Annotated in this window: 52 protein-coding genes (1 of these 52 running past the window's edge); 38 read left to right on the top strand and 14 right to left on the bottom strand. The window is 44.4% G+C overall.

The annotated features are described in order from the left end of the window. Nucleotides 1–98, bottom strand: the start of a protein-coding gene (rsxA, locus tag DKT73_RS16660) for an electron transport complex subunit RsxA (protein WP_111606942.1). It extends 484 nt beyond the left edge of the window; only the first 98 of its 582 coding nucleotides appear in the window; it begins with the start codon at nt 96–98; its stop codon lies beyond the left edge, outside the window. A 361-nt stretch (nt 99–459) separates the two neighbouring features. Next, nucleotides 460–2,511, bottom strand: a complete 2,052-nt coding sequence (gene metG / locus DKT73_RS16655; protein ID WP_111639680.1) for a methionine--tRNA ligase — start codon at nt 2,509–2,511, stop codon at nt 460–462. A 253-nt stretch (nt 2,512–2,764) separates the two neighbouring features. Here metG and apbC point away from each other — a divergent pair, with 253 nt between their 5' ends. From apbC to DKT73_RS16640, 3 genes are all read left to right on the top strand, one after another. Continuing rightward, nucleotides 2,765–3,835, top strand: coding sequence for an iron-sulfur cluster carrier protein ApbC (gene apbC, locus DKT73_RS16650; protein WP_111639679.1), 1,071 nt, complete (start codon nt 2,765–2,767; stop codon nt 3,833–3,835). 9 nt (nt 3,836–3,844) lie between these two features. Further along, nucleotides 3,845–4,429 carry a dCTP deaminase gene (dcd, locus tag DKT73_RS16645; protein ID WP_111639678.1) on the top strand — a complete coding sequence of 195 codons (585 nt, stop codon included), beginning with the start codon at nt 3,845–3,847 and terminating at the stop codon, nt 4,427–4,429. 988 nt (nt 4,430–5,417) lie between these two features. Further along, complete coding sequence (locus DKT73_RS16640) at nt 5,418–5,996, top strand: hypothetical protein (RefSeq protein ID WP_111639677.1); 579 nt, start codon at nt 5,418–5,420, stop codon at nt 5,994–5,996. 310 nt (nt 5,997–6,306) lie between these two features. Here the strand turns inward: DKT73_RS16640 and DKT73_RS20080 are convergent, their stop codons facing one another. The 3 genes from DKT73_RS20080 to DKT73_RS16625 form a co-directional block, all read right to left on the bottom strand. Next, nucleotides 6,307–6,531 (bottom strand): hypothetical protein, encoded by a 225-nt coding sequence (locus DKT73_RS20080; RefSeq protein WP_157959198.1) that lies wholly within the window; start codon nt 6,529–6,531, stop codon nt 6,307–6,309. A gap of 344 nt (nt 6,532–6,875) precedes the next feature. Continuing rightward, on the bottom strand, nt 6,876–7,193 hold the full coding sequence (locus tag DKT73_RS16630) for a CcdB family protein (RefSeq protein WP_111639675.1): 318 nt from the start codon (nt 7,191–7,193) through the stop codon (nt 6,876–6,878). Further along, on the bottom strand, nt 7,193–7,438 hold the full coding sequence (locus tag DKT73_RS16625) for a type II toxin-antitoxin system CcdA family antitoxin (protein ID WP_111639674.1): 246 nt from the start codon (nt 7,436–7,438) through the stop codon (nt 7,193–7,195). Before DKT73_RS16625 ends, DKT73_RS16630 begins: the two co-directional genes overlap by 1 nt. A 97-nt stretch (nt 7,439–7,535) precedes the next feature. On the opposite strand from DKT73_RS16625, the gene DKT73_RS16620 reads away from it, so the two are divergent. Beyond that, nucleotides 7,536–7,982 (top strand): DUF1499 domain-containing protein, encoded by a 447-nt coding sequence (locus DKT73_RS16620; RefSeq protein ID WP_111639673.1) that lies wholly within the window; start codon nt 7,536–7,538, stop codon nt 7,980–7,982. 56 nt (nt 7,983–8,038) lie between these two features. Here DKT73_RS16620 and DKT73_RS16615 read toward each other — a convergent pair whose 3' ends face one another. After that, nucleotides 8,039–8,770 (bottom strand): tellurite resistance TerB family protein, encoded by a 732-nt coding sequence (locus DKT73_RS16615; protein WP_111639672.1) that lies wholly within the window; start codon nt 8,768–8,770, stop codon nt 8,039–8,041. A gap of 145 nt (nt 8,771–8,915) precedes the next feature. On the opposite strand from DKT73_RS16615, the gene DKT73_RS16610 reads away from it, so the two are divergent. The 3 genes from DKT73_RS16610 to DKT73_RS16600 all read left to right on the top strand — a co-directional run bounded on the left by DKT73_RS16610 (nt 8,916) and on the right by DKT73_RS16600 (nt 11,543). After that, entirely contained in the window at nt 8,916–9,233 is a 318-nt protein-coding gene (locus DKT73_RS16610) for a DUF1294 domain-containing protein (protein WP_111639671.1), read from the top strand. 160 nt (nt 9,234–9,393) lie between these two features. Then, complete coding sequence (locus DKT73_RS16605) at nt 9,394–10,275, top strand: diguanylate cyclase domain-containing protein (protein ID WP_111639670.1); 882 nt, start codon at nt 9,394–9,396, stop codon at nt 10,273–10,275. Between the two features lie 269 nt (nt 10,276–10,544). Continuing rightward, on the top strand, nt 10,545–11,543 hold the full coding sequence (locus DKT73_RS16600; RefSeq protein WP_111639669.1) for a branched-chain amino acid aminotransferase: 999 nt from the start codon (nt 10,545–10,547) through the stop codon (nt 11,541–11,543). Nucleotides 11,544–11,632: 89 nt separating this feature from the next. Here the strand turns inward: DKT73_RS16600 and DKT73_RS16595 are convergent, their stop codons facing one another. Then, entirely contained in the window at nt 11,633–12,178 is a 546-nt protein-coding gene (locus DKT73_RS16595) for a hypothetical protein (RefSeq protein ID WP_111639668.1), read from the bottom strand. Nucleotides 12,179–12,390: 212 nt separating this feature from the next. Here DKT73_RS16595 and DKT73_RS16590 point away from each other — a divergent pair, with 212 nt between their 5' ends. Continuing rightward, nucleotides 12,391–12,669, top strand: coding sequence for a hypothetical protein (locus DKT73_RS16590; RefSeq protein ID WP_111639667.1), 279 nt, complete (start codon nt 12,391–12,393; stop codon nt 12,667–12,669). An 88-nt stretch (nt 12,670–12,757) separates the two neighbouring features. Here the strand turns inward: DKT73_RS16590 and DKT73_RS16585 are convergent, their stop codons facing one another. After that, nucleotides 12,758–13,264, bottom strand: coding sequence for a CpxP family protein (locus tag DKT73_RS16585; protein WP_111639666.1), 507 nt, complete (start codon nt 13,262–13,264; stop codon nt 12,758–12,760). Between the two features lie 252 nt (nt 13,265–13,516). Between DKT73_RS16585 and DKT73_RS16580 the strand changes: the two genes are divergently transcribed. The 3 genes from DKT73_RS16580 to DKT73_RS16570 all read left to right on the top strand — a co-directional run bounded on the left by DKT73_RS16580 (nt 13,517) and on the right by DKT73_RS16570 (nt 16,134). Further along, nucleotides 13,517–14,203: a response regulator gene (locus tag DKT73_RS16580; RefSeq protein WP_111639665.1), complete on the top strand. Its 687-nt coding sequence runs from the start codon at nt 13,517–13,519 to the stop codon at nt 14,201–14,203. After that, a complete protein-coding gene (cpxA, locus tag DKT73_RS16575) occupies nt 14,203–15,585 on the top strand; it encodes an envelope stress sensor histidine kinase CpxA (RefSeq protein WP_111639664.1) in 1,383 nt (460 codons plus the stop codon). Before DKT73_RS16580 ends, cpxA begins: the two co-directional genes overlap by 1 nt. Before the next feature lie 327 nt (nt 15,586–15,912). Continuing rightward, nucleotides 15,913–16,134, top strand: a complete 222-nt coding sequence (locus DKT73_RS16570; protein ID WP_111639663.1) for a hypothetical protein — start codon at nt 15,913–15,915, stop codon at nt 16,132–16,134. 20 nt (nt 16,135–16,154) lie between these two features. On the opposite strand, the gene DKT73_RS16565 is transcribed toward DKT73_RS16570, so the two are convergent. From DKT73_RS16565 to DKT73_RS16555, 3 genes are all read right to left on the bottom strand, one after another. After that, entirely contained in the window at nt 16,155–16,898 is a 744-nt protein-coding gene (locus DKT73_RS16565; RefSeq protein ID WP_111639662.1) for a class I SAM-dependent DNA methyltransferase, read from the bottom strand. A gap of 185 nt (nt 16,899–17,083) precedes the next feature. Next, entirely contained in the window at nt 17,084–18,376 is a 1,293-nt protein-coding gene (locus DKT73_RS16560) for an NCS2 family permease (RefSeq protein ID WP_111639661.1), read from the bottom strand. A 192-nt stretch (nt 18,377–18,568) separates the two neighbouring features. Further along, nucleotides 18,569–19,429 (bottom strand): TraB/GumN family protein, encoded by an 861-nt coding sequence (locus tag DKT73_RS16555; protein ID WP_111639660.1) that lies wholly within the window; start codon nt 19,427–19,429, stop codon nt 18,569–18,571. 199 nt (nt 19,430–19,628) lie between these two features. Here DKT73_RS16555 and DKT73_RS16550 point away from each other — a divergent pair, with 199 nt between their 5' ends. From DKT73_RS16550 to DKT73_RS16485, 14 genes are all read left to right on the top strand, one after another. Beyond that, complete coding sequence (locus DKT73_RS16550; protein WP_111639659.1) at nt 19,629–20,153, top strand: RNA methyltransferase; 525 nt, start codon at nt 19,629–19,631, stop codon at nt 20,151–20,153. A gap of 227 nt (nt 20,154–20,380) precedes the next feature. Then, nucleotides 20,381–21,136, top strand: a complete 756-nt coding sequence (locus DKT73_RS16545; protein WP_111639658.1) for a DUF481 domain-containing protein — start codon at nt 20,381–20,383, stop codon at nt 21,134–21,136. Between the two features lie 96 nt (nt 21,137–21,232). Then, nucleotides 21,233–22,237, top strand: a complete 1,005-nt coding sequence (locus DKT73_RS16540; RefSeq protein WP_157959197.1) for a CobW family GTP-binding protein — start codon at nt 21,233–21,235, stop codon at nt 22,235–22,237. A 211-nt stretch (nt 22,238–22,448) separates the two neighbouring features. After that, nucleotides 22,449–24,254 carry an acyl-CoA dehydrogenase C-terminal domain-containing protein gene (locus tag DKT73_RS16535; protein WP_111639656.1) on the top strand — a complete coding sequence of 602 codons (1,806 nt, stop codon included), beginning with the start codon at nt 22,449–22,451 and terminating at the stop codon, nt 24,252–24,254. Nucleotides 24,255–24,334: 80 nt separating this feature from the next. After that, nucleotides 24,335–24,649, top strand: coding sequence for an SCP2 sterol-binding domain-containing protein (locus DKT73_RS16530; RefSeq protein WP_111639655.1), 315 nt, complete (start codon nt 24,335–24,337; stop codon nt 24,647–24,649). A 108-nt stretch (nt 24,650–24,757) separates the two neighbouring features. Beyond that, a complete protein-coding gene (locus DKT73_RS16525; protein ID WP_111639654.1) occupies nt 24,758–26,455 on the top strand; it encodes an AMP-binding protein in 1,698 nt (565 codons plus the stop codon). Between the two features lie 33 nt (nt 26,456–26,488). Continuing rightward, entirely contained in the window at nt 26,489–27,049 is a 561-nt protein-coding gene (locus tag DKT73_RS16520; protein ID WP_111639653.1) for a DUF2889 domain-containing protein, read from the top strand. Continuing rightward, on the top strand, nt 27,049–27,801 hold the full coding sequence (locus DKT73_RS16515; protein ID WP_111639652.1) for an enoyl-CoA hydratase-related protein: 753 nt from the start codon (nt 27,049–27,051) through the stop codon (nt 27,799–27,801). The genes DKT73_RS16520 and DKT73_RS16515 overlap by 1 nt, the downstream gene beginning before the upstream one ends. 307 nt (nt 27,802–28,108) lie before the next feature. After that, nucleotides 28,109–28,879, top strand: coding sequence for an electron transfer flavoprotein subunit beta/FixA family protein (locus tag DKT73_RS16510; RefSeq protein ID WP_111639651.1), 771 nt, complete (start codon nt 28,109–28,111; stop codon nt 28,877–28,879). Then, entirely contained in the window at nt 28,876–29,805 is a 930-nt protein-coding gene (locus DKT73_RS16505; protein ID WP_111639650.1) for an electron transfer flavoprotein subunit alpha/FixB family protein, read from the top strand. Before DKT73_RS16510 ends, DKT73_RS16505 begins: the two co-directional genes overlap by 4 nt. Before the next feature lie 118 nt (nt 29,806–29,923). Then, the gene (gene fadB / locus DKT73_RS16500) at nt 29,924–32,074 is read left to right on the top strand and encodes a fatty acid oxidation complex subunit alpha FadB (RefSeq protein ID WP_111639649.1); all 2,151 of its coding nucleotides are present in this window, start codon (nt 29,924–29,926) and stop codon (nt 32,072–32,074) included. A 27-nt stretch (nt 32,075–32,101) separates the two neighbouring features. Next, entirely contained in the window at nt 32,102–33,277 is a 1,176-nt protein-coding gene (gene fadA, locus DKT73_RS16495; protein ID WP_111639648.1) for an acetyl-CoA C-acyltransferase FadA, read from the top strand. Between the two features lie 176 nt (nt 33,278–33,453). Beyond that, nucleotides 33,454–34,419 carry a D-2-hydroxyacid dehydrogenase family protein gene (locus DKT73_RS16490; protein ID WP_111639647.1) on the top strand — a complete coding sequence of 322 codons (966 nt, stop codon included), beginning with the start codon at nt 33,454–33,456 and terminating at the stop codon, nt 34,417–34,419. 54 nt (nt 34,420–34,473) lie between these two features. Next, the gene (locus DKT73_RS16485) at nt 34,474–34,887 is read left to right on the top strand and encodes a hypothetical protein (protein WP_111639646.1); all 414 of its coding nucleotides are present in this window, start codon (nt 34,474–34,476) and stop codon (nt 34,885–34,887) included. A gap of 86 nt (nt 34,888–34,973) precedes the next feature. On the opposite strand, the gene DKT73_RS16480 is transcribed toward DKT73_RS16485, so the two are convergent. Further along, entirely contained in the window at nt 34,974–37,010 is a 2,037-nt protein-coding gene (locus DKT73_RS16480) for a methyl-accepting chemotaxis protein (protein WP_111639645.1), read from the bottom strand. A gap of 185 nt (nt 37,011–37,195) precedes the next feature. Beyond that, nucleotides 37,196–38,446 carry a cytosine deaminase gene (gene codA, locus DKT73_RS16475; RefSeq protein WP_111639644.1) on the bottom strand — a complete coding sequence of 417 codons (1,251 nt, stop codon included), beginning with the start codon at nt 38,444–38,446 and terminating at the stop codon, nt 37,196–37,198. A gap of 267 nt (nt 38,447–38,713) precedes the next feature. Between codA and katG the strand changes: the two genes are divergently transcribed. From katG to iolG, 6 genes are all read left to right on the top strand, one after another. Further along, nucleotides 38,714–40,939, top strand: coding sequence for a catalase/peroxidase HPI (gene katG, locus DKT73_RS16470; RefSeq protein WP_111639643.1), 2,226 nt, complete (start codon nt 38,714–38,716; stop codon nt 40,937–40,939). Between the two features lie 272 nt (nt 40,940–41,211). Next, nucleotides 41,212–43,092 carry a methyl-accepting chemotaxis protein gene (locus DKT73_RS16465; protein ID WP_111639642.1) on the top strand — a complete coding sequence of 627 codons (1,881 nt, stop codon included), beginning with the start codon at nt 41,212–41,214 and terminating at the stop codon, nt 43,090–43,092. Nucleotides 43,093–43,261: 169 nt separating this feature from the next. Beyond that, entirely contained in the window at nt 43,262–43,732 is a 471-nt protein-coding gene (locus tag DKT73_RS16460; RefSeq protein WP_111639641.1) for a DUF2127 domain-containing protein, read from the top strand. Between the two features lie 225 nt (nt 43,733–43,957). Next, the gene (locus tag DKT73_RS16455; protein ID WP_111639640.1) at nt 43,958–45,115 is read left to right on the top strand and encodes a Gfo/Idh/MocA family protein; all 1,158 of its coding nucleotides are present in this window, start codon (nt 43,958–43,960) and stop codon (nt 45,113–45,115) included. Nucleotides 45,116–45,169: 54 nt separating this feature from the next. Continuing rightward, nucleotides 45,170–46,000 (top strand): 5-deoxy-glucuronate isomerase, encoded by an 831-nt coding sequence (iolB, locus tag DKT73_RS16450; protein WP_111639704.1) that lies wholly within the window; start codon nt 45,170–45,172, stop codon nt 45,998–46,000. 156 nt (nt 46,001–46,156) lie between these two features. Beyond that, nucleotides 46,157–47,155: an inositol 2-dehydrogenase gene (gene iolG / locus DKT73_RS16445; protein ID WP_111639639.1), complete on the top strand. Its 999-nt coding sequence runs from the start codon at nt 46,157–46,159 to the stop codon at nt 47,153–47,155. A gap of 59 nt (nt 47,156–47,214) precedes the next feature. Here the strand turns inward: iolG and DKT73_RS16440 are convergent, their stop codons facing one another. Then, on the bottom strand, nt 47,215–47,679 hold the full coding sequence (locus tag DKT73_RS16440) for an acyl-CoA thioesterase (RefSeq protein WP_111639638.1): 465 nt from the start codon (nt 47,677–47,679) through the stop codon (nt 47,215–47,217). A 581-nt stretch (nt 47,680–48,260) separates the two neighbouring features. Between DKT73_RS16440 and DKT73_RS16435 the strand changes: the two genes are divergently transcribed. The 7 genes from DKT73_RS16435 (at nt 48,261) to DKT73_RS16405 (ending at nt 57,519) form a co-directional block, all read left to right on the top strand. Continuing rightward, on the top strand, nt 48,261–48,800 hold the full coding sequence (locus tag DKT73_RS16435; protein WP_111639637.1) for a hydrolase: 540 nt from the start codon (nt 48,261–48,263) through the stop codon (nt 48,798–48,800). A gap of 122 nt (nt 48,801–48,922) precedes the next feature. Beyond that, the gene (locus DKT73_RS16430) at nt 48,923–49,207 is read left to right on the top strand and encodes a hypothetical protein (protein WP_111639636.1); all 285 of its coding nucleotides are present in this window, start codon (nt 48,923–48,925) and stop codon (nt 49,205–49,207) included. A 98-nt stretch (nt 49,208–49,305) separates the two neighbouring features. Next, complete coding sequence (locus tag DKT73_RS16425) at nt 49,306–51,693, top strand: zinc/cadmium/mercury/lead-transporting ATPase (RefSeq protein ID WP_111639635.1); 2,388 nt, start codon at nt 49,306–49,308, stop codon at nt 51,691–51,693. A gap of 338 nt (nt 51,694–52,031) precedes the next feature. Continuing rightward, entirely contained in the window at nt 52,032–53,336 is a 1,305-nt protein-coding gene (gene fucP / locus DKT73_RS16420; protein WP_111639703.1) for an L-fucose:H+ symporter permease, read from the top strand. 114 nt (nt 53,337–53,450) lie between these two features. Then, nucleotides 53,451–54,350 (top strand): helix-turn-helix transcriptional regulator, encoded by a 900-nt coding sequence (locus tag DKT73_RS16415; protein ID WP_111639634.1) that lies wholly within the window; start codon nt 53,451–53,453, stop codon nt 54,348–54,350. Nucleotides 54,351–54,491: 141 nt separating this feature from the next. Beyond that, entirely contained in the window at nt 54,492–55,838 is a 1,347-nt protein-coding gene (locus tag DKT73_RS16410; RefSeq protein WP_111639633.1) for an MFS transporter, read from the top strand. A 19-nt stretch (nt 55,839–55,857) separates the two neighbouring features. Next, on the top strand, nt 55,858–57,519 hold the full coding sequence (locus tag DKT73_RS16405; RefSeq protein ID WP_111639632.1) for a glycoside hydrolase family 3 protein: 1,662 nt from the start codon (nt 55,858–55,860) through the stop codon (nt 57,517–57,519). Nucleotides 57,520–57,671: the final 152 nt, after the last annotated feature.

Below are 57,671 nucleotides of genomic sequence, written 5' to 3'. Positions count from 1 at the left end.
CCAGAGACACCCATAAAAGGGCATAGACCCAAAAATTGTACCAGTACAAAGTTATTAACCAGAATGGTACTGACCAGTATCAGGAGATATTCAGTCATCCTACATCCAAAAATAGTATAGGAAAGCTTTCTCAGCGACATCGCGGACAAAGATTTCGTAAGGTGAATACGGTGATTGTAGATACTTTTTAGCGAAAAGCATCCGCAAGCGTAACTATACCAATCTGCTTATAACTAACAAGACTAAAGATTTCGTATTTCTAGTCCGATTTAGTATATAGATAATAAGTTATGCTTATATAAGCTTGGTTTATGTTTCTTTATTTATGACAATGCCCACCTTATTAAGAATCTTTCTTATTAACTAAGGTGGACATGGTCTTGTCGTCTTATTCAACTAGTAGGTTGTGCCGCTTGTTACTTGGCTTAACCTCGTTTTACAACCTGGTTAAAGGGCCGATTACATTACGCGTTGACCTGGTTTTGCACCTGCATGAGGTTCTAGTAGGTAAATTTCTTCACCACCAGGACCCGCCGCTAATACCATGCCTTCTGATAGGCCAAACTTCATTTGACGTGGTGCAAGGTTAGCCACCATCACAGTGTGTTTGCCTTCTAAGTCTTCTGGCTTATAAGCTGACTTAATACCAGAGAATACGGTGCGCGTTTCGCCGCCAATATCTAAGGTCAATTTTAGAAGCTTGTTGGCTTTTTCAACGTGTTCGGCTTTGACGATCAAGGCAATGCGCAAATCGACTTTGGCGAAGTCATCAAAGTTGATTTGTGCAGCGAGAGGTTCTTTGCTGAGTTCGGTTTCAGCGGGCGCTGGTGCTGCGGCTTGTTTCGCAGCGGCTTCCGCTGCAGCTTCTTGTTTACCTTCCTCGATCATGGCGTCGATCTGCGTTTGTTCAATACGACCCATTAATGGTTTGAAGGTATTCACCGTGCGACCAAACAGCAACTCGCTGCGGTTGTCCCAAGTGAGCTCTTTGCCAAGGAAAGCTTCTGCGTCTGCGACCATGTTTGGCATAACTGGCTTCAAGTAAGTCGCCAAGATACTGAACAGATTTAACGCAACCGTACAAACGTCTTGCACTTTCGGCAAGGTTGCTTCGTCTTTTGCCAACACCCAAGGAGCTTGAACGGCAATGTATTCGTTTGCCACATCGGCTAAGCGCATCACTTCACGAATCGCTTTACCGTATTCGCGGCTTTCAAAGTTTTGAGCGATGATGTCACCTGAATCAATGAAAGACTGAATCATCTCGCCTTCGCTCACTGTGCTGGCTAATTGACCATCAAATTTCTTGCCAATGAAACTCGCTGTGCGGCTAGCAATATTGACTACCTTACCGACTACATCAGAGTTTACGCGCTGAATGAAGTCTTGCAGGTTTAAGTCTATATCGTCGACGCTGGCGTTTAACTTCGCGGCGAAATAGTAGCGCAAGTATTGCGGATCCAAATGATTCAAGTAAGTGCGGGCTTTGATAAAAGTACCGCGAGATTTGGACATTTTAGTGCCGTTCACTGTCACATAACCGTGGGCGTTAACGCCCGTTGGTGTGCGATAGCCCGCGCAATCCAGCATCGCAGGCCAGAACAACGCGTGGAAATTGATGATGTCTTTACCGATGAAGTGATACAGCTCAGCATCAGAATCTTTTGCCCAGTAATCGTCGAATTCCAAACCTTCTGTGCGATCACATAGGTTTTTAAAACTGGCCATGTAACCAATCGGTGCATCTAGCCAAACATAAAAGTATTTGCCTGGTGCGTCAGGAATTTCAAAACCAAAGTATGGGGCGTCACGGCTGATGTCCCACTCTTTTAAGCCAGAATCCAACCATTCAGACAGTTTGTTCGCTACTTGATCTTGTAGGGTGCCACTGCGTGTCCATTTGGCCAAAAAGTCTTGGAAATCAGGCAGTTTGAAGAAGTAATGCTCAGACTCTTTTTCGATCGGGGTGGCGCCGGAATACACCGAACGTGGATTGATCATTTCCATTGGCGTGTAGGTCGCCGAGCACACTTCACAGTTGTCGCCGTATTGATCTTCCGCTTTACACTTAGGGCAGGTTCCCTTAATGAAACGATCCGCTAGGAACATCTCTTTTTCTGGGTCATAAGCCTGTACGATAGAGCGTACCGCGATTTTGCCATTGTCACGCAAGGCGGTGTAAATGCTGTTTGAAATCTCACGGTTTTCGTCAGAATGGGTAGAATAGTAGTTATCGTAACCGATCAAAAAATCGTTGAAATCCGTCATGTGTTCTTGGCGAACGCCATCGATCAACTCTTCAGATGTCATGCCCTGTTGGTCGGCTTTGATCATGATCGCCGTACCGTGAGCGTCATCGGCACACACTGCAGTACAAAGATGGCCGCGCATTTTTTGAAAACGCACCCAGATATCGGTTTGGATGTGTTCCAGCATATGCCCCAAATGGATAGAACCATTGGCATAAGGAAGGGCGCTGGTGACTAAAATTTTGCGTTGCGTTTGTGCCATTTTTGATAAGCCTGCTGGATTAAAAAAGGTCGAGTATTCTATCAATAATTAGGCGCGGATGACGAATAAATAAAGCACCTAAAGGACAGATAGTCTAAGAAAGGCGTCATTATAAGACCCTATCTGCCATGTGCAAGCGCTAGACTCTTTTCAAAGCGGGTTGCAAGGCTTGCTTTTCTGCAATTTGCCCCCACACTTGGCACAACGTTATAAAATAAACCTTCTTTATCTTACCGCCTTACTAGGAGCCCCCATGCTAACCGATGCCCAACTACAGGCGACTTTGGAAACCTTAATCGACGACAACAGCGGCCAGCCTTATGGTGCTGTTTGGCAAGTGGTAAGCGATGAAAACCGCGTCCACGTTACCTTGACGCTTGGCTACCCTACACAAACACAGCAAGCGGTTTTAGAAGCCAAGATAAAAGCCGTTACGGCAGATACCCGCGAATTCGTGTTAGATACCGAGTGTCACGTCAAAAGCCACGCTACCCAGGGTAATATTGCGGGCTTAAAAGGTGTGAAGAACATCATCGCCGTAGCATCTGGAAAAGGCGGCGTGGGTAAATCCACCACCACGGTTAACCTTGCCCTTGCGATGGCAAAAGAGGGTGCTCGTGTTGGTATCTTGGATGCGGATATCTATGGCCCAAGCCAAGGCATGTTGCTGGGGTTCCCTGAAGGTACACGTCCGCAAGTACGTGAAGACAAGTTCTTTGTGCCACCTACGGCATTTGGTGTGCAAGTCATGTCCATGGCGTTTCTGACGACTAAAGATACCCCCGTTGCTTGGCGCGGGCCAATGGTAACTGGCGCCTTAATGCAGATATTGACCCAAACCGATTGGAATGACCTGGATTATCTATTCATCGATATGCCACCGGGCACAGGCGACATTCAATTGACGCTTGCGCAAAAAGTACCTGTAGCGGGTTCTGTTATCGTGACGACACCACAAGACATCGCCTTACTGGATGCGCGCCGTGGCATTGAAATGTTCAACAAGGTGAAAATCCCTGTGTTGGGCGTGGTGGAAAACATGTCGACGCACATCTGTTCGAACTGCGGTCATCATGAAGCCATCTTCGGCGATGAAGGCGGTGCCAGCCTAGCAAAAGAATATAACGTCAACGTACTGGGCAAACTGCCATTAAGTCTAGCGATTCGTGAACAGAGCGATGCAGGCCGACCAATCGTCGTCAATGCGCCAGAAAGTGATACCGCAGGCATTTATCAGTCGATTGCGCGCAAGCTTGGTGCTACCCTTGCATCCCAACAGAATGAACAAATAGCCATGCCGACCATTGGCATGAGCGACGACTGAGGAAAAGTAATGCGTTTGTGTGACCGAGATATTATAAAAGCCCTAGATGAAGGTTCTATTGTGATTGAGCCTCGCCCTGATAACAGCGTCATCAGCGGTGTGTCTGTGGATTTGCGATTGGGCAACTCGTTTCGAGTTTTTCAAGGTCACCCAGCGCCTTACCTTGACTTAAGTAGCTCAAAAGCGGATTTAAGCAAAGTCATTGAATCCGTCATGAGCGACGAAATTCTCGTCGACGACGGCAAACCCTTCTTTATTCATCCGGGTGAATTAGTACTGGGCGTGACCAAAGAATCTGTCACTCTTCCTGACAACCTAGTCGGCTGGCTCGATGGTCGTTCCTCCTTAGCGCGCCTTGGTTTAATGGTTCACGTCACCGCACACCGCATCGACCCAGGTTGGAGCGGCGGCATCGTATTAGAATTTCTTAACGGCGGCAAACTGCCCATCGCCCTAAGCCCAGGCATGACCATCGGCGCCATCAACTTTGAAACCATGTCGGGGTCGGCGGAACGTCCTTATAACAAGCGGGATAACGCCAAGTACAAAGACCAGACCTCCGCGGTTGGTAGCCGAATCTCCGGCGAGAACTAGTTTTTCATTGCAAATTGGTTCTTTTTAAGAAAGAGGCCTCGGCCTCTTTTTGGGTTCTATAGAAAGTCGCGCAACTTCATCGCGTCGAACTGACTTTAATTGCTGAATCTAGTTTTTTTGTAGGGCATCATGAGCGCAGCGTAATGTGCCGTTGAAAGCGAAGCTTTCATTTTCTAAGGTAGGTCGTCCTTCAGGGCGACGCGGAATTTAGATTCCATTCAAACGCTTTGTATTCCCAACCTTTATTCCGCTTTTTAATTCAGGAAAAAGCTGAGCGGGCAACTTTTGTCTAGCGACACAAAACTTTCGTTTAAAAGGAAAGCAAAAGGTCGCTTCATCGGGCTATCGCCCAAACGTCTCATTGACTTTGTTTAAGATTGGTCTAGCAGGACGATTTTTATCGTAAGGCATAGATTGTTATTGATGGTGGAGGGAAGGGTATTTTTAACTGACCCTGAAACTCCATAGTGTCGCGCAACTTCGTCGCGTCGAACTGACTTCATAGTGAATTCAATAATAGGCTCCAAAGAACGTAGGTCTGATGAGACGAGGCACGAGGCGTGATCTGACGCTGAAAGCGAAGCTTTCACATGTAGGTCGTCCTTCAGGGCGACAAAAAACTAAACGAGCATGCGCACTATTAATTGCTGAACTGAGCCGCTTCGCGAAGCGACAGAGAAAAGTAAGTTCTAAAAAACGGATCAGATCATAAGGGCTGAGGGAATCGCTTGCCTCGCGGATCAAATCGCGCTACAAAAGAGCAAATAAAGAACCAACATAGCGGCGATCAAAGATCATCAGATGTGGCATAGACCAAACAGGCTTTGGTATTCAGCGAGTTATATAACAGGGAAGTCCTACCATGAAAAAAGCAAATCCCCTATATAGACAACGCAGCGGTTCAACAGTGAGTTATATCCGCCGCTACGCTGCTGTATAACCCTTAATTGTTAGCTTAATCCGCACACTGTAGAGATATTAGAAGTATATGGCTCACTTTATTGAAATCGATGGCATCAGAGAGAAGCTTTATCTGCTAATCCAAATGGCACTTGCAGCGGAAAGTTTTACTTCACGCTATGGAATAGGAGTGGAAAATGTGGAACGGTTCATTTCCAAAGAGCAATACTGGCGGCATACAAAATCTACTGTAAGCAATTATTCTCTCGAAATAGCAGTCAAGCTGCGAAATGCCATAGAGCTTTTGGAATCTAACGGCATTAGTTTTACTCTAGACAGCTCCGTTCATATCTATAACTCAGGAATAAAAGCTGATGGAACTAAAGAGCAAAAGGACATAAAGTATATTTTTCATAAAATTATTCATGCAAAATCGTTTCAAATCGACGCTATTGGCTCATATAGAAAACATGAGAGTTTATTATGGTGGGCAGGAACTTTAACATTGTCTGGAACTGAACATAGGAAGACAGATAAAGCCTGGTGTTTCTTTTTTAATATCTTTGAATGGTGTCAAGCCTCGCTAGACTTCTTAGCTCAAGTAGAAGTTCATCTGCAAAAGATACAGCTTAACTCCGAAGACCTGGTTTTAAGAAAAATAAGCTAACAAAGTGTTGTAACCCGCGCACTTCGTGCGCTGGACAGTTTGTAAGTCGCGGCTTTGTGGTTTTGCTGCGCAAAAGTAATCCACAAAACCACAACTTACAAACTGCCGTTGAACACGGCGTTAATAAACCCTTCGACACAATCCCGATTGCTCTATCCTACGGAGTTTCAGGTTTATTAGCGGAAAGGCTCTCTCGAACAGCAAGTCCATTCGATGCCTTACGATATAACTCGTTTTTCTAAACGGGATATTAAGCAAGGTGAATGGCACGTTTGGGCGATTATAGCCCGAAGAAGAGATTAACCCCATCCTAACCTTCCCCTTGGAAGACAAAAGGGGAAGGGGCTAAGCCCTCGCCCAGCAGTGCGGAATAAAGGTCGTGAATCCAAAGCGTTTGAATGGAACCTAAATACCGTAGACCAATAAGAGATTGATTCCCGCCTTCGCGGGAATGACGTGCCTTCGGCCTACTTTCTACTTTGGAAGTCAGTTCGACGCGACGAAGTTGCGCGACTCTATGGAGTTTCCGAGTCATTAACGGAAAGGCTCTCTCCAGTAGCAAGATCAATCTATGCCTTACGATAAAAGTCGTGTTGCTAGACGTGATGTTAAACAATGTGAATCAGACGTTTGGGCGATAGCCCGATAAAGCGAATTTTTGCTTTCCTTTAAACTGAAGTTTTTGGGCGCTAGCAAAAAGTTACCCGCCCAGCAGGGCGGAATAAAGGTCAGGAATCCAAAGCGTTTGAATGGAACCTAAATTCCATGTCGGGCTAAAGCCGCGACCTACAGCGAAAGCTTTGCTTTCTTTTATTACAGAAAAACGGTCGTACCTCCCTCATCGCCCTACGATTGGTTTTGCAATACCATTAAATGATTTCAAAAGCCTGTCACGGCAAAGTCTATTGCGCCAAGTATGTCATCTCTAAGGTGGGCGAGTGAGCCTATAGGCTCTTTTAAAATCTTGTTTGGAATGGAAGCGATTTGTGGTGTTAGTAGAATGAGTTTCTCATCCTTGTATTCGATGATCGGGGTAAGTATCTGCATACTTTCGTTTCTAACGTGTTCTAACTTTCCCAAGGGAATGACGATTCTTGTCGCTAGGTCTGAGAGGATGGAATTCTGGATGTCGAGAAGAAAGGGATAAGCCTGTTTTGTCGCTTTGCTTGGGTTTGTATAGACGTCAAATTGTGCCATTAGAACGTCCTGTATTCGTCACCAAAACAACCGTTTTCTTCTACAAATTCGTTGTATAATTGAATTGCTGTTTGGTTGTCTGCTTTCCACTGTTCTGCCTGTTTTTTGGCGAGTTCTTCTTTTAACGCATTTTCTAGCATCGCAGAGAGATTGATTTTCAATGCACGAGACTTGTCTAGCAAGTCGCTATTGATGCTTAGGTTGGTCGCTTTTTTGGGCGCTTTTGAATCAAAGAGTATCTGCATTTGTCACCATGTGTTTATGCGTATTTCTATGCGCATGTTAGGCTGTTTAATGAACACTTACAAGTTGTGTAGATTGAGTGGGATGTTAGGATTGGGTATGTTTACGAGAAAGCTTTTCTATTTTTTTGTGTTTATTTTATTGCAGGGGTGTTCAAGCCATATGCCGAATTTAGGTGTTACCAATGGGAAGTTGGCAGATTGTCCTAGCTCGCCAAATTGTGTGAGCAGTCAGGCACCAGTCGGCGATAAGCATTACATTGAGCCTATTGTGTTGAAAGGTTCCAAGGTGTCTGCCCATGACAAGGTGTTGGCGGTGCTGGAGTCTTCGAAGCGCACTAAGGTTGTGGTGAATGAAGAGGATTACATTTATGCTGAGTTCACGTCGGCGGTGTTTCGTTTTGTCGATGATGTGGAATTTTTGTTTTCCAAAGAACAAGATGGGCAGGTAGTGGTTGATATTCGTTCTGCTTCTCGCGTTGGGCATTCCGACTTTGGGGTGAACCGAAAGCGTATGGAAGCCATTCGTCGTAAATTGAAGCAATAGCGCTCTGAGTTTTTACAGAACGCTTTTGTGTAAGCCGTTGCCCATGCTGACTCAGGTTAAGGTGTTTGCATGTAATTTACTTCGTATTCAATGTTTTGACGCAGGTCGGTGGGTAAGCGTAGGGCGTCTCCGAGTCGATCTAGGTAGCGACGCTCTTCCTCTGTGTCGATGTCGATGGCGAGCATGGAGATAAGGTAAATCTCTGTAGCTTGTTCTTCGCTTTCAGACAGGCGAGCAATGGTAATCGGATCGCTGGTGGCACGCAGTTGTTCGATTAAAAATGTTTGCTCTTCTTTTGTAATGCCGAGGTTGCTGATTTGTTGTTCGATGCGTGCGCGTTCGGTTGCGTCAATATGACCATCTGCTTTGGCGGCGCTGATCATGGCGCGTATAAGGATCAGATGTATACTTTTGGTGGGTTTGTTCGTGTCTTCTTCTGCGAGGTCGAAGATGCTACCAGCAGGCACGGTGGGTAAGACATTGGCATTTGAGTGCACGTTATGATGCTGAGCTGCCTGTGACGTGTGTGCTGGGTCTTGGCTTGCTTTGTGATCACGCCACGCTTTGTAGGCCATTCCGCCGATGGCCGCCATGCCACCATATTTAATCGCTTTGCCACCCATTTTTCGGGCTTTTTTGTTGGTCAGTAGCATCGCTGCCAATCCGCCTGCCGCGGCACCGCCCATCAAGCCACCTGGCATAGAGCCTGATTTTGCTTTAGTGACGGCCTTGTCAATGCCTGAGCCTGCGTTGCCCATGATGCTGTTTAACAATGAGTTAATATTCACAATCGAAAACCTCTTGTTGATATATCTATTCTTTATTCAGACCCAAGAAGCTCGGCAGAGTTCATTTTTCATCGATTGTGCTGCGTCTATATAAGAGCAGTGCTGTTAGCGAGGTAAGAAGTGTGTGCTTGAGAAGCGTGCTAAAATGCCTCTTTTAAGTTGTTGTATGGTGTTTATGTCATTGGAATACCTTGTGTTGTTGAGCTGCTATGGCTTGCTAAGTTTGGTGACTTTTTGCTGTTATGGCGTTGATAAATCCGCGGCAAAGCGAGGGAAGTGGCGAATTCGGGAATCGACTTTGCATGTTTTATCCTTGGTCGGTGGCTGGCCGGGGGCGCTTTTGGGGCAGAAAGTATTTCGTCATAAAACGAAAAAGTGTCGCTTTCTTGTGGTGTTTTGGTTAAGTGTGGTGGTGAATCTTGCTGTATTGTGGGTTTTTATCCATTGTGGTTTTTTCTCTTGATCTTATTTGGGTTAATCTCGTTACATTATGTAACGAGATGGTTTTTTTGTCCGAACTCCATAGATAATAACCAATTAGGTAGGCTACGCTATGTCAAGGCGGGTCTTTAAGTACCGACTCTTTTACTGCTGTCTTTTTACATGTTTGGGCGTATCCGTTTATGAATAACAATGAACTCGCAATTAGTCTTGCTGACTTGATGGAGCTGATGTTAGACGCTGTTTGCGTTGTTGATCGTTCTGGCCATTTTGTATTTGTCAGTGCGGCGTTTGAGGATATGTTTGGCTATGCACCACAGGAAGTCATAGGCAAGCCAATGGTGGATTTTGTCTATCAAGAAGACAGGGGGAAAACACTCAATACGGTTGATCATCTTTTGGCTGGTGTGCCGTCGCCACGTTTTGAAAATCGCTGGGTACGAAAAGACGGTAAAGTGGTGTATGTTTTGTGGTCGGCTCGCTGGTCTGAAGAGCATCAGGTAAGGATCGCTGTGGCCCATGACATTACTGAGCGTAAGGAAATGGAAGCGAAGCTCCTTTATGCAGCAGGCCATGATGATCTGACGGATTTGCCTAATCGAACCTTGCTGTTAGATCGTTTACAGGCTTCACTGGCGTTGGCTGACAGAGAAAAAGAGGGGTTATCAGTGTTGTTTGTGGACATTGATGGCTTTAAAGAGATTAATGACAATTATGGCCATGCCGTGGGTGACATTTTATTGCAAAAGATCGCTCAGCGGCTGGTCGATTGTGTGCGCAAATCAGATACGGTTGGGCGTTTGGGTGGTGATGAGTTTTTGATCATTTTAAACAAGACGAAATCGACCGAGTCGGTGTTGGCGGTGGCAGACAAAATTCGCGCTAAGTTGGCTCAGGCTTTTGTGGTGGATGGTTTGTCATTGCAGATTTTTTCCAGTATCGGTGTGGCGCGTTATCCAGATTGTGGTAAGGATTCGTTGGCATTAGTGCAGGCTGCTGACCATGCTATGTACAAAGCAAAAAACAGTGGGGGTGATGACGTGATTTTGGCACCTTCTTTGTGATTTTTACGTTGGGTTATTGAGCCCGTGTTGGCGAGAAGGTAATATCTTTGAGTGTCTCGTCACTCTTCTGTCAGTCGATTTTCTGGTGCAAATTGGCAAATATACCGGAAATACACAGTCTGTTCGATCCGTGGTTTACGATTTGCTTTCTTCAAGCGGGTTTCCGTTTTATTATCGGGTAATTAGGCGATAAGCAAATTCTAGAGTCCTTATAATATCGGTCTTATGGCTGATGTTGCGGTAATCATTTAATTATATAGGAAACAATAATGGCGGCTTTTGGTAGCGTGTTTATGCCTAAAATGGCATTGGCAACATTCGAAAATAATCAATGGAGTGAAGCAAGTATTGTCGCGTCGGATAGCATTCAATTGCATCCTGGTGCACACGTTTTGCATTACTCAAGTACATGTTTTGAAGGTTTGAAGGCGTTTCGTCATGCTGATGGCAGCGTACATGTGTTTCGTATGGACCAGAACATTAAACGTTTAGCACAAAGCAGTCGTCTATTGTCTTTGCCTATTATTGATGAAGCACAAGTTTCTAAAATGATTCTTGATGCGGTTGCTGAATTTGCGACAGATGTGCCAGAGCCACCAGGATCTATGTACATTCGCCCAACTCATATTGGTACCGAAGCGGCAGTGGGTAAAGCGGCCGCGCCGACGCTTACGTCTATGTTGTATGTTTTGTTGTCTCCTGTGGGTGATTATTTCACGGGTGGCGCTAAGGCATTGCGTATTTTGCTGGATGAAACGGGTATGCGTTGTGCGCCTCACATGGGCATGATCAAAAGCGGTGGCAATTACGCCAGTGCTTTGGGACCCATTTCTAGAGCCAAAGTAGAAGTGCAAGCAGACCAGATTTTGTTCTGTCCAAATGGCGATGTACAAGAAACCGGCGCGGCTAACTTCTTGTTGATTGATGGCAATGAAATCATTACCAAAGGCTTGGATTCTAGCTTCCTGCATGGTGTGACGCGTTCTTCTATTTTGACCATCGCAAAAGACATGGGTATGACGGTGTCTGAGCGTGATTTGACGGTTGCTGAGTTGCTAGAGCGTGCGGCTAAACCTGAGGCGGAAGCGGTATTGTCTGGTACGGCTGCGGTATTGACGTCTGTTGGTACTTTTATTCATAACGATAAAGAGTACAAAGTAGGTACAGGCGAGCCTGGTCCGATTGCTCAGAAATTGCGTCAAGCCTTGAATGACATTCAGTGGGGCAAATCAGAAGACAAACATAATTGGCTAACTAAGGTTTGCTAAGCTATTAGAGCGGCTCTGATAGTCCTAAAAACGGATTAACTTGTGTTAATCCGTTTTTTATGTGTTTTTTAAACTTCCCATTTTTAAGATTAAAAACTCAGTCTTAGTGAGGCAAATAGGGCGTTTTGATCATTGTCGTTGATTTGTGCTACATCGTAGTTGGCTGCAATAGAGAAGTTCTTGCTTATGTAGAATCTGAGTGCCGCCGCAAAGCTGGTGTCGGTTTCAGAAAAAACATCATCGTGCTTAATTTTACCTTCTAGTTCTATACGGTCACTTAGGGTGCTTCTCACGCCCAGTGATACTCTGTAACCTGTTTCATCCGTTCTGCCAAGGTCGACTTCCACATACTGTAGAATGCCGAATATGTTTGATTGGCTTCCTATTGGTGCGTAGGCGCCAGCGCCAATGGCCATCACATCTGTGCTGCCGTACTCTGTTGATTCAAAGGCAATGAAGGGACCACTTGAGGTTTCGAATGCCCCAGAAAGAGAGGCGTAATCGTCGTCTGAGACGGAATAGTCGGGATCTATGCTACCAAAACCATAGTCTAAGTAGGTAAACGACTCTGCCTGAGCCGTCATAGAAAGGGCAAATGCCGTGGCGGCTAAGCTGGAAATTCGTATCGTTTTCATGTTCTTCTCCATTTATCCAATAAGAGAAAAGCCGTTACAGGAACGGATTGATGCATTAACTTGCTTATATGTGATCGGCACGTTTTGAGTAATATTTAACCAATACGAAGTGTTGTTTTTTGATAAACAAGGTATTTTTGTTTAACTTAATGATATAAAAGCGATTCTTCTTTAAAAAATACTGTGAATTTACCTGACTAAGGCGATTATTGATGAAAGAAATGCTAACAAAACTCTGTTCTCCAATATTAGGAATGTTTGAATCTGGGGAGGGGGAATATGATTACAAACCGTCCCATCGAACGATTTTGATTGTCTTGGGAGGGCTTTGTTTGGTGATCGCGAGTGTTTCTTTGATAATGACCATTAAAACAGGAGAGGTAGCGGGTTTTATACCTATTATGCTGTTTTTTCTGACGGGTTTGGTGTGTGAAGTGGTGGGGTGGTTAGGCAGCGATAGAGCCGTGGCACGGATGTGGAAACGCCGTTAAGTGCGTTAGATGTCAGCTTAACGGACAGCTCTTATGTTGTGTGCAAAAAAAAGCGACTTTATTAGCCGCTTTTTTAATCTGTGCTGAATTAGTTTCGGTCTTTACCGTGATGGCGAGGCATGTCGTCGGCACAGTCTTCCATGCGTTCTTTTTGCAGTTCGATAAATTTTGCCTTTTGTTCCGGTGTTAGGATGCTTAGCATTTTGTGTTGTTTGCTTAACATGTCTACTTGGCGCTCTACTTGTTTGTTGGCCATTTCTTGGGCTAATGCTGTGGCTTTAGCAGGGTCAAATTTGTCAGCCAAAAGTAGGTCGTTTAGTTTGTTAAAATGCGCATCGCGCATTGCGTCGTCAGCCTGTGGTTTGTCTTTAAATTTTTCTTTCATTGCTTCTTTGTTGGCTTGACGAAGTTCTTTGAATTGTTCTTTTTGACTGGCGGTTAAATCCAATTCTTTCATCATGTCGCGGTCTAAGCCTGGACGGCATTCGCCACGAGGACCATGAGGTTCGTTGCCACCGTGGGCAAATACGCTAGTAGTGCTTAATATCAATGGTAGAACAATAGAAGCTAAAATCAGTTTTTTTGCCGTTTTCATATTTTCTTCCTTTTATCGGATGAGATACTTTGATGTTTTATTAACACTGCGCTTTTTGCGCATGGAGGTAGAATACAGATTGCTAGGTAAAGTGACGTATTAGGAAAGTAAAGTAGGGTAAAGGCGGCATCAGTTTGCTTTTTTCGACGTAAAATAGCCTTAGAGAGTTGAGGAGGTGACGGGCTCTTCATGTTTGACGTGACCTCTTATGTTTTACTGATGTGCAGGAACCGTTTTAGATAGGAAAAATGAATGCCACATATTTTGATAATTGATGACGATGTTGAATTAAGCGATTTACTCAAAGAGGTCTTGTCGTTTGAAAATTGCACCGTTTGCACAGCTTACGATGGTATGGCGGGCTTAGAGGCGATGGACAGTCGCGTTGATTTGGTTTTGCTTGATGTCATGATGCCGAAATTAAATGGCTTTGAAACCTTGAAGCAGTTGCGAGAAAAATGGGATGTGCCGGTTTTAATGTTGACCGCAAAAGGCGATGAGATTGATCGTGTGGTGGGTCTGGAACTGGGTGCAGATGATTATTTACCAAAGCCGTTTAGTGAGCGTGAGCTATTAGCCAGAATACGTGCGATTTTGCGTCGCACTCAAAATAATAAAGAGTCGTTACAGAATGACGCGGTTGTGTACCGTGATATCAAGCTCTATCCCGGTAAATTAGAGGCTTATTGTAATGGTGGTTTGTTGGAGTTAACCAGCACTGAGTTTGCTTTGCTGCATTATTTTGTGCTTCATCCTGGTCAAGTATTAACCAAAGAAATGCTAAGCCTAGATGTGCTTGGTAAGCGTTTGGCGGCGTTTGATCGAGCCATTGACATGCATGTATCGAATTTGCGTAAAAAGCTACCTGATTGGCCTAATGGCAAAACGAGAATTAAAACCCTTCGCGGGCGTGGTTATTTATTGGTGGAGGGGGATTGATGCGTTTGCCAAAGATCACCAGTTTGTATGGGCGTATTTTCGCTATTTTTTGGTTTACTATCTTTTTGGTGATTTTGGCGGTGCTGGCGCTACCACATTTTGATCCTCGTAAAAGTAGAGATATTGCCCCCCCTCATTATGAGCGCATGTTGGAAATAAGAGACAGTGTGCAGCAAGCGTTTTCTTCTGCTCAGGATTTAGGGAGGGTGTTAGAGCATCTTGAGGGGCGTGCGCATCGCGGTCCTGGCCCGGATGATAATAGATTACGGCTTTTTATTACGGATCGTGATGGCAATATTCAAACCTCAGACCGGCGTCCAGATTTTATTTTTAAAGCCTTGCGAAATTTTGTGACCACCATTGATAATCCTCAAAACCCGCAACAGAAACTGTATGGTAAAACGATGATTTCGGGCCCCTTGCCCATTCGTTTGGCTAACGGGGAGTATTATCTCTATATCGGTACTCGTTGGAGTGAGCCACCACACTTTTTATTGCAACTGTTTGATCATCCACTGCGTTTGTTGCTCGCGGTCATGTTGGTGAGTACGCCATTATTACTTTGGTTGGCTTGGGCCTTGAGCCAGCCTGCTCGTCGTTTAGAAAAAGCAGCTCAGCGAGTCGCGCAGGGCGTGTTTGAAATTGATCCAGAACTTGAAAAAGGGACGTCGGAGTTTCGTCAAGCAGGGGCCAGTTTTAACCAGATGGTGGCTGCGGTTAATGTGATGATTTCCCGTCAACAGCGTTTGCTGTCAGATATTTCTCATGAATTACGCTCGCCCTTGACGCGTTTACGAATGGCGCAAGCATTAGCCAACAGAAAGCTGGGCGAAAGCCCAGATTTAACGCGTATTGACATAGAAGCGCAACGTTTAGAGCAAATGATTGCTAAGTTGCTTGAGTTATCGAGTATGCAAGTAGACAGCCATCTTAGTAGAGAAGTACAACCGCTTTCTAGCTTATGCGATGCGCTTTTAGCCGATTGCCAATTTGAAGCAGAGCAAATGGGCAAAACACTGTTAGCATCAGAGGTTCCAGATCGGTCGCTGACGTGTCACCCTCAGTTGTTGATGAGTGCATTGGAAAATATTGTTCGTAATGCGATTTATTATGGTAAGCAGCAAGTTCGTGTCACCTTAACTGATAAGGTTAACGGTTTGCTTATTCGAGTCGAAGACGATGGCGATGGGGTGCCAGAGGAAGAACTGAATTCTATCTTTCGGCCTTTTTATCGTGTCTCGACCGCGCGTGACCGTCACAGTGGCGGGGCGGGGTTAGGATTGGCAATTGCTGAAAATGCCATTCGTCAGCATAACGGCACGATTACCGCGGCTCGCAGTGAGTTAGGTGGGTTATTGGTGGAGGTGATTTTACCATTATAAGTGGGGAGCCCTATAGAATGACCTAATGAGCCATTATTGCCGACTTTTTGTGTTTAATAGAAAGGAATAGTAGACAAAGCCATGGATTCGGCTCATATTAGTATGATTGATCGTGCTTAGGGAAGGTACGAATCAGTTCTTTAGTCTCTCTAGACAGATAATAGCCTGAAGTTCGATGCAAGTTCTGATATTCCTCAAGTGCTCTGTTCATTACTTATCCCAAACGAAACACCTTAAATCTGTTTTCTTCTTTTATCTGAAATTACGCTTTAATTGAGTAGCAAGAACGAAGGGGAAGTCACGTTTTTTTAACATCATAGGAACCTTATGATAAATACCGCTAAAGAGTTTGTACTACAACGTATTTGTATTTTTGCCAGTCAAGTGTTTGACCCTAATTCAGACTCACAAGTTGTGAATATATTAAAAAGTAAATTTAATATACGCTTACCACAACGACGCTCCATGAATGAATCTTTATCTTCAACGGTTAGTGACCACGAGATCATTGCCCTGATTTTAAAATACCGTTCGATGAACGAATCTTAATTGGCTGCTGAGTTACGTTGTTATTTCTTTACACACAAAAATATAGCGTTACCAGACACCTTGTCCCATGGAACAATTTTGTCGTGCTCATGCTCGAAAACATGAATGTCAAAGTAGGGCATTAACAATGCCTGTAAGGTGTTAAAGTTCAATGCGACCATAGGATGTTCATCTGTCCATACCTGTGTTGTTTCGGCACTGGTTTTCTCAATGCTTAGCTTGAGTGTTTGTGTGTCTCCCTCGCCAAGGTAGTACCAAGACGATCCAAAAGAAAACCGACAGCCTTGCTGTACAACGCTGTGTTTTGCCGATAAAGCATTGTTTATGTGGTCTTTATCGACGGCATTAAAGCAAAACACGCCTCCGACATTCAGCGCTTTATGTACACTGTCGATACAGCGTGTTAAACGCGGTATGTCACCGCTGTAATGGATAGAATATAAAAAGCAGGTAATAAAGTCATAGGGATCGGCCACTTCAAATTCGCACATATTGCCCAGTTCAAATTGCGCCTGAGGACAACGTTGCTTGGCAAGGTCTAGCATAGGCTGATTGATGTCTAAGCCACTGCATTGATAGTTTTCTTGGCTAAGATAGTGAATGTGCGGCCCTGTGCCGCATGCAAGATCTAAGTGCCGTTTTCCTCCGTTACCGAATATTTGCTGCAGACGATGGGCGTTATTGCTTTGGGCTTGATAATTAATATCGGCACACATTAAGTCGTAGTAGCCGGATAAGTCCGTATAGAGCACATTGTCAGACATGTTTGCTTCGCTTGGAGGGTAAAAAAAGAGGGCGAATCATATAGCAGATATCGTCGCACGACTACTAGGCTCAGCAAGACTTTATTAAAAATACTGGGGACCGTGGTGCGTGGGTTCTTGCGGTGCATAAAAAAGCAGAAGCAAAGGGTGACTTTACTTCTGCTTTTTGTCTTTTGCGATTCTCTTTAAACGAAAATAAAGAACTTGGCGATAAACAAAGCCGCTAGAATATAGACAGCAAGGCTGACTTTTTTACCTTGACCAGACAACAGTTTGATCACAGCGTAGCTGATAAAAGACAGAGCAATACCATCTGCAATAGAGTAGGTTAGTGGCATAGTGAACGCTGCAATCAATACGGGAGCGGCTTCGGTTATGTCATCCCAATCTACATGGGCTAAGCTGCTTGTCATCAATACAGCCACGTACATTAGAGCCCCAGCGGTAGCATACGCTGGAATTGAGCCTGCCAAGGGGGCAAAGAAAAGACTCAATAAAAACAACAAGGCCACGACCACTGCCGTGAGTCCTGTGCGTCCACCAGCAGAAACGCCAGAAGCACTTTCAATGTAGCTGGTGGTAGAAGAGGTGCCTAAAGCCGCCCCGACCACAGTGGCACTTGAATCGGCAAGCAAGGCTTTCTTAAGACGTGGTAAGTTACCGTCTTTGTCTAACAGCTTTCCTCGTTGGCCCACACCAATGAGTGTGCCGGAGGTATCGAATAAATCAACGAAGAAAAACGCAAAGATGACACTTAGCATGCTGAGTTGGAAGGCACCTTCAATGTCCATGGCAAGGAAAGTAGGTGCAATAGAAGGTGGCGCAGATACTAACCCACCAAATTCATTTTGCCCAAGCAACATTGACAAAACAGTAACCAGAAGTATGCCGATCATCACAGCCCCTGTGATGTTCAAATACGACAAAGCACAGATAACAAAGAAGCCAAGCAAGCCATAAATAGCCGAAGGTGAAGATAGATCCCCTAATGACACCATGGTGGCTGGATTCTTAACAATAATGCCTGAGTTTTGTAGGGCGATCATTGCTAAAAAAAGACCGATACCCGCCGCAATGCCTAACTTTAATGAGGAAGGAATGGCATTAATTACCCATTCGCGGATGCGGAAGATACTGATAAAAATAAACAAAATACCGGATAAAAATACCGCTCCAAGCGCTTGCTCCCAAGAATAGCCCATACCAAGGACGACGCCATAAGTGAAGAAGGCGTTTAAGCCCATACCAGGTGCTAGGGCAATTGGGTAGTTGGCATAGAGACCCATGATCAAACAGCCAATGGCGGCAGCAAGACAAGTCGCTACGAATACGGCGCCTTGGTCCATGCCGGCTTGAGCCAGTATTGAAGGGTTAACAAAAATAATGTAAGCCATGGTTAGGAAGGTGGTAACACCACCGATGACTTCATTACGTACCGACGTGTTGTGCGCTTTAAGTTGGAAATAACGTTCGAGCATAGGGGAACCTTTTGCTAATGGGCCGACGATATTCATTCTATTGTTAGCCGACATACCAGAATGCAGGCTGATAATAGAATGCGCCGAGAGGGGTTTTGACACTGATCATTTGGTCAGCTAACTATTTCGGCGCCAAGTATAAAAAATTCGCGATGCTTTGGGGAGAAAAATTGCAATAAATAATCGTTTTCTTTAAAGCTTAGTGACTTGATAGCCACTGGCTTTGAGTTTTTCGAGTAGGCTGTCTGGTCCGGCCAAATGCATGGCTCCGACCATGACAAATTCTGTGCCTTTGTTTTCTAGCATGCGTTCGATTTGCGGCAGCCAAAGATTGTTACGCTTCACCAATAATGTCTGATATACCTCTGGGTAATCTTTTTGAAAGTCTTTGAGTTCTATCTCTGCCATGGCTTCCATATCACCGTTGCGCCAGCTCTGTCTTAGCTTCTCCATGTTGTTTGGCATGTCTTTTATGTCTGAGAGGGCATAATTGATGACATCGTTACTGTCTTGAGCGTTGACCTCACTCAGTATGGCGACCTGTGTGTCTGGTTCCTCAAGCCAGCCGCTTGGTTTGTTATCCTGTTTGGCTTTTTGAGCGTAAAATTGGTCGACACCTTCACTGGTAAATCCCAAGTGTTTTAACTCAATCATACTAAGAGAGATTGCTAAGGCACTGGGTTTTAAGTTTTGCACAGCAGTAAAAGGTATTTGACGAGCATTTAGATAGATTTTTAACGTTTGATAGGTCTCAGGTGAAATGATTTTATCAATGGTCGTGCCGTCAGAATAAGACAGCTCTTTTTTCATTTGCTGCTTAAACGTAGGGGTACTGATGGTTTCCATGTTGGTTTCAAAGACGATTTTATCCGCGGCTTGATAAGCTTTCTCGTATGCCGAGGGTAAAGGATAGTCTTGTGGTGTTAGTAAATGAATGGTGCCGCCTATGTAGAGCGTATTTGTATCTGAGGTTATTTTCCAAACAGAGGCTGCTTGAGTGTCAAAGGTGGCAGCGGTTAGTAAGGTGAGACCAAGTTTTTTAAGGCGATTCATAGTTGTCCTAAATAAGGTATCTAAATGCTTTTGTGTCTCATAGTGTACTCATCTTACGGTTCAACGGAAGCGAGGAGGGAAGGATGTATTTCTTTTTTCTTATTGTTTGCTCAGCCTCTAACTTGCTTCTACCGTCTTGTTCTGACCAAAACAATGCTATTATTCTGGTTTTGTTTCTTGTGAGCGTTGTGAATCTGTCATGAAAAAAGAGCGTGTTTCTATTGGTTTAATCAATCCTAAAAGTGCTTCCAATGTTGGCTCTGTGATGAGGGCTGCTGGGTGTTATCAAGCTGATCAGGTTTTATACTCTGGTCATCGTTATGATCGCGCTGTCAAAATGTCGACTGATACCAAAAAGGTGAGTACCACGATTCCACTTATTCATATTGACTCTTTAGGGGTCGATACCTTGATTGATGCGGTCAGTCCTGAGACGAAGATTGTTTGCGTCGATCTGATCCAAGGGGCAACACCGTTACCTGGTTTTTCGCATCCAGATAACGCCCTTTATATATTCGGTCCAGAAGACGGAACGATTGATCAAAAATTGGTGGATAGAGCCGATTTTGTGGTGTTTGTTCCCACGATTGGCTGCATGAATCTTGCGGCATCCGTCAATGTTTTACTGTATGACCGGTTAGCAAAGTCCGCCCGAGCTTTTGCAGGCGATGACCTCATTTGTCAGAGTAAAGATATAAATAATAACGTTAAAGTGCGTGTTTGAGTTGTTGTGTAAGGCTTCTGTATTTTTTATCTACTACTTTTCAAATAGTTAACGGAATTTTGACTGTGATATTTTGCTATCAATGTAAGAATGTCCCTAAGCCTGATGGTCGTTAAGGAAAGGGGACAAGTCTTGGCGTTGTGTTAGTCTTTTGTGTTTTTGTTTCCCCCTTTTTTCCTTTTAACCACTTCGGAGTTTGTTTGATGAGATAAAAGGAAGACATTCCAATGAAACCGCTTCTGCTATCGATATTGACCGGTTTGGCTTGTTCCGTTTCATCGCTTCATGCGAGTGAGCCTGGACAATTAGAAGTACCTTTGGAGCCACTAAGTGCTGAGGTTGAGCTTGGGGTGATTGCAACAACAGGAAATACAGAGAGTTCCGCCGTAAAAGGCAAAGCGACGATTAAGCAAGATTTTAGAGAGTGGAAAAATAAATATCAATTTGATGCTTTGTACAAACGCAATACTTATGAAGGAGATGATCAAACAACCGCTCAAAAAGTATTTTTCTCGGCGCAAAGTGATTATAAGTTAAGTCCTGAGAATTCATCAGTGTTTGTTTATGGCTCTTACACTGACGACCGTTTTAGTGGCTACGATTATCAAAATACCGTGGCTTTTGGTTACTCTAAAAGGCTGTTTGCTGACCAAGATTCGTTTTTAGATTACAACATCGGTCCTGGTTACTCATTTAACCGAAGAGACGATGGCGGGGTAGAAGACTCAATCATTGTGCATTTACAAATGGAGTATGAATACAACTTTAGTCCTGAGGTAAAATTCACTCAAATGTTAGGCAGTGATGTGGCGTTGGAAAGTAATAAAAACACAGCGTCTAAATCGGAATCTTCTATCACCTCGAAGTTAAGAGACAATTTGAGTATGAAGGCGGCTTACAATATCACACATAACAGCCTCTCTTTGGACATGAGAGAGAAAACAGATTCCGTTACCAGCGTCACGTTAATTTATGCTTTTTAAAAGCTCATAATATTGTTTTTATTGTTTGATGCTGTCATGTTTTGCGCTCTTGTTATTATCTGAGTGTGTAAAGCTATGCGTTATCAAGGGATAAAAGTGACTTTGATCACAGGATTTCTAGGGGCCGGTAAAACCACCTTGATTCGTCAGTTGTTAGGACGTGCCCCAGCCAATGAGCGCTGGGCTGTTCTGGTGAATGAATTTGGTGATATCGGTCTTGATGGAGCCTTCTACGCCGAGGTGGGTGTAGCGATTCGTGAAGTGCCTGGTGGATGCGTTTGTTGTACCACGTCAGCTGCTTTCCAGCTGGGCTTGAATGAATTAATTCGTCAACATAATCCAGATCGTATTTTTATCGAGCCATCTGGTCTGGGTCATCCAAAACAAATCATCGCCAAGCTGCGCAGCGATTATTACCGAGATGTTTTGTTGTTTACGGGGGCATTTTGTGTGCTTGATGCCCGTAATTTAAACGATGAACGCTACACCAAACACGCTATTTTTAACGATCAAATTGAGTCAGCAGATGGCATTGTTTTTAGTCATGTAGATCGCTATCTGCAAGCTGATAAACAGAATATCACGTCGCGATTCGGTGCGCTTTCGCCTTCGGCAAAGCCTTCACTTTATCTATCGGACCCCATGCATCTTGACCTCGAGGCACTGGACATTGGTTTGGCTGACTTGTCTTATTCTGCTCTTGTTGCTCAAGATATAACCGATTCTTCTTCTAACCACAAGCACGACCACGACCACGACCATCCGAGTCATGATTCGTCTTCTCAAGAGGCTGGTTGGCATTATCAAAAACAACAGGATGCTATGCAGGTATTGGGTTGGAAGTGGTCAAAAGATAAGGTTTTTGATGAAACCGAGCTAAGATCAAGCATCCAGTCTATGGCGATTCTTGAAGGGGTTTATCGTATTAAAGGTGTGTTTGTTACTGGCCTAGGCGAAGCACTTTTTGTCAATGCATCACGGGGTGAGCTTGCCTTGTCGGTATCACCTTGGTGTGAATCGAGCCGTTTGGAGATTATCGGTAGCGTAGAGGGACGTTGGCCATTTTTATGTCAGACGGTGCCTGTGATAGCCGCTTCTTGATGAGGCCGTGTTATTGGCTCTTGTGTTGAGTGTGCTTTGTTGGCTTTTTCTTTGACGGCCTTGGCAAATTGCAAAAATCAGATCTTGGTCTATTTTGTCATTAACTTTGGCATCTTTTGTTATTGAGAGAAAGCGGCTGATAGAGGAACCTTTCTAGTATCAAAGGTTCCTATGCAACATATGGAATAAAAACAATAAGAGGTCACAAGTCATGCCAGAATATAAAGCGCCCTTGCGCGACATCAAGTTTGTAACGGAAGAAGTTCTAGATCTTCATGGACACTACGCTAAGTTGCCAGGTGCCGAAGAAGCCACGCCAGATATGGTGGCGGCCATTCTTGAAGAAGGCGCTAAATTTGCTGAGCGTGTGCTTTCCCCTCTAAACCGCATTGGCGATCAACAGGGGTGCCAGTTTAAAGACGGCGTTGTTACGACGCCAGACGGTTTTAAAGAAGCTTATAAGCAGTATGTTGAAGGCGGCTGGCCTTCCTTATCTCATCCTGAAGACATGGGCGGACAAGGTTTGCCAGATTCATTGGGTATGTTGGTCACCGAGATGATTGCCACGTCCAACTGGTCATGGGGTATGTACCCAGGCTTAAGTCATGGTGCAATGAATACGATCGAACTGCATGGTACCGATGAGCAAAAGCAAACCTATTTAACCAAATTGGTATCTGGTGAGTGGACCGGGACCATGTGTCTCACCGAACCTCATTGTGGTACTGACCTTGGAATGTTGAAAACCAAGGCAGAGCCACAAGCCGACGGTAGTTATGCCATCACAGGTACGAAAATTTTCATTTCGGCGGGCGAGCATGATATGGCGGACAACATTGTCCACATCGTATTGGCTCGTTTACCAGATGCGCCTGCCGGCACGAAAGGCATTTCTTTGTTCATCGTGCCTAAGCACAACGTGGATGGCAGTGGTGAAATAGCGGATCGAAACCAAGTCTCTTGTGGTTCCATTGAGCATAAGATGGGGATTCACGGTAATGCGACCTGTGTGATGAATTTTGATGGCGCGAAAGGCTTTTTGATCGGTGAAGCCAACCGTGGTCTTAATTGTATGTTTACTTTTATGAACGCGGCCCGTCTTGGGACGGCATTGCAAGGCTTAGCCCATGCGGAGTGGGCGTTGCAAAACTCTGTGGCGTATGCAAAAGACCGTTTGCAAATGCGTGCTTTATCTGGCCCCAAAGCGCCTGAAAAAGCTGCAGACCCTATTATTGTGCACCCAGATGTTCGTCGCATGTTGTTGACTCAAAAAGCGTTTGCTGAGGGTGGTCGTGCATTGATTCATTATTGTTCTATGTTAGTGGACACCATGAAACGAGGCACAGAGGAAGAAAAGGCAGAAGCGGATGAGTTGATGTCCTTATTGACTCCGATTGCCAAGGCCTTCTTAACCGAAACGGGTTTTGAAGCGGCGAACCAAGGCCTGCAAGTGTTTGGTGGTCATGGTTTTATTGCGGAATGGGGTATGGAGCAAAACGTTCGAGATTGCCGTATTTCTATGTTGTATGAAGGTACAACGGGCATTCAAGCGTTGGATTTATTGGGTCGTAAAGTATTGATGACTCAAGGTGCCACATTGCGACGCTTTACTAAAATCATTCATAAATTCTGTAAAGAACACAAAGGCGATAAGCGTCTTAAGTCCTACATTACCGTTCTTGATAAACTGAACGGCGAATGGGGAGACGTGACGCTGAAAATCGGCATGAAAGCCATGCGCAATAAAGAGGAAGTGGGTGCTGCGTCAGTGGATTATTTGATGTTCTCAGGTTACGTCGTTTTAGCGTATTTCTGGGCGCGTATGGCGGTGACAGCACAAGCAAAATTAGACGCAGGTACCGATGAAGTTGGTTTCTATACTGCGAAACTACAGACCGCTACTTTCTACTATGAGCGCTTGTTGCCACGTACTCATGCACATGTTGAGGCCATGTTGTCTGGTGCTGATAACTTGCTGGCAATGGATGAAGATAACTTCGTATTTTTAAATGCCTAGTGTGTAACAAACAACATGTCACTTGTCCGTTATGGGCAAGTGAAACACGATATTTTTGACAGATTAAAGAGGTGAGTATTATGAGTGAAGCAAAAGCCGTGTTTGAATCTATGTTAGGTCGATTTGATGCCGATGAAGCCGATGATATGGAAGCGGTGTTTCAATTTGACTTAGACGACGCAGACAGCTATCACTTAAGCATCGCAGAAGGCGAATGTGAAATGGGAGAAGGGGAGCATGATGACCCAACGGTAACATTAAGTATGGATTTAGACACGCTGAAAGCGGTCATGAGCGGTGAGTTAGACGGCATGGCGGCTTTTATGCAAGGTAAAATCCGAGCCGATGGTGACATTATGTTAGCCACAAAATTAACACAGATCTTTCCTAACTAGGCTTGATTTGAGTTGCATGAATGCTCTAAAGCTCAACGGCAAATTGTGCAGTTGAGCTTTTGCGTTTACTTATTCTCCTAAATAAAAAAAACAAATGGAGCTTTTATTATGTCAATGGATACTACTCTTCACAGCACAGCGGATGTTAGAAAGGCGCCTGGTAGCTATTTGCCACAATCGCTTAATCCCAATGGCTACCAGTCATTAACGGATGTGCTGGCAGCGGCTGTTAAGCAATACGCGGATCTAGCGGCATTCACAAGCGTTGGTAGAACGTTAACTTATCGTGAGTTGAACGAAAAATCCGATCAGTTTGCCGCGTATCTTCAGAATGAAACGGACTTAATGCCGGGGGATCGTATTGCGATTCAATTGCCTAACATTATTCAGTATCCCGTTGTGCTTTTTGGTGCCATGAAAGCCGGTCTTATCGTGGTCAACACAAACCCTTTGTATACGCCAAAAGAGCTCGAGCATCAATTCAATGACTCTGGGGTAAAAGCCTTAGTTGTGTTTGCTAATATGGCGCACAATGTTGAAAAAATCTTAGCTAAAACGTCAATCAAACACCTCATCATTACCGAAATTGCAGACTTTCACCCGCCTTTAAAACGCTTACTTGTTAACTCGGTTGTTAAATACGTTAAGAAAATGGTGCCAGCGTATCATCTTCCGACGGCGTTGGCTTTGAATGACGCATTGGCAAAAGGGAAAAATAAATCTCTTCAGAAAGTGGTTTGTAGGCCAGAACAAGTTGCGGTTTTGCAGTATACCGGTGGAACAACTGGGGTGGCTAAAGGCGCGATGTTGACGCACGCGAATTTGATTGCCAATATGAACCAACTAAGTTCTCGTTTAAGTTCGATTATTGAACCCAAAGCAGAACTCTACATTGCGCCATTGCCTTTGTATCATATTTACGCCTTTCTTATTCATGGTTTAACCCTAGTTGAGAAAGGTGCACACAGTGTACTCATCCCGAATCCTCGAGACTTACCCGGTTTTGTTAAAGAGTTAAAAAAATGGCCGTTTACCGGTTTTGTGGGCTTGAATACTTTATTTGTCGGACTTTGCAATAAAGCGGATTTTCGAACACTGGATTTTTCACACCTAAAACTGACGTGTTCTGGCGGTATGCCTCTCACCCACGCTGCCGCGGATGAATGGCAAAAGATAACAGGCTGCAAAGTTGTGGAAGGCTACGGTCTAACGGAAACGTCCCCGGTGGTATCTTTTAACCCCATCGGTAAGGAGCGCATCGGTACTATTGGTCTTGCGGTTGCTGAAACAGACATAAAGATTCAGGGAAGTGATGGCCAAGCTTTGCCACAGGGTGAGGCCGGTATGTTATGCGTTCGTGGTCCTCAGGTGATGAAAGGCTATTGGCATCGTGAAGAAGCCACTCGAGATGTGATGACGGAAGATGGCTTTTTGATCACGGGTGATATTGCGGTACAGCATCCTGACGGCTATCTGCAAATTGTCGATCGTGCCAAAGACATGATCATTGTATCTGGTTTTAATGTTTACCCAACAGAAGTAGAGGATTGCCTTTCTTCTCATCCGTCTATTTTGGAATCTGCAGCGATTGGTGTGCCGGATGATAAAACAGGCGAGGCTGTAAAAGCCTTTGTGGTGTTGAGGGCCAATGTTGATTCATTAGATGAAAAAGCCTTGCGCATGTACTGCAAAGAGAATTTAGCCGCTTACAAAGTGCCTAAGTTTGTAGAAGTACGCAAAGAGCTACCAAAAACCAACGTGGGGAAAGTTTTGCGTCGTGCTTTAAGAGAAGAAAAACAAGCTTAAAGGTGGTTTGAATGCAGATCGAGAGGGCGGAAAATGGCACAGATTAAGCGAAAGCTAATGCATAGACGTTGTATCGAATCCTATGGATTTTTGCGCGAGGATGGTCTGTGGGATATTGAAGCGACTATGCAGGATTTGAAGACTTACGATGTCAATCGAGAGTTTGATAATAGCTTGGTGCCAGAGGGTAGCCCCTTTCACGACATCAGTGTGTGCTTGACATTGGATGACACCTTTTTAATTAAGGAGGTGTCGGTTTCCATGGATGCTTTTCCGTTTCCAAGCTGTGCAGGCGCTGTACCTAGTTTTTCGGTGTTAAAAGGCACACGTATTGGTCCCGGTTGGAACCGATGGTTGAAGCAGACGTTCAGTGGAAAAGTGGGTTGTACTCATGTGTTGGAGCTGTTTCCCGTTATAGCAACCACGGCATTTCAAACCATGTGGCAACCTTTGGGAGAGAAGTATCCACAACAGGTTCCTATGGCATTAGCCAAGCTGGTTAATTCTTGTCATGGCTGGTCTGAAGATGGTCCTATGGTGCGCAAATTGGTGGATGAGCAGGTGCTTGATTTACCATCAGAGGAGTGTCAGTAATGAGTGATTTTGTTACTGAAAGCGTTGAGTCCAGTATACAAATTTTATGTTTTAACCGCGCTGAAAAGAAAAATGCCATTACACTTGAGATGTATCAAGCATTGACGAAAGCCCTTCGCAGAGCCGAACAAGAAGAGGGTATAAAAGCCACTTTGTTGTATGGTCTTGGTGGGGATTTTTCTTCGGGTAATGATATTAAGGAGTTTGTACAAATCGCCCAAACTCCTGAAAAGATGGAAGCGATTATGGCTTTCTTACAAGTGTTGAGCAGTTATAAAAAACCGCTTATAGCGGGTGTAGAAGGTCGTGCTGTTGGTGTGGGGGCAACCATGTTATTACATTGTGATTTGGTATTGGCTTCCCGTGAAGCGCGTCTGCAATTTCCATTTGTGCCATTGGGGTTGGTGCCTGAGGCGGCATCCAGTCATCTACTACCTCAATTAGTTGGACATCAAAAAGCCTTTGAGATATTGGTGTTGGGTGAGGTGGTTGAGGCAGCCGAGGCTTATGAAATGCGGCTGGTCAATCATCTTTGTGAAGAAGGTGAAGCGTATAAAATGGCGCTTTTTTATGCAGAAAAAACGGCTGCATTACCGGTTGAGGCGGTGGCGCTCAGTAAGGATCTACTCAAGCATCGTGGTCAGGATGATGTTCAGATGGCCTTAATGCGAGAGGGGCGGATCTTTAAAGATCGCTTACGCTCAACGGAGGCACATCAAGCATTTGCTGCGTTTTTGTCGCGAAATAAATAAGTGGACATGACTGAATGACGAGAAGCCTCACCTTTACGTGAGGTTTTTTTTTGTTTTAGACGCTAGACTGAAAGATCCACTGAACATATGAGGTGGTTTTTTGTGTGCGGATAGAGTGGCGAAGTTTGTGTCTGAATATTTTTGTCAGTTAACTGGCGCTTTTTTGTTATTGATGAAAAGCATTCTCAAACTACTATAGGGGGTAAGTGAAGAGTTCTATTGATAGGGAATATTTGCATACCATTAGCCTAGTAACAATCTAGACGTAATGTATGAATCAGAACTTAATAATAAATACGAGGGGCTTATGAAAATCTTAGTATCTGTCAAGCGAGTCATCGACTATAACGTCAAAGTTCGCGTCAAAGCCGACCATACTGCGGTCGATCTTACCAATGTCAAAATGTCCATGAACCCTTTCTGTGAGATCGCTGTGGAAGAGGCCATTCGTCTGAAAGAGAAAGGCATTGCTTCCGAAGTAGTGGTGGTATCTGTGGGGTCAAAAGCTTGTCAAGAAACCCTACGTACCGCCATGGCATTGGGGGCTGACCGTGCGATTCAAGTAGAAACAGAGGACGGATTGGATTCTTTGTCTGTTGCTAAGCTCATTGCTAAAGTGGCCCAAGAAGAAGCCGCTGATTTGGTGATTATGGGCAAACAAGCAATCGATTCTGATAATAACCAAACGGGTCAAATGGTCGCGGCTTTATTGGATTACCCGCAAGCAACCTTTGCGTCTGAAGTGGTTATTGAGAACGGTGAAGCGCAAACGGCTCAAGAAATAAAAGTAACCCGTGAAGTCGATGGTGGTTTGCAAACTTTAGCCATTACTTTGCCCGCGGTTGTCACCACAGACCTTCGTTTAAACGAACCACGCTTTGCGTCGCTGCCAAATATTATGAAGGCGAAGAAAAAACCATTGGACGTCAAAACCCCTGCCGATTTGGGTGTGGAAGTTGGGTCTAATGTCAGCATCGTTTCTGTTACACCACCGCCACAGCGTGCTGGTGGTATCAAAGTAGGTTCGGTGGCTGAGTTAGTCGACAAACTTAAAAATGAAGCGAAGGTGGTGTCATGAGCGTTTTAATCATTGCAGAACACGATAACAAATCCCTAAAACCTGCGACACTGAATACAGTGACAGCAGCGACGCAAATTCATGCGGATGTGCATGTGTTGGTGGTTGGCTTTGAATGTCAAACCGTTGTAGAGCAGTCCTCACAAGTGGTGGGTGTCAGTAAAGTTCTAGTGGCTGACAATGCGGTTTATGAGCATCAGTTAGCTGAAAATGTGTCTAAATTAATCGTCGAAGTTGCTAAGGGGTACGAACATATTCTAGCGCCCGCAACGACCACAGGTAAAAATACTTTACCGCGTGTAGCTGCGTTACTAAACGTCGCGCAGTTATCTGACGTGATCAAGGTTGAATCCGCTGATACGTTTGTTCGTCCAATTTACGCAGGCAATGCGATTGCGACGGTAAAAACCACTGACGCCGTGAAGGTGTTAACGGTTCGCGCTACCGGCTTTGACGCGGCGGCGAGCACCGGCGGAAACGCCGAGCGTGAAGTGCTTTCACACGTCATTGCCTCTGACCGTAGTCGTTTTGTAAAAGAGCAATTAGCGGAGTCTGATCGTCCTGAATTGACCGCTGCCAGCGTAATTATTTCCGGTGGTCGTGGCATGGGGAATGGCGACAACTTCAAATTACTGGAAGGTGTAGCAGACAAACTGGGGGCTGCCATTGGTGCATCACGTGCCGCAGTAGACGCGGGTTTTGTACCGAACGATTTGCAAGTTGGACAAACAGGCAAAACGGTCGCGCCAGATCTTTATATCGCGGTGGGTATCTCCGGTGCTATTCAGCATTTGGCAGGGATGAAAGATTCTAAGGTAATTGTTGCGATTAATAAGGACGAGGACGCGCCTATCTTCCAAGTGGCTGACTATGGGCTGGTGGCAGATTTGTTCGACGCTGTGCCTGAGCTAGAAAAGAGCCTATAAACCCTATAGAAACTCGCCAGCTTAGCGGTTCCGTGGAATCTCTAAGCTGGATTCAAATATCAGATGACGATGAGTAATCATCTCATTGTTATCATAATAAAAATAATGGGAGACCAGCATGATTTTCGAAGGACAAGCAATCAAGGTTGCAGTCGATGATGCCGGCGTGGCAACCGTCACTCTGGATTTGGTCGGTGAGTCGGTTAATAAATTCAATAGCCTTACCTTGAATGAATTGGCCGAAGCCGTTACTGCACTGAAACACATAGATGACTTACAAGGCGTTATTTTTGCCAGTGCCAAGGACGTTTTCGTCGTAGGTGCTGATATTACCGAGTTCACGACTTGGTTTAAGCTTGAAGACGATGATTTGGCGGATAAATTACGTCATGCACACAGCATTTTTAATGACATTTCGAACCTCAGTTGCCCAACGGTAGCGGCCATTAATGGTATTGCACTGGGTGGCGGTATGGAGCTTGTGTTGGCATGCGATTATCGCGTGATGGCAGATTCTGCAAAAATCGGCTTGCCGGAAACTCAACTGGGAATATACCCAGGCTGGGGTGGTACCGTGCGTTTGCCTCGCTTAATCGGTGTGGATAATGCCTGTGAATGGATCTGTGGTGGCGCACAAAAACGCAGCGAAGAAGCCTTTAAAGACGGTGCAGTAGATGCTGTTGTGCCAGCTGCGAAAGTCAAAGAGTCCGCTCGTCATCTTATTCAGCAAGTGCTTGATGGTAAGTTAAATTATCATGCGCGTCGCGACGAATTGCGTGCACCTATGGTCTTTACACCGATTGAAAAAATGATGATTTTCGAATCGGTTCGTGGTGTGGTGGGCGCTAAGGCCGGTAAACATTACCCTGCGCCATTAGAAGCGATCAAGACCATTGAGAAGGGCATTAGCCAGAATATGGACAAAGCCCTAGAAGCTGAAATCAAAGGCTTCATCAAATTGGCGAAAGGTCCTGTTGCTAAATCGTTAGTGAATCTTTTCCTAAGTGATCAACAGATTAAAAAAACCGCTGGTAAATACGCGAAGAATGCGACACCCGTTAAGCAGGCTGCTGTATTAGGTGCGGGGATTATGGGTGGCGGTGTTGCCTACCAATCGGCGTCAAAAGGCACGCCAATTATTATGAAAGACATTCGTCCTGAAGCCTTGGCGTTGGGTTTGAGTGAAGCCAATAAGCTCTTTAATGGTCAGGTAGAGCGTGGGAAATTAACCACAGATCAAGCTTTTAACGCCATGAATGGTATTGTTCCTGCCTTAAGTTATGGTGAGTTTGAACACGTTGATTTAGTGGTTGAAGCGGTGGTTGAAAACGTCAAAATCAAAAAATCGGTGTTGGCGGAAGTAGAAACCAAGATAGCCGACGATGCTATTTTAACGTCGAATACCTCAACCATTTCAATTACTGAGCTGGCGAAAGATTTAAAACGCCCAGAGAATTTCTGTGGTATGCATTTCTTTAACCCAGTGCATCGTATGCCTCTGGTCGAAGTTATTCGCGGTGAAAAAACCAGCGATGCGGCGATCGCCAAAACCGTTGCTTATGCACAAGCTATGGGCAAAACACCTGTTGTTGTTAATGATTGTCCTGGATTCTTGGTAAACCGTGTGTTGTTCCCTTATTTTGCAGGCTTCTCTTTGATGATGCAGGAAGGCGCCGATTTCCAAGTGGTTGATAAAACCATGGAGCGATTTGGTTGGCCAATGGGTCCGGCTTACTTGCTTGATGTGGTGGGTATTGATACAGCATTCCATGCGGATCAAGTCATGGCCGAAGGTTTTCCTGATCGCATGAAACATGAAGGTAAAAATGCGGTAGATCGCTTGTTTGAACTAGAACGTTTCGGTCAGAAAAATGGCAAAGGTTTTTATACTTATGAGCCAGATCGTAAAGGCAAGCCGAAGAAAATCTTCAACGCTGACATTAACGATTTGCTAGCGCCAGTTATTACGTCTCATTCTGAGTTAACTGAAGACGATATTGTGGCTCGAATGATGATTCCTCTATGCATTGAAACGGTTCGCTGTCTAGAAGAGAACATTGTTGCTTCGGCGGCAGAAGCAGACATGGGATTGATTTACGGTATCGGTTTCCCTCCCTATCTTGGCGGTGCATTGCATTATCTAGATCAAATGGGACTGCAGGCGTTTTGCGACCTTGCAGACAAATACAGCCACCTAGGTAAATTGTACGAGCCAACCGCAAAAATGCGTGACATGGCGAAGAACAACGACACTTATTACGGCGCATAATTTCCCATAGGCTAGAGGAGAATTTCTATGAAACTGAATCCAAATGATGTCGTGATTATCGACGCTGTTCGCTCACCAATGGGGAAAACGAAAAATGGCGTATTCCGTAATGTACGAGCAGAAAATTTATCCGCAGCGCTGGTAAAAGCTTTATTTAAGCGCAACCCAAATGTGGATCAAAAAGACGTTGAAGATTTGATCTGGGGCTGTGTTAACCAAACGCTAGAGCAAGGTTTTAATATGGCACGTGCGGTGTCTTTATTGGCGGGTTTGCCAATCACTTGTGCCGCACAAACAGTGAATCGCCTTTGTGGTTCTTCTATGTCCGCTATTCATACGGCGGCGCAAGCGATTATGACAGGTCAAGGGGATGTGTTTGTGGTCGGTGGTGTTGAGCACATGGGACACGTTGGCATGATGCATGGTGTAGATGTGAACCCTGCACTGTCCAAGCATATGGCGAAAGCCTCGATGATGATGGGCGTAACGGCAGAAATGCTTGGTAAAATGCACGGTGTGAGTCGCGAAGCACAAGACGCTTTTGCCGTGCGTTCGCATCGTCTGGCTCATGAAGCGACTCTACAAGGGCGTTTTGCAAATGAGATCGTATCTATTGAAGGCCATGATGCTGATGGTAATAAAATTCTCGTGGAAGTAGACGAGGTGATTCGCCCCGAAACATCTATGGAGTCTCTAGCGTCCTTAGCGCCTGTTTTCATGCCGAAAGTGGGAACCGTGACGGCAGGGACCTCTTCCGCTTTGTCTGATGGTGCATCGGCCATGTTGATGATGTCTGCGAGAAAAGCCGAGGAGCTAGGCTTAACGCCGATTGCGAAAGTGCGCAGTATGGCTGTGGCGGGATGTGATCCTGCGATCATGGGTTATGGTCCTGTTCCTGCAACTAAGAAAGCCCTTAAACGTGCGGGTTTGACGATTGCCGATATTGAAATCGTTGAATTAAACGAAGCGTTTGCTGCTCAGTCTATTCCAGTACTAAAAGATCTTGGGTTGTTGGATCTTGTTGATGAAAAAGTCAACTTGAACGGTGGGGCTATTGCATTGGGTCATCCATTGGGTTGTTCGGGTACACGTATTTCGACCACCTTACTCAATGTGATGCGTGAAAAAGACGCCACTCTTGGCTTAGCCACCATGTGTATTGGTATGGGGCAAGGTATAGCGACGGTGTTTGAACGCGTCTAATGTGACGATTGTACTCGTCACATACTGTAAGCACTTTAATTTGTCTGAAATTACAATCTCTGTCTTTAGCCCCGCCATGTGCGGGGCTTTTTTTGCTCTGGTGTTTTACACTAACTTGACGGATGATAAGCGGAAAGAAGTGCGTAACAGTAGGATTTTCTAAAGAGGGCTTTCTCGTGAAAATAGCGATATTGGATGATTATCAAAATGTGGTCAAAGGACTGCAATCTTTTCGCATTTTGAACGGTCATGATGTGCATGTGTTTAATGAAACCTTTGTCAAAACAGACGATTTAATCGACAATTTAAAAGAGTTTGATGCGCTCGTTTTGATACGTGAGCGTACCGTTATTACGGAGGCGCTACTTGCCAGTTTGCCTAATTTGAAACTGATTAGCCAAACCGGAAAAGTCAGCAATCACATTGATGCCAAGCTTTGCCATAAATACGGTGTGGCGGTGGTAGAAGGGGTAGGTTCGCCAGTTGCCCCCTCTGAATTATGCTGGGGTTTGATTATGGCGGCGAGCCGACATATTCCTGAGTACGTGGCGCAATTTGCGCAAGGTAACTGGCAAAAATCGGGTGCTTTGGGCTTAGGTCGCGTATTAAATGGCTCTGTATTAGGGATTTGGGGCTACGGTAAAATTGGGCAACGAATCGCACAGTACGCCAAAGCCTTTGGCATGAATGTATTGGTTTGGGGCAGTGAGAGCTCGAGAGCGTTGGCTCAACAGCATGGATTTTCAGCAGCGCCATCGAAAGCAGATTTTTTTCAAAGTGCGGATATTGTCACTCTTCATTTAAGATTAAATGATGCGACGAAGGCAATTGTGACACAAGCGGATCTGGCCTTGATGAAGCCGGATTCCTTGTTGGTGAATACCAGCCGAGCTGAGCTGATTGAAAGCGATGCCTTGTATCGTGAAATGTTGTCTAACCCGAGCAAACGGGCAGCTGTCGATGTATTTGAGACCGAACCTGCGAATGCTGATAATCAACCTTTATTGTCTCTGTCAAATGTGCTTTGTACGCCGCACATAGGATACGTTGAAAAGGCCAGCTACGAATTATATTTTGAGAAAGCGTTTGAAAATGTCGTAGCTTTTGCCAGTGGGAAGCCACAAAATGTGGTGTTGGTGTGAAACGAGAAATCGTTTCGTTTTTTGGTGATTTTTTAAACTAATAGGATATAAATTATGAAATCTTGTTTGTCTGCATTGGTTGCGATAGTGCCTCTTATGGTTTCTTCTACGCAATTAGCGGCAGAGGACACCACAGAGTTACCCGTTTGTGAAAGTAAGGACATCACATCTTTTTCTTACATGGAAAACCTTCAGCCTAATTCTGATGTTGATGTGGGAGCGATTTATAAAACCAAAACACAAGCCGTGATCGCTTTTGGTAAAAAGAACAAACTAGAAGAATTCCAAATAATTAGCCAAGACGCAACGTTTACGCCCAATAATTTTGGCGCTCAAATCAATATGAATTACACGGTGAGCTATAAGCCTAATTATGATGCATTTGATGCCTTTCGTAAGTTTGCAGACATGAGTACTGTCTCCACTTATCGTATTGGCATGGAGAACTGCCCATCAGATAAGCCATAACAAATAACCTTGCTCTTTAACCACGGTTAAAGAGCAAGGCTGCTTTTGTTAATAAAGTGCGTTTCTTACCACCATCAATACCCCCTTTAGACTTTAAAGTTTCCAACTTCCTTATTAAGTGTTTTATACAAGTCGGTTATTTGTTTTGACTGTTTGTTGATCAGGTTTGAAACCTCTTTTACACCATCCGTTTGTTCTTTTAACAGCATGAGGCTTTGGTTAATGTCATTAGAAAGTGCAGCTTGTTCATGGGTTGCTTGGGCTGTCCTTAATGCCATCTGTTGTACTTTCTCAAATGAATGATTTAGGGCATCAAATATGTTGATGACGTTATCAAAATTGGAGGCCGTATTGTCTGCATTATGGCGACTGTTCTGAGTAGAAAGTGAGGATTCTCTTACATTACGCTTTAGCTGCTCTATGATGGTCTCTATCTCATCTGTGCTGTTTTGCGTTCGAGTTGCTAGCGTTCTTACTTCGTCTGCGACAACCGCAAATCCTCGCCCTTGTTCACCTGCGCGTGCGGCTTCAATAGCGGCGTTTAACGCAAGCAAGTTGGTTTGTTCGGCAATGTTCCGAATGACTTCAAGAACGGAGGATATATTTTCTGAGCTTTTTTCTAGTTCTTCTGCTCGTTGTAAGGATTTGTCAATATCGCTGATTAAGCTAGAGATCGCTTTATGCGATGAGTTGACGGCTTGAATTCCTTGATTGGTCAATTGGCTAGAAGTTGTTGCTTCCGTCGCTGTGTCTTTTGCGACTTCAGCCATTTGCTGATTCGACGCATTCATTTCTTGTCCTGCACTGATCATAGAAGTCGAAGCATTTACTAAGGCTTGAGTGATGTCATTTGTCGTTTCTGACGCGTTTTTTAACTCCGATGTCATGTTTCCTAGCGCATAGGATTGTGTGTGAATATTAGTGATAATGGATCTGAGCTGTTCGACAAAATGGTCAAATTCTTTGGCTAGATCCCCAAGTTCGTCTTTTGCACTTGAGTTTATTCTTTGAGTTAGATCGCCATCTCCTTCAGCAATCTCTTTAATTCGACGACCCATGTTTTCTACATTGTTGGTTATTTTAAGCGGAATGAAATAACCAAAAACGAGTGCGATAATGAAGGCAATGGCGGTAACAATCATGGCAATTTGTTGGTTACGGGCAATATTTTGTTTTGTTTGATCTTCTATTTGTCTTGAATGATTCCGTACGGAATCTCCGGCTTTGTCTAAGAGTGCCCGAATGGCTGAAAATTTTTCATCAACGACGAGGATTTCTTGAGGAAGTTTTTGAGATGTTTGAATGTCTGGGGAGTTAAAATGGAGCAAGCTGGCTTGATACCACTCGTCGAATAGAACATCAAACTTACTGTATGGTTGGGTAAGATCTGACTCATTGATAAGATGACCACGATAGGCTCTAAATCTTTCTAAAGTTTGCGCCACATTGACTTTGAACTCTTCTTTGTTCTTTTCTTTATCGCCAATGCCATTAATGATTTTTTGTTGGGCTAAGCGTGCTTGATATAAATCTCTGTCTGCATTGAGTACTTCAGTGATCGCTTCTAGATAGTTATTAAGCTCTAAGGCTGAGTTTATTTGATCTTTTTTGTTGTGTGTATGAGTACGCAGTTTTTCGCCAGCATCATCAAGCATGTTACGAATGACTTGAAATTTTTGATCCAAATCCATCATGGTCTGTGAAAACTGAATGCTGCCTTTTGATGTCGCAAGTAGACTTTTACTGGATGTAAACCACTCATTATAAAGCGTATTAAAGGATTCAAACGGCGTGAGTAGATCTTTTGGTTCGTCAGCGAGGTATTCACGATACAGTTGAAAACGATCAAAAACTTGCTGGGCATTTTCATTAAAATCGATTTCGTTTTCTTGTTTCGGTCCTTCACCGTCCAGCATTTTTTCTTGTGCAAGACGTGCTTGATAAATATCACGATCTGCATTTAATACCTCGGAGATGGCTTCAAAATAGTGTTCTGCCTGAAGCCTCATGCTGTTTTTTTGCATAGTGCTCATCAGCATCATAAAAATAAACAGTGATATTAAAATGACGGAGAGAAAGATGATGGGAAGCATCATCTTGATTCGAATAGAATGGATGCGCATTTATAGTCCTTTATCCTCTGATAGGTGATTTACAGTCTAGGAAAGGATATTTACAAGCGCAAAAATATAAATGAAGATTTTTTGTTAGAGTACGAAAAGTAGTGATGTTTGTCGTATTTGATGCCGAAAAACAGAGTAGATACATAGAAATTGGGTTCTATTATCTACCCTGAAATGTTTTTACTTTATTGACCCGTAATCCAAGGCGGAGAAATGACTGTAGAGGGCTGGCGTTGCATGATGATTTCACCCTGACGGACAGACAGCAATACATCGCCTTGCTGGCGTAAGACGCTGTAATCGTCGTGTCCATCTAGCATTATAAAGTTTGCGGCATGGCCGACTTCTATACCATAACCTTGCAAACATAGGGTGCGCGCGCTGTTGTCTGTGATCATGTCTAAGGCGTTGGCGTAGTCTTGGTAGCCCATCATTTGGCAAATATGCATGGCATAATCTAAAGTGCGCAGCAGTTTACCATTTCCCAACGAGTACCATGGATCAAAGATAGAATCTTGCCCAAGACAGACGTTTATATTGGCTTCTCTTAGCTCTTTTACTCTGGTTACACCGCGGCGTTTTGGATAGGTGTCGAAACGACCTTGTAGGTGAATGCTTTCCGTTGGGCAGGAGATAAAGTTAATGCCAGCGTTTTTTAATAAACGGAACAGCTTGGAACAATAGGCATTGTCATAAGAGTGCATGGCGGTGGTATGACTTGCAGTGACTTTGGATCCCATGTCATGGAATAAAGCTTCACAGGCAAGGAACTCTAAAAAACGAGAATTTGGATCATCAATTTCGTCGCAATGTACGTCGATCAAACGATCGTATTTTTTGGCCAGTGCTATAATCAGCTTTACTGACTGTTCACCCAATTCTCGAGTGTATTCGAAGTGCGGAATGCCACCGACCACATCGGCACCAATTTCCAATGCTTCTTCCATCAGTTTTAAACCGTTTGGATAGGACAGCAAGCCGTCCTGCGGAAAGGCGACGACTTGCATATCAATTTTGTCTTTCAGTTCATCGCGGAGGGCGCACAGGGTTCGAACGCCGACTAAGGTTGGGTCTGTGGTGTCTGCATGGGTACGAATAGCTTGTACGCCGTTTTGTACTAAAAGTTCTATGGTAGACAAAACGCGACGTCGAATATCCGCTTCGTTCAACATGGGTTTACGTTGACTCCAGCGTTCAATGCCTTCGAATAAGGTGCCGCTTTGGTTCCACTCTGGTTCGCCAGCGGTTAAAGCCGCGTCCAGATGAATATGTGGTTCGACAAACGGTGCACAAATGAGTTTACCCTCTGCGTCGAAATGGTTTTCTGCTGCGACTAGCTTATCGTTCTGAGCGGTTATCTTGCTGAAAATGCCCTTTTGAATCTTAATAGAGAAAAGCTCTGAGCGGTGACGCAAACGAGCATTGATAATATGCATAATGCTTTCCTAAATCGTGAGTTGAGTCATAGTTATCCAAGTAAAGCATGCTTTAGGTTGAATGAGTACTGTCGCAGTGTTGTTATTCCATGATATGAAAATAGGCCCTTTTGTGACTCAGCCTATTGGAATATTAGGTTTTATTTATTAGCAACTTGATCCATGAAGGGCTATAACTATTAGGACAAGAGAGAAGAGTCTATGATTTTTCGTCATAAAGCTCATATAGAATGCAAATAAAGTCAGTCAGGATAACAGGAGAATAATATGTCTAGTGAAGGTAAGTGTCCTTTTAACCATAGTGCAACGAGTGCAACAAGTGCCGGGCAGTTTGCTGGTCGTGGAACATCAAACAAAGATTGGTGGCCTAATCAGCTGAACCTAAAGATTTTGCATCAGCATTCCGCTAAATCAAATCCTATGGGCGAGGATTTTGATTACGCTAAAGAATTTAACAGCTTAGATTTAGAAGCCGTCCGTCAAGATCTGTATGCTTTAATGACGGACTCTCAAGATTGGTGGCCAGCAGACTATGGTCATTATGGTCCATTTTTCATTCGTATGGCATGGCACAGTGCCGGCACTTATCGTACTGCCGATGGTCGCGGTGGTGCATCCTCTGGTACACAACGTTTTGCACCATTAAACAGCTGGCCTGATAACGTCAACTTGGACAAAGCACGTCGTCTGCTTTGGCCTATCAAGCAAAAATACGGCCGTAAACTTTCTTGGGCGGACCTTATGATTTTAGCGGGCAACTGCGCATTAGAATCGATGGGATTTGAAACCTTTGGTTTTGCTGGTGGCCGTGCAGATGTGTGGGAACCAGAAGATGATATCTACTGGGGAGCAGAAAAAGAGTGGTTAGAATTAAGTGGCGGTGAAGAAAGTCGTTATTCAGGCGATCGTGATCTAGAGAACCCACTTGCAGCGGTTCAGATGGGTTTGATTTACGTAAACCCAGAAGGCCCAGATGGTAAGCCTGATCCATTAGCATCAGCCCGTGATATTCGTGATACGTTTGCACGCATGGCGATGAATGATGAAGAAACGGTTGCGCTGGTGGCTGGTGGTCATACTTTTGGTAAAACTCATGGCGCAGGTGACGCGGCCCAAGTTGGCGCGGATCCAGAAGCGGCAGGCATTACTGAGCAAGGTTTTGGCTGGCGTAACAGTCAGGGACAAGGGAATGGCGTCGATACGATTTCGAGCGGTTTAGAAGGTGCTTGGACACCCAACCCAATTCAGTGGGATAACGGCTATTTTGATACCTTATTGGGTTACGACTGGGAGTTGACTAAGAGTCCTGCTGGCGCTACTCAATGGAAGCCTAAAGGTGATGCATTGGCTGATGCTGTTCCGGATGCTCATGATGCCTCTAAACGTCATGCACCAATGATGTCGACGGCGGATATGGCGCTTAAAGTGGATCCAATTTATGCCGAGATATCTAAGCGCTTCCACGAAAATCCAGATCAACTTGCGGATGCGTTTGCCCGTGCATGGTTTAAGTTAACACACCGTGATATGGGCCCTGTTTCGCGTTACTTAGGGCCTTTGGTTCCTCAAGAAGAGCTGATCTGGCAAGACCCAATTCCAGCGGTGACGCACGAATTGGTTAATGAGCAAGATGTCGCTGATTTGAAGGCAAAAATTTTAGCATCAGGTTTGAGTGTGTCGCAGTTGGTTTCAACGGCGTGGGCATCGGCTTCCACGTATCGTGGTTCAGATATGCGTGGTGGAGCAAACGGAGCACGTATCCGTTTAGCCCCCCAAAAAGATTGGGCTGTTAATCAGCCTGAGCAGCTTGCTCATGTTTTGGCGACATTAGAAGCCATTCAACTGGCCTTCAATAAAGCGCAGTCTGGCAACAAACAGATTTCTCTTGCAGATCTTATTGTGTTAGCAGGTTCTGTTGGTATTGAGAAAGCAGCGAAAGCGGCAGATTTGGACGTGACTGTGCCTTTTACACCGGGACGAGGTGATGCAACTCAAGAGCAAACGGATGTGGAATCTTTTGCTGTTCTTGAGCCTATCGCGGATGGTTTCCGTAACTATCAAAAAGGCCAATACACAGTATCTACCGAAGAATTGTTATTAGACAAGGCTCAGCTACTGACTCTATCAGCACCAGAAATGACGGTATTGGTAGGCGGGTTGCGAGTGTTGGGTGCCAATACAGCACAGTCCACTCATGGGGTGTTAACACAACAACCTGAAACCTTGAGTAACGATTTCTTTGTGAACCTTTTGGACATGGGAACGAAATGGTTTGCGACTTCCGAAAAAGAGAATGAGTTCCAAGGACGAGATCGCAAAACAGGTAAAATTAAATGGACAGCAACGCGTGCAGACTTAGTGTTTGGTTCTAACTCTCAACTTCGTGCTATTGCTGAAGTATATGCTTGCTCCGATTCACAAGAACGCTTTGTGAAAGACTTTGTTGCTGCATGGACGAAAGTAATGGAGCTGGATCGTTTTGATCTAGTGTAATCTCTTGAGGGTATTTTGCCCTCTGGTTTAGTGTTGCCAACAGCCAGCCTCCGCTTTCTCTAGGATTGCGGGGGCTTTTTTTATTCTTGGTCTAAACTTTAGTTACGACAAAAAACAACGGTTAAAAGGTGGTGCTTTGAAGTGCATTAAGATAAATTCCACAGCAACTAGTCTAATTGACACAATCTTATAACCATCACAAAGGTTATTTGAATTTTGCAGGGAAGCAGGTGTATGGCTTGCTTAAATTTTTTACAGATAGGATAGAATGAATGAAGGTCTCTCATAAAGTAGTGTTGTGTGCGTCGGTTGTCGTCGTGCTGGCGTTCTCGATGTACTCTTGGCTGCAATACTCAAGTCTTCGCGCCGCATTGTTTGAAAAAACCATGACCAGCACGCAAGAAAGCAGTAAAGCCTTGGCTTTGCAGGTGGATAACTGGCTTAAAAATAAAATGGATTTAATTGAGTCAATTTCACAAACGATCGATGCGGATTTCAGTCCAGAAACCATTCAAAAAGCCTTTGATTTACCCATTTACCAAAAAGAATTCCTATTACTATTTGGTGGTTTAGAGAGCGGTGGTCCTCGCTTTACGAACGACCCAAATTGGAACCCACCAGGCTGGGATGCTCGAAAACGCCCTTGGTATGATATGGGCAAAACACATAAACAAGCGGTATTAACAGAACCTTATGTTTCTACAGAAGGGGACATTTTGATTTCCGTGATTGCCGATTTTTCTGATCGTGGTCAATTTAAAGGCGCGTTTGGCGGCGATCTAAGTCTAAAAACCGTTTCTGATGCGGTGAATACTTTGAATTTTAATGAAACGGGTTATGCCTTTTTGTTAAATAAATCAGGCAAAATCATCAGTCACCCCAATGCAGATCTGAATGGCAAATCCGTAGCAGATTTGTTACAAGGCGGCGTCCCTACTTTGAGTAATGGCTTATTACCCAACACCTTAGCCGATGGCACGTCGGTTTATGTGTCTTTTAGTCCATTGCCAAATTTGTACGGAGCTGATTGGTACATTGGTGTTGTGTTAGATGAAGCAAAATTGTTTGCTGACGTACGTTCCTTTGGTTGGATTGCCTTTTGGAGCACCTTGATCGCAGGCTTACTTGTGTCGGTCATTCTCTATTTGGTTGTGACGCGTTTGCTGGAGCCTTTGCGTGCTCTGCGCGAGTCTTTGCAGGAGATCAATGGTGGAGAGGGCGATTTAACCAAGCGATTGGACATTATCAGCAATGATGAGTTTGGTGCTGTATCAAGTGAGTTCAACAAATTTGTGGATTACTTACAGCAAATGATACGCGAAGTAAAAGGTCGGTCTTTGCGGGTGCGTGAAAATACCGATAAAACAGCGGCCTCTTCTGCGCGCTCTTCCTCTGAACTGTATACACAGTTGAATGAATTGGATCAATTAGCGACCGCCATGCACCAAATGTCCGCTACGGCTCATGATGTGGCTGATAACGCTCAAACGGCAGCCAGTCGTGCAAATCAAGCGGATGTTGCAGCAAAAGAAGGTTCTGGCGTGGTAGAACGTACGACAGCCTCTATTGCTCAGTTGACCGATAAAATGGGCGGCGTTGTGACCACGATTAATGAGTTGGTGGTTTATAGTAATAACATCGAATCCATTTTGACTGTGATCACAGACATTGCGGATCAAACGAATTTGTTGGCCTTAAACGCGGCGATTGAGGCGGCGCGAGCAGGTGAACAAGGTCGAGGTTTTGCGGTGGTAGCGGATGAGGTACGAACCTTAGCGTCGAAGACACAAGAGTCGACGGAACAAATTCAGAAGATGATTCAGCAACTACAAAGCGGAGTGAGAGGAGCTGAAAAAGTGATTCTTGAGAGCCGAGAAAGCGCCAATGCCACTCAGCAAATCGCTAACCAGGCAAAAGCCTCGTTGGAAGCCATTCGTGCCAGTATCAATGAAATTAATGAAATGACGGTACAAATAGCGGCCGCGGCTGAGGAACAAAGCGCTACGTCAAATGAAATTAATCGTAATACAACCAATATTCGAGATATCAGCCAATCGGTTTCTGACGCAGCGACCGAGCAATACGCACTGTGTGAGACCATGGTGGAGATCACTATCGAACAAGCGAAATCCTTAGATAAATTTAGGGTATAAGCACGATAGCAAGAGTAACTCATCTAAGGTAGGTTGGGGCTTTGTCTCGAACCTACCTTTTTTATTTTACGTGCTGTGTTTTTCTTCTTTTCCGTGCAACTAGCCCATAGCCATCGTTTTTTTGTCATCTTGGTTTCATAAGCTTGGTCTTTTGGCTGATATTATTTGTATGAAATTTGAAGGTCTGAGTGCGATCGCGCTTTTAGAGGGCGCGAAAGGGATGTTGGCGTTATCTATCATTGTTCTGATCAATCTATTGGCGGGACAAGAGCTGCATCGTCTGACGGAGCGAGTGGTGGTTTGGGTGCCTATGTCCGCTTCTCATCAATACCTAACCTCTTTTTTGCATTTCATTGAGCGCATGGCGTTCAAGAATACAGCATGGGTGACAACGGTTTTACTCTTGTACGCCAGCTTTCGTTTTGTGGTGGCATATGGTCTTTGGTACCGATTGCGATGGACGCAATGGCTTGCCTTTATCAGTGGATCTATCTATATCCCCTTTGAGTTGTATGCTATCTATCTTGATCCAAGCCGGATGAACGTCGCAATACTCCTGTTGAATCTCCTTGTGGTTTTCTACTTGTATTGGGTGTTGAGGAGGGGAGAAGTCTTATCATCTAATGCCCTATCTGAATAATTTTTGGAATAAAAATTTCAATGCATTCTGCGTGTTTTATTCATAGGACAATCTTATCCTTTTGTTTTTAAAGCGTTAAATTCTTTTTGGTGCGTATTTCCCCCTTCTTATGACACTCTGACGGCATTTTTTATAAAAATAATCACTTTGTCTATTGATAAAAATGAAACAAATATTCTATTATGGTTTCATTGTTGGAATATCACATACGATAGTGAGACGATCATGACAGTAAAGAAAATGCGTGTAGGGTTGGTGGGTTCAGGCTATATGGGCAAAGCTCATGCGATAGCCTACCGAAATGCGATAGCAGCCTTTGCTATTCCACAAGGTCAATTACATTGTGAGATGTTAGCGGATGCGACACCAGAGTTGGCTGAAATGAAGGCGCTGGAATTGGGCTTTCAGCGTTCGACAGGGGACTGGAAAAGCTTAATTCATGATCCCAACATTGACGTTGTAGATATTTGTGCACCGAACTTTCTACACAAAGAAATTGCCTTGGCCGCCATTGCTGCTGGTAAGCATGTTTACAGTGAAAAGCCGTTAGCATTGAATGCGGCAGATGCCAGAGAGATGACGGAAGCGGCAGAGCGTGCTGGTGTCAAAACGCTAGTAGGTTTTAATTATATCAAAAACCCAACGGTGCAATTCGCTAAGCAATTAATTGCTCGGGGTGATATTGGTGAGGTGGTGCATTTTCGTGGTGTGTTTAATGAAGACTATCTTGCTGACGCAAATTTGCCTTTTAGTTGGCGTTTACAGAAGCAGTTTGCGGGAACCGGAGCATTGAATGATTTGGCCTCGCATCTTGTGCAATTGGCGACACATCTGGTGGCGCCTATTGTATCTTTGTGCGCGGATCTTAAAGTAGTCCACCAATATCGTCCTTTGTCTTCAAACGATGCCAAAGCAGGGGTTGGGGAAGTAGAAAACGATGATCAGGCGCATATGATGGTGCGTTTTGCTAATGGTGCTCAAGGCACATTAGAAGCGTCGCGTATCGCATGGGGAAGAAAAAATGGTTTGTCATTTGAAATTACGGGAACCAAAGGAAGCTTGATTTTCGATCAAGAAACCTTATCAGAATTGTCTTTGTATATTGCGGAGGGCAATCCTCAAACCCAAGGTTTTAAACGTATTTTGGTTGGACCTGAACACCCTGATTATCAAGCATTTTGCGTATCTGCGGGTCATGGATTGGGCTTCAATGATATGAAAGCGGTTGAAATTCGAGATTTATTTCAAGGTATTGTGCATGACGCTCCTTTATGGCCTGACTTTCGAGCGGCGACCCAAGTAAACATCATCCTCGATAGCGTGGTGGAATCTTATGAAAAGAAAGCGTGGGTAGAAGTCGAGCAATATGATGTGAATCGATAGCCTTAAACATCGGTTCAGTACGCCAAAAAGACAATAATAATGATTGAGGTTTTTATGTCATCTTTACTGAGTAAAAACAGACGAAGCAAACAACGCCAAATGAACGGTAATACGCAAACTCAATATATTACGCCAGAAAGTGCGAATTGGCATTATGTTGGTTTTGAAGCGCATCAGCTTAACGCGGGCGAATCTGTAACCGTGCAAACCGGAACCGATGAAGTATGCGCGGTGATTCTATCGGGCAAAGCCAACGTCCGTACCAAGCTTGAAGCTTGGGAAAATATTGGTGACCGAATGAGTGTGTTTGCGCAAAAAGCACCTTATTCTGTGTACTCCCCAGCCCAAGATGAAATTCGTATTACCGCCATTACGGATGTGGAAGTCGCGTTTTGTAAGGCACCAGGGAAAGGGGGATTTCCAGCGAAATTGATCACCCCTGAGCAATGCCAGTACGAAACTCGCGGTGTGGCAAGCAATACCCGTCATGTGTGTAATATCCTATTTGGTAACGAACCTGCTGACAGTTTGTTGGTGTGTGAAGTGATCACACCCAGTGGTGGTTGGTCTAGTTATCCGCCTCACAAGCATGATACCGACGCCGCGCCAGCGGAAACTCAACTGGAAGAAACCTATTATCACAAGATTGATCCACCGCAGGGGTTTGCCTTTCAGCGTGTTTATACGGATGACCGAAGCATTGATGAGACCATGGCCGTGGAAGACGGTGATCTTGTCATGGTGCCAGAAGGTTATCATCCAGTTGGTGTCCCCCATGGTTATCAATCCTATTATTTGAATGTCATGGCGGGACCAAGTCGGAATTGGATTTTTCATAATGATCCGGATCATGAGTGGATTATTGAAAGAGATAAACAGCTCTAAACCTTAATAACTGTTGCGACGTTACGAGCGAAGTAAAGACAAGGCAAAAACGAACGAGAAAACGGAGTTTATAGTTATAAATGAGTATTTCGAGTTCGTTTTTAACACAGTATTTACAAGCGCAGTAGTCGCCTTAAATATACCTAAGGAATTATCATGTTGAATTTTGCGCTATTCGGTGCGGGTCGAATCGGAAAAATGCACGCCCAAAATATTCAGGCGTTTGCCCAATCTAACTTAAAATATGTCTTTGATGTCTATGCGCCAGCGGCGGAAGCCGTCGCAAAGGCCACTGGTGCCAAGGTGGCGGACAGTGTGGAAGTCGCCTTAGCCGATCCAGAAGTGGATGCGGTGTTGATTGCCACCAGTACAGATACCCATGTGGAGTTGATCATTAAGGCGGCCAAAGCGGGTAAAGCCATTTTATGTGAAAAGCCGATTGATCTAGATACAGCGACTGTAAACGCTTGCTTAGAACAAATAAAAGATTGTCATGTGCCTATCCAGATTGGCTTTAATCGTCGTTACGATCCAAGCCATGCGGCCGTGGCCAAAGCGGCTCAAGACGGCAGTATCGGCACATTAGAGCAGGTCATCATTACCAGTCGCGATCCTGGTATGGCGCCAGTGGAATACTTAAAATCGTCTGGTGGTATTTTCCGTGACATGATCATTCATGATTTCGATATGGCACGTTTTGTCTTAGGCGAAGAAATTGTTGAGTTACAGGCTTTTGGCAGCGCCATGGTGGACAAAAAAATCACCGAGATTGGTGATGTGGACAGCGTAATGCTGATCATGAAAAGCCAATCTGGTCGTTTGATTCATATTAATGGCTCTCGTCGCGCCATCTATGGCTATGATCAGCGTGTGGAAGCGTTTGGCTCAGAAGGCATGGTGATATCGAATAACCAAACGCCAACCTCTGTGACTCGGTTTACTAAAGAGACAACGCAAGTAAAAGACCCACTTTATAACTTTTTTATCGACCGTTATGTGGATGCTTACAATTTGCAGTTAACCTCTTTCATCGAAAACGTCATTGCTAAAAAGCCCGTTTCCCCAAGTTTTGAAGATGGACGCCGTGCGCAAATTCTGGCGGATGCCGCACAGAAATCACTGGAAACAGGGCAGAAAGTAACCTTGAGCTGGTAATAGCTTGATATTACATACCACAATAAAAAAGGGCGATTTGCCCTTTTTTATTGTCAGTACTATTTGGACTTGTCGAAAGCTGTGTTAACCGTGATGTTGTTGAGTTGATTTTGTTCAAATGACGCAATAGATAACTCAATTCTTTGTCTAAAATCATCTGGGAAGGGAATCGCTGATTTTGCCATTTTGGAGAAGCATACATAGGTGACATCGGCGTCAACCACGACCTCATTGGTTGGGACTTTTATAATGGTCTGCTGCATGGTGACACTACGATTGCCTATTTTTACATAGCGGGTTTGCACTTCGAGTAGGTCTCCAAAATTGGCTTCGGATTTGAAGTTGATGTTTATATTCACCACAGGCCAGACGAGGTCTTGCTGCATCCAGTCGTCTTTACTGAAAAATTCATCAAAAAATGCCCAGCGGCCTTCTTCTATAAATTCTAAGTAGCGAGCATTGTTGACATGTTGAAAAAGGTCGAGGTGATAGCCGCGTACTTTGATCTGTGTTGTGTTGAGCATGTTATTGTTCTCCATAAAAATTAACGGAAAAGGTTACGATGCTTTAAAAACGAAACAAATAACAAAATCGCTCGATTTTACTGACAGGGCAATTTTGTTATTTGAGCGGTAAATGGATGGGTTAATACGTTGCTGTTTAAGGAAGGTGCGAACAAGTCCTCTTGTCTCAGCATGTGGATAAAAGCCTGTTATTCGAGGCGAGTAGCGAATGTGAATAGTGGTTCTATTTTCGAGGTGCTCAACAAAGAATACAGGCTTTTAGGCCATGCCCTCGGCAATTGCTCCTGCATTGCCCTAATTACCTACATCCATGTAGGCATGCGGGTCTTTCAGAGCTTACTATTAAAAATAATAGGCCACATGTCGTTGTGACTCTTTGAAAGGTACCTACATTCCTTCAGAGTCGCGCCTTATTTGACGATTTCTCTGAAAGACTGAGGCTTAGTAGACTTATTCGCACCTTCCTTAACATACTAAAGCTGTATTTTGTATTTGGGCAAAATCTTGTATTGGTGATGTTTTAGGTATTGAATTGATCAAATAACGGCAGGTGGGAAATACAAACAAAAGAGGAGCGTGTAATGTTAATAAAAGACAAAACCGGTTTGGTTGTGATTGATGTTCAAGGAAAACTAGCCACTATTGTTCACGACAGCGAGGCGTTTATCGCTAATTTGGTTAAGCTAGTAAAAGCCGCAAAGCTATTAGGTTTGCCCATTCTTTGGTTGGAGCAAAACCCAGAAAAACTGGGCGCAACGGTGCCTGAACTTCGTGAAGTGTTGAATATGGTCGAGCCCATTGCTAAGTATTCTTTTAGTGCCTGTGGCGAACCGGCTTTTGTTACTGCTGTGAAAAAAGCCAAGGTGAATACTTGGTTGATTAGTGGTATTGAAGCGCATATTTGTGTTTATCAAACCGCATTGGGTTTGCTGGATTTGGGTTACGTGGTGGAGTTGGTGAGCGATTGCGTATCATCTCGAACGACAGAGAATAAAAAGATGGCGCTCGCCAAGTTAGCTCGAAAAGGTGTGGAAGTGACCAGCCTTGAAATGTGCTTATTTGAATTGATTGGTGACTGTCGAGCGGATGAGTTTAGAAGTGTGTTGAGTTTAATTAAGTAAAAACTTTTGTACGATTGCGGCTCGTTATATCGATTTAATTTATCTTGAACGGTCTGCTTTGTGGTTTAATCCAGCAATAGTATTTCATTGAGACTCAATACCTTTCCCTTTAGGCAGGCAGCATGAACATAGATAAATCGAAAAAGCGTATCGCGAAGAAAGTCAAAATGGGTTTCAAAGGGTATCCGCAACTTTCCATTGCTTACTTTGGTGATACAGAAAAAATCGCCACAGAAGTGGTAGTGACCTTTACTGCAGAAGAAGGTGCTGAGCCACAGGAACAGCGTTTTGTAGGGCAAAGTGATGTGCGTGAAGACGAAGTGATTCAATCAGCCTTAGTGAAAATCATGGAGCGCACTGACGCGAAAACAGTGTTAGAAGCACAAGGTGTTTCGAAGAAGAGTTAAGACTCTTTTATTGCATAAATAATAGGAAACGGATGCTTGACCTTGGACTATTGTCTAAGGTCTACACTCTTGTTATAGGTTCATAACAGGAGAGATTTATGCATCACTCATCAAGTCATCACTCATCAAGTCATTACTCATCAAGTCATCATTCACATCAACACAATGCAGACTGTCAGTCTCGTGCATCATGTCAGTGTCATCTTGCCACACAAACTCATGCCGACCAGAAAGATAACGGTTCTTGCAGCTCGACGCTAAGTGAAACTTCAACGTGTTGCGCAAGCGGTAAAAGCGGTCAAAAAGAAAGCCAATGTGGTACTTCTGACGATGAAGATGCTCTCAATGGTTGCTCATCCACAGATTCCAATGACTACGCTCCGGTGGCGCAAGAAACGGGCACGCAAACGTATTGTTGGCGAGTCAGCGGGATGGATTGCGCCAGTTGTGCACGATCCATCGAACGTGCGGTTTCTTCAATAGAAGGTGTGGTGAGTGCGAATGTGATTTTTTCGACCGAAAAGCTACAGGTTGAAACCACATCCGATGTCTCTGACAACATTCAAGACACGGTAAAAGGTATAGGTTTTAATTTATTGCCCTTTAACGCCGCGCCTGAATCATCAGCAAACAAGGTGTTTTTTCAACAATGGCGTGAATACGCGCCTATGGCTGGGTTAACACTATTGATGCTGTTGAGTTGGGGCATAACACAATTTCATCCTGTGTTTGGCGAAACGGCTTTTATTGTGACGACCTTGTTTGGTTTAGTGCCCATCATGAAAACGTCATGGCGCATGATGCGTAGTGGTTCACCTTTTGCCATTGAAACCTTGATGAGCGTCGCGGCAATCGGTGCGTTATTCATTGGTGCTACGGCAGAAGCAGCGATGGTGCTGCTGCTCTTTATGGTTGGGGAGTGTTTGGAGTCGTTTGCTGCCAACCGTGCTCGCAAAGGCGTCAGTGCTCTAATGGCCTTATTGCCAGAAGAAGCCTTGATTATCAAAAATGGCGTACGTCAAAAAATCGCTATTGCGGATTTGCGTCCAGGCGATGAAATTGAAGTGTCGCCGGGAGAACGCTTGCCTGCCGATGCAGAGCTTCTGTCCGAAATGGCAAGCTTCGACGAAAGTGCTTTGACTGGGGAGTCCGTTCCAGTTGAACGTTCCTCTGGTGAAAAAGTACCAGCGGGGAGTTTGTTGGCCGATCGGGTTGTGCGACTCAAGGTGGTGTCGCAACCGGGTAATAACGCCATAGATCGAATTTTGCATCTTATCGAAGAGGCGGAAGAGCGCCGAGCACCGCTTGAGCGTTTCTTAGATAAATTCAGCCGCATCTATACGCCTGTGATTATGTTGATTTCTATCTTGGTGATCTTGATTCCACCTTTGGCCTTTGCTCAGCCTTGGGATACGTGGGTTTATCGTGGTTTGGCCTTGTTGCTGATTGGTTGTCCTTGTGCCTTGGTTATTTCGACACCAGCCGCGATTACCTCTGGTTTGGCGGCAGCGACTCGTCGAGGCGCTTTGATTAAAGGTGGCTTAGCACTAGAACAACTGGGTCGAATCAGAACCATTGCTTTTGATAAAACCGGCACGCTGACGGAAGGTAAGCCAAGCGTGACGGACGTCGTTACTTTAAATGGTTCTAACGTTAATGACGTATTAGCTTCGGCAGCGGCCGTTGAAATGGGATCCCATCATCCATTGGCGAAAGCCATTGTGGATTACACCGAGCAACAAGGGATTGCAGTGGTTCACGCTGATAATCGCAAAACCTTGGCGGGTGTCGGGGTAGAAGGCGATTTTGCGGGTAAAAAAGTCAAAATCAGCTCGCCAAGTAAGTTAGAGCAAGCGTTAGAGGATTCTATTCAGCAACAAGTTATTCAGCTTGAGCAAGCAGGTAAAACCGTCGTGGTTGTTTTAGAAGAGGGTGAATTGTTGGGCTTGATCGCATTACGAGATAAATTACGTGACGATGCCAAAGCCGCGCTGAAAGACCTAGCCGATTTGGGCATTAATGGCGTGATGCTCACTGGGGATAATACCCGCGCCGCTGCAGCGATTGCTGCCGAATTGAACATAGATTATCGAGCGGATTTATTACCAGAAGACAAAGTGACGGCGGTCACGACATTAAATCAACAACAAGCGACAGCCATGGTGGGTGATGGCATCAATGATGCACCAGCCATGAAAGCGTCCACTATCGGCATTGCCATGGGAAGTGGCACAGACGTGGCGTTAGAAACGGCCGATGCGGCGTTAACTCATAATCGGTTGCAAGGCTTAGCTGAAATGATTCGTTTATCCCGTGCGACCAATGCCAATATTCGCCAAAATATTACCATCGCGTTAGGTTTGAAGGCGGTATTTTTAGTGACGACTTTGTTAGGTGTAACGGGACTGTGGTTGGCCGTATTGGCGGATTCTGGCGCGACGGCATTGGTCACGGCGAATGCTCTACGGTTGCTAAAAAAGCGTTGAATGCAATATAAGGTAAACCTCTAAATGAACCGTCAGTCATAAATATTTCATTTATGTTAATGAAATGGGTAAGAAAAAATTAATAACCGCCATAAGCTACGAAGTTTTGCTTTGTAGGCTCATCTTTATAGAAAGTTGGTGATAGGATTTCGCACCTTGTGTTTGATGTTGGTCGTAGAGAGGATGTTTTTGGTGGTGTTAAACCAACCACAAAACGCTCACACTGCGGTTAGCCTATATCAATGTCTGATGCTGGTGAGGTGCTTTTAGTCTGTCTTTTTGAAGACAACAAGCACGTCCTATCATCCAACTATAAAATAATAGATGTTGTTTGCTTTATGAAAAATCAAAATACAGCTCCTGAAAAGTCCCTCTCTGCCCCGTTCGTTTATCCGAACATGAAAATCGCGTTTATCCTATTGATTACCTGTTTTGCGGCATGGGGCGTTGCCGCCAACATGACCGATCCCTTGGTAAAAGTGTTTAGCAAGATTTTTACCATGAGCACCTTTGAATCCGCCCTTGTGCAGTTCGCTTATTACGGCGCATATTTCTGTTTGGCGATTCCAGCGGCGTTTATCAACGCACGTTACTCTTATAAAGCGGGTGTATTGACTGGTTTAGGTTTGGCTATTTTAGGGGCCTTGGCTTTTTATCCTGCTAGTGTGTCTATGACTTATGGTTTCTTTTTGGCGGCGCTGTTTATTTTGGCAGCAGGCTTGTCTATTTTAGAAACCTCAGCGAATCCTTTTGTGATGACCATGGGGCCAGAAGGCAGCGCAGCGCGTCGTTTGAATTTGGCTCAGGCGTTCAATCCGGTTGGTACTAACATCGGTGTATTTTTAGCAGCGACCTTGATTCTTCCTAATCTAAACACAGCGTCCGCTGAAGAAAGAGCCAGCATGGCACCTGAAATGCTACTGAGCATTCGTGCAGATGAGTTAAACAGCGTCATGACACCTTATGTCGGTATGGCGTTTGTTTTGATGATTATCTGGGCGCTTATTTATTTCATGCGTATCCCTAAATCAGAGAACAAGGTCAATGTTGACGAAGTTCAGACGATTGATTTCATGGCGACATTAAGCCGATTACTTGCCCGAAAACAGTATCGTTGGGGTGTTGTCGCGCAGTTTTTTAACGTAGCGGCACAAACGTGTACTTGGACTTTTACGATTCAATATGTGCTAGAGACTCTTGGTGGTACTGAAGCCAGTGCGTCTGATTATCTCCAGTACAGTCTGATTATTTTCTTGATATCGCGTTTTGTGATGACCTGGTTGATGGGCTTTTTCCGTCCTGCTGTGTTGTTGAGTATCTTGGCGCTATTGGGTACGGCTTTGTGTTTGTACGCTGTTATGGTGCCAGGTGTTACAGGCGTTTGGGCGATTGTGTCTATTTCAGCTTGTTTATCTTTGATGTTCCCAACCATCTACAGCATCGCGTTAGACGGTCTTGGTAGCGATACGAAATTTGGCTCTGCGGGTTTGGTCATGGCTATCTTGGGTGGGGCTGTTATGCCTTTGGTTCAAGGGGCTACCATTGATGGATATGGTGCTATTATTTCATATGTCGTGCCAGCAGCGTGTTTCCTTGTTGTCGCCGCTTACGGCATGTTCTCAGTGAAAAATGCCAGCGTCTAACCACAATTGAAATATCGATAAAGAGCCTCGCTAATGCGGGGCTTTTTTTTGCCTGTGACTTTGTGCTTTAACTTCCTTATCATCCGTTAAGCTTGTTGAGGAAGTGGGTTTGTTATGTATTTGTTGAACAGAGCGGAAATATTAGAAGAAGAAAGCCGCATATTCGCTCATTCTGTGACGCAATGTGATTTACACCATCACAATGCCCACGAATGCTTGTGGGTGGTGAAAGGTCGTATTCGTGTTCAGGTGATGGATGAAATACTGCTGTTACAGGAAGGGGATGTCTTGTTTATTAATAAAGAGCGCCCCCATGCCACGCAATCGACAGACGCCGATAATTTGGTGCTTTGCCTACAGCATCATTTTGTGGGGGTGGCGTTAGATAGTACGCCCATGAAAGCGTGGAGTTTAGCTCAACAAAGTATGACAGCGAAGATTAAGCAGCTGATGGCCCATTTATGGTGGGAGCAACACTATAAAGCGAATCATTGGCAGCAAGCCCAAGCCAGTCTGCTGGCTCAGCTTGGTTTGCTGTTTTCTCGATATTTTCCGGCAACGAGTGTTAATAAAGTAGATTCTATGGAATCTACTTTATTAATTAATGATTTATTACGCCAAATTACCTTGCGTTACCAAGAGCATATTTCTTTATCTTTGCTTGCTAATGAGCTAGGGCTGTCGGAAGCCTATTTAAGCCGTTATTTTAAAGCCAAAGTTGGCGAAACATTTTTACGTTATCTGACGCTTTATCGATTAGAAAAAAGTTTGTCAGACTTGCTTCAGAAGCCTAAAAAAGCCATATCAGATATCGCACTAGATCACGGATTTCCTTCCGTAAAAGCCTTTAATATGGCGTTTCGTCGAGAATATGATTGCACGCCTACTGTGTTTCGACTTAAACGTGAGTCGGTAAATTTAGTCAGTGTGGGTCAAGCGTATGCGGGGGTTGATTTAGTGCTGTTGAAACAGCGCATTTTGCCGTGGTTGGATAAACAATTCTTGTACATTTAAAAATTTCTTTTAAAGGTGTTTACTGTGAGTGGTTTTTTTATAGGTCAAAAAACGGCTATTGAGTAGGTCAAAAATCGGATAGCACCCTTAAGATTAATTCCCATAATGAAACAAAATAATAAATACAAATAGGGTTTCATTATGAAGAAGTTATCGTTTTTCGATAAGGTGAGTTATGGCTTTGGTGACTTAGCCAGTAATGTGGTGTTTACTGCGGTAGGTACTTATCTGATGTTTTTTTATACCGATGTGTTCGGCATTTCGGCTGCTCTTGTGGGGACATTGTTTTTTGTCACGCGAATGTGGGATGCTGTCTCTGACCCCATAATGGGGATGATAGGTGACAGAACCCAATCACAGTTTGGTAAATTTCGTCCTTATCTTCTGTACGTTCCAATCCCTTTAGCGATTGTCGCTGTACTCACGTTTACCACGCCTGATCTGGATGAGTCTGGGAAAATAATTTGGGCATTTGTGACCTATATTTTGTTGATGACACTCTACACAGCCATCAATATTCCATACTCTTCTTTACCTGCAACCATATCGGATAGCCCTGTAGAACGTGGTCAGATGGCATCATTTCGAATGGTCTTAGCCTTTACAGGTGCATTATTGGTCAATGCGGGCACCTTGCCGTTGGTTGAGTTTTTTGGTGATGGTAATAAGCAACAGGGTTTTCAATACACCATGATGTTGCTCAGTGCCATCATGGTGGTGACCTTCTGGTTGTGTTTTTCTCGTGTTAAAGAACGTGTACCAATGATAAAGCAAAGCTCCTCTTTGAAAGAAGATCTTGCAGTCGTCATCAACAATCGTGCTTGGTGGGTGACGATATTAATGGGCATTCCTCTGTTTACTTTCACCATTATGCCATTTGCTGTTGGCATGTATTATTTTACCTATATCGTAGGGGATGCCAGCAAAGCGGGTATGTTTTTTACCATGGCGAGCCTCGGTATGATTGCAGGATCCGCCTTGATGTCTCAGTTGGTTAAGCGTTTTTCGAAACGCAGCCTAGTGATTACTGGTGCATTATTGAGTATGTGCTGTATTAGTAATTTGTATTGGGTTGATCCATCCAGTCTGTATGTCATTTACGCCATTATCTTTTTTAATCAGTTGTCTAAGGGGATTGCTGCTTCTTCTTTATGGGGATTGGTGGCTGATACGGCGGATTATGTTGAGTGGAAATCAGGTCGACGCGTAGTGGGTTTGTCGACGAGTTCTGCCACTTTTTCCCATAAATTTGGGATGGGGCTAAGCGGGGCTTTAGTGGGTATTGGGCTGAGTTTTGCGGGCTACCAAGCGGGGGTTGAGCAAACGGCTCAATCTGCACAGATGATTTTACTTTTCATGAGTCTCTTTCCTGCCTTTGGTGCGGGTTGTATTGCCTTTATTGCGTATTTCTATCCGATAACACGAAACGTAGAAGACACCATGCAATCTGAATTAAGGGCGACTCGCAAAGCGAATCAAGTAAATTAAAGGGTATTGAGGTTTTACTATGAATGAGTCATTGCGTAATGCGCCGTTTTTTTTGGACAACATGGCGCTTGAATGGGTAAATAAAACCTATACAGAGCTAACGTTAGAGCAAAAAGTAGGGCAGCTATTTAACCTAATTGTAAGAGCAAATTCGGTGGAGGAATTGTCTCTAGTTGACAGTATTCAGCCTGGTGCTATTACCAAATTTGTTGGTCCAGATCTTGATATTGAAGTCAATATGATGAATCAATTACGCAGCCATTCTGCTGTGCCGCTTTTAGTGAGTGCTGATCTTGAAGGGGGTGGCATGAGCTTTCCATTTGGTGCACAAGTGCCAAATCAGCTTGGACTTGCCGGCCTCAAAGACGAAAGTACCGTGGAATACTGCACTCAAGTGATTGCTCAAGAGGCGAAATTATTAGGGATTAATTGGTCATTTACTCCCGTGATCGATATTAATGCTAAGTTTCGCAGTGCAGTGGTTGGTACACGCTCTTATGGTAGCGATGTTGATGTTATCGAAAGTATGAGTCGGTCCAACATTAAGACTTTTCAAAACAATGGCATTGCAGCTACCGCAAAGCATTGGCCGGGGGAGGGCTTTGACGACCGAGATCAGCATTTAGTCACGACGGTCAATCCTTTAAATAGGGACGAATGGGAAGAACGTTATGGGCGACTCTACCGTAGTGCGATTGACAGCAATGTGATGTCAATTATGTCAGCTCATATTGCGTTACCTGAGTATGTAAAGCAGTACGAGGCAAATCCTGAAGAATGGTGGCGTCCTGCGAGTGTGAGTAAGTTACTGAATGAGCAACTGCTGCGTGGAGAGTTGGGGTTTAATGGCTTAATTGTGTCAGATGCGACTGTGATGGCGGGTTTAAGTAGCTGGGCGAAACGTGAAGAGGTGGTGGGGCAAATCATTGAGAATGGCTGTGACATGCTGTTGTTTTGTAAGGACCCTGTTGAAGATTACGCGTATATGCTCAAAGCTGTGCGTGAGGGGAGTGTGTCCGAAAAGCGCCTCGAGCAATCGGTACTGCGTATTTTAGCAATGAAAGCGGCGTTGGGGTTGCATCAACAGCAGGATGACATTAGCGTCCAAAAAATGAAGAATTTATTGGCGTCCGATTATGCGGATCGCATTCCAGAACTGAATCGTAGAACGGTCCATTTGGTTAAAAATCGTCATGAAATTTTGCCGATTAGCTTGGAAAAACAGCGACGTGTATTGGTGATGTCCACGGGGATCAAAAATATTTTCTTTTCTTCGCCTATGCCATTTCAAATCCCTAAAATGCTAGAAAACGAAGGCTTTGAAGTGACTGTGTTTGAAGCCGGAATGGCATTAGAAACCAAGCAATACGACTGGGTGCTTTATCTCAGTGGCGACGAATCTATGTTAGTGAAGTCACATATTTATATCGATTGGATGGGGTTGCATGAAGGGTTTGGTAACGCCATGTATCGTCCTTGGGTTGATATTCCAACGGTAATGGTGTCTTTTGGGCATCCGTATCTTTTATATGACGCGCCGAAAGTACCAGCCTATATTAATGCTTATAGCCCTTTGGTAGAGGTGCAAAAAGCGGTAGTGGATGGGTTATTAGGACGATTAAGTTTTAATACAGATGCGACCATTGATCCTTTTTGTGGCTTAGAGCAGCTACGTTACTGATGCGAAGAGCGTTTGAAAAGAGCTTGTGTGTTTGACTTATACGAGCTCTTTTTTTGTTTGCTGACTTTGCCTTCTAACTCGCTTATGATGGTTAGTTACGTGTTATGGGGATGATCGTAAATTTGACGGCCTAAAGGCCGACCTACATGTGA

This window comes from Marinomonas shanghaiensis, assembly GCF_003259175.1.
GTDB lineage: Bacteria > Pseudomonadota > Gammaproteobacteria > Pseudomonadales > Marinomonadaceae > Marinomonas > Marinomonas shanghaiensis.
This window is presented reverse-complemented; position numbering and strand designations above follow the sequence as displayed.

What these genes read in the sequence shown, in the direction of transcription:
- DKT73_RS16630 (WP_111639675.1), bottom strand. Translation starts at nt 7,193, where the DNA reads ATGGCACAATTTGACGTCTATACAAACCCAAGCAAAGCGACAAAACAG.
- katG (WP_111639643.1), top strand. Translation starts at nt 38,714, where the DNA reads ATGTCTAGTGAAGGTAAGTGTCCTTTTAACCATAGTGCAACGAGTGCA.
- apbC (WP_111639679.1), top strand. Translation starts at nt 2,765, where the DNA reads ATGCTAACCGATGCCCAACTACAGGCGACTTTGGAAACCTTAATCGAC.
- DKT73_RS16530 (WP_111639655.1), top strand. Translation starts at nt 24,335, where the DNA reads ATGAGTGAAGCAAAAGCCGTGTTTGAATCTATGTTAGGTCGATTTGAT.
- DKT73_RS16590 (WP_111639667.1), top strand. Translation starts at nt 12,391, where the DNA reads ATGAAAGAAATGCTAACAAAACTCTGTTCTCCAATATTAGGAATGTTT.
- DKT73_RS16560 (WP_111639661.1), bottom strand. Translation starts at nt 18,376, where the DNA reads ATGCTCGAACGTTATTTCCAACTTAAAGCGCACAACACGTCGGTACGT.
- DKT73_RS16555 (WP_111639660.1), bottom strand. Translation starts at nt 19,429, where the DNA reads ATGAATCGCCTTAAAAAACTTGGTCTCACCTTACTAACCGCTGCCACC.
- DKT73_RS16610 (WP_111639671.1), top strand. Translation starts at nt 8,916, where the DNA reads ATGCCTCTTTTAAGTTGTTGTATGGTGTTTATGTCATTGGAATACCTT.
- DKT73_RS16580 (WP_111639665.1), top strand. Translation starts at nt 13,517, where the DNA reads ATGCCACATATTTTGATAATTGATGACGATGTTGAATTAAGCGATTTA.
- iolB (WP_111639704.1), top strand. Translation starts at nt 45,170, where the DNA reads ATGTCATCTTTACTGAGTAAAAACAGACGAAGCAAACAACGCCAAATG.
- DKT73_RS16535 (WP_111639656.1), top strand. Translation starts at nt 22,449, where the DNA reads ATGCCAGAATATAAAGCGCCCTTGCGCGACATCAAGTTTGTAACGGAA.
- DKT73_RS16440 (WP_111639638.1), bottom strand. Translation starts at nt 47,679, where the DNA reads ATGCTCAACACAACACAGATCAAAGTACGCGGCTATCACCTCGACCTT.
- DKT73_RS16525 (WP_111639654.1), top strand. Translation starts at nt 24,758, where the DNA reads ATGTCAATGGATACTACTCTTCACAGCACAGCGGATGTTAGAAAGGCG.
- DKT73_RS16425 (WP_111639635.1), top strand. Translation starts at nt 49,306, where the DNA reads ATGCATCACTCATCAAGTCATCACTCATCAAGTCATTACTCATCAAGT.
- DKT73_RS16460 (WP_111639641.1), top strand. Translation starts at nt 43,262, where the DNA reads ATGAAATTTGAAGGTCTGAGTGCGATCGCGCTTTTAGAGGGCGCGAAA.
- DKT73_RS16585 (WP_111639666.1), bottom strand. Translation starts at nt 13,264, where the DNA reads ATGAAAACGGCAAAAAAACTGATTTTAGCTTCTATTGTTCTACCATTG.
- DKT73_RS16480 (WP_111639645.1), bottom strand. Translation starts at nt 37,010, where the DNA reads ATGCGCATCCATTCTATTCGAATCAAGATGATGCTTCCCATCATCTTT.
- DKT73_RS16455 (WP_111639640.1), top strand. Translation starts at nt 43,958, where the DNA reads ATGACAGTAAAGAAAATGCGTGTAGGGTTGGTGGGTTCAGGCTATATG.
- iolG (WP_111639639.1), top strand. Translation starts at nt 46,157, where the DNA reads ATGTTGAATTTTGCGCTATTCGGTGCGGGTCGAATCGGAAAAATGCAC.
- DKT73_RS20080 (WP_157959198.1), bottom strand. Translation starts at nt 6,531, where the DNA reads ATGACTCGGAAACTCCATAGAGTCGCGCAACTTCGTCGCGTCGAACTG.
- DKT73_RS16515 (WP_111639652.1), top strand. Translation starts at nt 27,049, where the DNA reads ATGAGTGATTTTGTTACTGAAAGCGTTGAGTCCAGTATACAAATTTTA.
- DKT73_RS16595 (WP_111639668.1), bottom strand. Translation starts at nt 12,178, where the DNA reads ATGAAAACGATACGAATTTCCAGCTTAGCCGCCACGGCATTTGCCCTT.
- metG (WP_111639680.1), bottom strand. Translation starts at nt 2,511, where the DNA reads ATGGCACAAACGCAACGCAAAATTTTAGTCACCAGCGCCCTTCCTTAT.
- fadB (WP_111639649.1), top strand. Translation starts at nt 29,924, where the DNA reads ATGATTTTCGAAGGACAAGCAATCAAGGTTGCAGTCGATGATGCCGGC.
- fucP (WP_111639703.1), top strand. Translation starts at nt 52,032, where the DNA reads ATGAAAAATCAAAATACAGCTCCTGAAAAGTCCCTCTCTGCCCCGTTC.
- codA (WP_111639644.1), bottom strand. Translation starts at nt 38,446, where the DNA reads ATGCATATTATCAATGCTCGTTTGCGTCACCGCTCAGAGCTTTTCTCT.
- DKT73_RS16505 (WP_111639650.1), top strand. Translation starts at nt 28,876, where the DNA reads ATGAGCGTTTTAATCATTGCAGAACACGATAACAAATCCCTAAAACCT.
- DKT73_RS16620 (WP_111639673.1), top strand. Translation starts at nt 7,536, where the DNA reads ATGTTTACGAGAAAGCTTTTCTATTTTTTTGTGTTTATTTTATTGCAG.
- DKT73_RS16405 (WP_111639632.1), top strand. Translation starts at nt 55,858, where the DNA reads ATGAATGAGTCATTGCGTAATGCGCCGTTTTTTTTGGACAACATGGCG.
- DKT73_RS16550 (WP_111639659.1), top strand. Translation starts at nt 19,629, where the DNA reads ATGAAAAAAGAGCGTGTTTCTATTGGTTTAATCAATCCTAAAAGTGCT.
- DKT73_RS16485 (WP_111639646.1), top strand. Translation starts at nt 34,474, where the DNA reads ATGAAATCTTGTTTGTCTGCATTGGTTGCGATAGTGCCTCTTATGGTT.
- DKT73_RS16430 (WP_111639636.1), top strand. Translation starts at nt 48,923, where the DNA reads ATGAACATAGATAAATCGAAAAAGCGTATCGCGAAGAAAGTCAAAATG.
- DKT73_RS16410 (WP_111639633.1), top strand. Translation starts at nt 54,492, where the DNA reads ATGAAGAAGTTATCGTTTTTCGATAAGGTGAGTTATGGCTTTGGTGAC.
- cpxA (WP_111639664.1), top strand. Translation starts at nt 14,203, where the DNA reads ATGCGTTTGCCAAAGATCACCAGTTTGTATGGGCGTATTTTCGCTATT.
- DKT73_RS16520 (WP_111639653.1), top strand. Translation starts at nt 26,489, where the DNA reads ATGGCACAGATTAAGCGAAAGCTAATGCATAGACGTTGTATCGAATCC.
- DKT73_RS16435 (WP_111639637.1), top strand. Translation starts at nt 48,261, where the DNA reads ATGTTAATAAAAGACAAAACCGGTTTGGTTGTGATTGATGTTCAAGGA.
- fadA (WP_111639648.1), top strand. Translation starts at nt 32,102, where the DNA reads ATGAAACTGAATCCAAATGATGTCGTGATTATCGACGCTGTTCGCTCA.
- DKT73_RS16600 (WP_111639669.1), top strand. Translation starts at nt 10,545, where the DNA reads ATGGCGGCTTTTGGTAGCGTGTTTATGCCTAAAATGGCATTGGCAACA.
- DKT73_RS16640 (WP_111639677.1), top strand. Translation starts at nt 5,418, where the DNA reads ATGGCTCACTTTATTGAAATCGATGGCATCAGAGAGAAGCTTTATCTG.
- DKT73_RS16465 (WP_111639642.1), top strand. Translation starts at nt 41,212, where the DNA reads ATGAAGGTCTCTCATAAAGTAGTGTTGTGTGCGTCGGTTGTCGTCGTG.
- DKT73_RS16625 (WP_111639674.1), bottom strand. Translation starts at nt 7,438, where the DNA reads ATGCAGATACTCTTTGATTCAAAAGCGCCCAAAAAAGCGACCAACCTA.
- DKT73_RS16605 (WP_111639670.1), top strand. Translation starts at nt 9,394, where the DNA reads ATGAATAACAATGAACTCGCAATTAGTCTTGCTGACTTGATGGAGCTG.
- DKT73_RS16570 (WP_111639663.1), top strand. Translation starts at nt 15,913, where the DNA reads ATGATAAATACCGCTAAAGAGTTTGTACTACAACGTATTTGTATTTTT.
- dcd (WP_111639678.1), top strand. Translation starts at nt 3,845, where the DNA reads ATGCGTTTGTGTGACCGAGATATTATAAAAGCCCTAGATGAAGGTTCT.
- DKT73_RS16510 (WP_111639651.1), top strand. Translation starts at nt 28,109, where the DNA reads ATGAAAATCTTAGTATCTGTCAAGCGAGTCATCGACTATAACGTCAAA.
- DKT73_RS16415 (WP_111639634.1), top strand. Translation starts at nt 53,451, where the DNA reads ATGTATTTGTTGAACAGAGCGGAAATATTAGAAGAAGAAAGCCGCATA.
- DKT73_RS16565 (WP_111639662.1), bottom strand. Translation starts at nt 16,898, where the DNA reads ATGTCTGACAATGTGCTCTATACGGACTTATCCGGCTACTACGACTTA.
- DKT73_RS16545 (WP_111639658.1), top strand. Translation starts at nt 20,381, where the DNA reads ATGAAACCGCTTCTGCTATCGATATTGACCGGTTTGGCTTGTTCCGTT.